The 49,114-nt window shown below is 64.9% G+C and carries 39 protein-coding genes and 1 riboswitch; of the genes, 22 read left to right on the top strand and 17 right to left on the bottom strand.

Annotated features, from left to right (window positions below; all coding sequences use genetic code 11):
• Nucleotides 1-13 precede the first annotated feature (13 nt).
• The 4 genes from RT424_RS09120 to RT424_RS09135 are packed head-to-tail and all read left to right on the top strand — an operon-like array spanning nt 14 to nt 4,656.
• The gene (locus RT424_RS09120; RefSeq protein ID WP_313436762.1) at nt 14-883 is read left to right on the top strand and encodes a TolC family protein; all 870 of its coding nucleotides are present in this window, start codon (nt 14-16) and stop codon (nt 881-883) included.
• Nucleotides 877-1,299: a TolC family protein gene (locus RT424_RS09125; protein WP_313436656.1), complete on the top strand. Its 423-nt coding sequence runs from the start codon at nt 877-879 to the stop codon at nt 1,297-1,299. The genes RT424_RS09120 and RT424_RS09125 overlap by 7 nt, the downstream gene beginning before the upstream one ends.
• Nucleotides 1,292-3,448, top strand: coding sequence for a type I secretion system permease/ATPase (locus RT424_RS09130; protein ID WP_313436659.1), 2,157 nt, complete (start codon nt 1,292-1,294; stop codon nt 3,446-3,448). The genes RT424_RS09125 and RT424_RS09130 overlap by 8 nt, the downstream gene beginning before the upstream one ends.
• Nucleotides 3,445-4,656, top strand: a complete 1,212-nt coding sequence (locus RT424_RS09135; protein ID WP_313436662.1) for an HlyD family type I secretion periplasmic adaptor subunit — start codon at nt 3,445-3,447, stop codon at nt 4,654-4,656. Before RT424_RS09130 ends, RT424_RS09135 begins: the two co-directional genes overlap by 4 nt.
• A 20-nt stretch (nt 4,657-4,676) precedes the next feature.
• Here RT424_RS09135 and RT424_RS09140 read toward each other — a convergent pair whose 3' ends face one another.
• The 4 genes from RT424_RS09140 to RT424_RS09155 all read right to left on the bottom strand — a co-directional run bounded on the left by RT424_RS09140 (nt 4,677) and on the right by RT424_RS09155 (nt 11,187).
• Nucleotides 4,677-5,186 carry a hypothetical protein gene (locus RT424_RS09140; RefSeq protein WP_313436664.1) on the bottom strand — a complete coding sequence of 170 codons (510 nt, stop codon included), beginning with the start codon at nt 5,184-5,186 and terminating at the stop codon, nt 4,677-4,679.
• Nucleotides 5,187-5,505: 319 nt separating this feature from the next.
• Nucleotides 5,506-7,152 (bottom strand): YbaL family putative K(+) efflux transporter, encoded by a 1,647-nt coding sequence (gene ybaL, locus RT424_RS09145; RefSeq protein ID WP_313436667.1) that lies wholly within the window; start codon nt 7,150-7,152, stop codon nt 5,506-5,508.
• Nucleotides 7,153-7,424: 272 nt separating this feature from the next.
• Nucleotides 7,425-9,950 (bottom strand): sulfite reductase flavoprotein subunit alpha, encoded by a 2,526-nt coding sequence (locus tag RT424_RS09150; protein WP_313436670.1) that lies wholly within the window; start codon nt 9,948-9,950, stop codon nt 7,425-7,427.
• Nucleotides 9,951-10,125: 175 nt separating this feature from the next.
• On the bottom strand, nt 10,126-11,187 hold the full coding sequence (locus tag RT424_RS09155; protein ID WP_313436673.1) for a low specificity L-threonine aldolase: 1,062 nt from the start codon (nt 11,185-11,187) through the stop codon (nt 10,126-10,128).
• Between the two features lie 69 nt (nt 11,188-11,256).
• A riboswitch (SAM-I-IV-variant riboswitch) is annotated at nt 11,257-11,368 on the bottom strand.
• A gap of 210 nt (nt 11,369-11,578) precedes the next feature.
• Between RT424_RS09155 and RT424_RS09160 the strand changes: the two genes are divergently transcribed.
• The 4 genes from RT424_RS09160 to RT424_RS09175 all read left to right on the top strand — a co-directional run bounded on the left by RT424_RS09160 (nt 11,579) and on the right by RT424_RS09175 (nt 17,139).
• Complete coding sequence (locus RT424_RS09160) at nt 11,579-13,201, top strand: histidine kinase (RefSeq protein WP_313436676.1); 1,623 nt, start codon at nt 11,579-11,581, stop codon at nt 13,199-13,201.
• A complete protein-coding gene (locus tag RT424_RS09165) occupies nt 13,198-13,860 on the top strand; it encodes a response regulator transcription factor (RefSeq protein ID WP_313436679.1) in 663 nt (220 codons plus the stop codon). The genes RT424_RS09160 and RT424_RS09165 overlap by 4 nt, the downstream gene beginning before the upstream one ends.
• A 401-nt stretch (nt 13,861-14,261) precedes the next feature.
• Nucleotides 14,262-16,361, top strand: a complete 2,100-nt coding sequence (locus RT424_RS09170; protein WP_313436682.1) for a transglycosylase domain-containing protein — start codon at nt 14,262-14,264, stop codon at nt 16,359-16,361.
• 79 nt (nt 16,362-16,440) lie between these two features.
• Nucleotides 16,441-17,139: a glutathione S-transferase gene (locus RT424_RS09175; protein WP_313436684.1), complete on the top strand. Its 699-nt coding sequence runs from the start codon at nt 16,441-16,443 to the stop codon at nt 17,137-17,139.
• 5 nt (nt 17,140-17,144) lie between these two features.
• On the opposite strand, the gene RT424_RS09180 is transcribed toward RT424_RS09175, so the two are convergent.
• A complete protein-coding gene (locus RT424_RS09180; protein WP_313436686.1) occupies nt 17,145-17,300 on the bottom strand; it encodes a hypothetical protein in 156 nt (51 codons plus the stop codon).
• Between the two features lie 210 nt (nt 17,301-17,510).
• Between RT424_RS09180 and RT424_RS09185 the strand changes: the two genes are divergently transcribed.
• The 4 genes from RT424_RS09185 to RT424_RS09200 all read left to right on the top strand — a co-directional run bounded on the left by RT424_RS09185 (nt 17,511) and on the right by RT424_RS09200 (nt 21,537).
• Nucleotides 17,511-18,752, top strand: a complete 1,242-nt coding sequence (locus tag RT424_RS09185; protein WP_313436689.1) for a CaiB/BaiF CoA-transferase family protein — start codon at nt 17,511-17,513, stop codon at nt 18,750-18,752.
• A gap of 43 nt (nt 18,753-18,795) precedes the next feature.
• Nucleotides 18,796-19,434, top strand: a complete 639-nt coding sequence (locus RT424_RS09190) for a GntR family transcriptional regulator (protein ID WP_313436691.1) — start codon at nt 18,796-18,798, stop codon at nt 19,432-19,434.
• Nucleotides 19,435-19,469: 35 nt separating this feature from the next.
• The gene (locus tag RT424_RS09195) at nt 19,470-20,051 is read left to right on the top strand and encodes a cysteine hydrolase (RefSeq protein ID WP_313436694.1); all 582 of its coding nucleotides are present in this window, start codon (nt 19,470-19,472) and stop codon (nt 20,049-20,051) included.
• Nucleotides 20,052-20,133: 82 nt separating this feature from the next.
• Entirely contained in the window at nt 20,134-21,537 is a 1,404-nt protein-coding gene (locus RT424_RS09200; RefSeq protein ID WP_313436697.1) for an aldehyde dehydrogenase family protein, read from the top strand.
• Nucleotides 21,538-21,611: 74 nt separating this feature from the next.
• Here RT424_RS09200 and RT424_RS09205 read toward each other — a convergent pair whose 3' ends face one another.
• The gene (locus RT424_RS09205; protein ID WP_313436700.1) at nt 21,612-23,123 is read right to left on the bottom strand and encodes an alginate export family protein; all 1,512 of its coding nucleotides are present in this window, start codon (nt 23,121-23,123) and stop codon (nt 21,612-21,614) included.
• A 178-nt stretch (nt 23,124-23,301) separates the two neighbouring features.
• The gene (locus tag RT424_RS09210; protein WP_313436702.1) at nt 23,302-24,609 is read right to left on the bottom strand and encodes an MFS transporter; all 1,308 of its coding nucleotides are present in this window, start codon (nt 24,607-24,609) and stop codon (nt 23,302-23,304) included.
• Between the two features lie 600 nt (nt 24,610-25,209).
• Here RT424_RS09210 and RT424_RS09215 point away from each other — a divergent pair.
• Both RT424_RS09215 and RT424_RS09220 read left to right on the top strand, forming a co-directional pair.
• Nucleotides 25,210-27,000 carry an ABC transporter ATP-binding protein gene (locus RT424_RS09215; protein ID WP_313436705.1) on the top strand — a complete coding sequence of 597 codons (1,791 nt, stop codon included), beginning with the start codon at nt 25,210-25,212 and terminating at the stop codon, nt 26,998-27,000.
• Nucleotides 27,001-27,160: 160 nt separating this feature from the next.
• Complete coding sequence (locus tag RT424_RS09220) at nt 27,161-28,642, top strand: MFS transporter (RefSeq protein WP_313436708.1); 1,482 nt, start codon at nt 27,161-27,163, stop codon at nt 28,640-28,642.
• Here RT424_RS09220 and RT424_RS09225 read toward each other — a convergent pair.
• From RT424_RS09225 to RT424_RS09235, 3 genes are read right to left on the bottom strand one after another with little or no spacing between them, the layout of a single operon-like run.
• Nucleotides 28,563-29,567, bottom strand: a complete 1,005-nt coding sequence (locus tag RT424_RS09225; protein WP_313436711.1) for a nuclease — start codon at nt 29,565-29,567, stop codon at nt 28,563-28,565. The two genes, RT424_RS09220 and RT424_RS09225, sit on opposite strands and share 80 nt — an antisense overlap.
• A 23-nt stretch (nt 29,568-29,590) precedes the next feature.
• Entirely contained in the window at nt 29,591-30,748 is a 1,158-nt protein-coding gene (locus RT424_RS09230) for a YdcF family protein (protein WP_313436714.1), read from the bottom strand.
• 20 nt (nt 30,749-30,768) lie between these two features.
• Nucleotides 30,769-33,258: a TonB-dependent receptor gene (locus tag RT424_RS09235; RefSeq protein WP_313436717.1), complete on the bottom strand. Its 2,490-nt coding sequence runs from the start codon at nt 33,256-33,258 to the stop codon at nt 30,769-30,771.
• Between the two features lie 155 nt (nt 33,259-33,413).
• Between RT424_RS09235 and RT424_RS09240 the strand changes: the two genes are divergently transcribed.
• Both RT424_RS09240 and RT424_RS09245 read left to right on the top strand, forming a co-directional pair.
• Entirely contained in the window at nt 33,414-34,526 is a 1,113-nt protein-coding gene (locus tag RT424_RS09240) for an ROK family transcriptional regulator (RefSeq protein WP_313436720.1), read from the top strand.
• A gap of 30 nt (nt 34,527-34,556) precedes the next feature.
• Nucleotides 34,557-34,838 carry a TonB-dependent receptor gene (locus tag RT424_RS09245; RefSeq protein ID WP_313436723.1) on the top strand — a complete coding sequence of 94 codons (282 nt, stop codon included), beginning with the start codon at nt 34,557-34,559 and terminating at the stop codon, nt 34,836-34,838.
• Between the two features lie 89 nt (nt 34,839-34,927).
• Here RT424_RS09245 and fumC read toward each other — a convergent pair whose 3' ends face one another.
• Nucleotides 34,928-36,307 (bottom strand): class II fumarate hydratase, encoded by a 1,380-nt coding sequence (fumC, locus tag RT424_RS09250; protein ID WP_313436725.1) that lies wholly within the window; start codon nt 36,305-36,307, stop codon nt 34,928-34,930.
• Nucleotides 36,308-36,629: 322 nt separating this feature from the next.
• Here fumC and RT424_RS09255 point away from each other — a divergent pair, with 322 nt between their 5' ends.
• Nucleotides 36,630-38,915 (top strand): DPP IV N-terminal domain-containing protein, encoded by a 2,286-nt coding sequence (locus RT424_RS09255; protein WP_313436727.1) that lies wholly within the window; start codon nt 36,630-36,632, stop codon nt 38,913-38,915.
• Nucleotides 38,916-39,127: 212 nt separating this feature from the next.
• Here the strand turns inward: RT424_RS09255 and RT424_RS09260 are convergent, their stop codons facing one another.
• On the bottom strand, nt 39,128-39,589 hold the full coding sequence (locus tag RT424_RS09260) for an EF-hand domain-containing protein (RefSeq protein ID WP_313436730.1): 462 nt from the start codon (nt 39,587-39,589) through the stop codon (nt 39,128-39,130).
• A gap of 11 nt (nt 39,590-39,600) precedes the next feature.
• The gene (locus tag RT424_RS09265) at nt 39,601-40,422 is read right to left on the bottom strand and encodes a DUF4198 domain-containing protein (RefSeq protein WP_313436733.1); all 822 of its coding nucleotides are present in this window, start codon (nt 40,420-40,422) and stop codon (nt 39,601-39,603) included.
• Nucleotides 40,423-40,580: 158 nt separating this feature from the next.
• Here RT424_RS09265 and RT424_RS09270 point away from each other — a divergent pair, with 158 nt between their 5' ends.
• From RT424_RS09270 to RT424_RS09290, 5 genes are all read left to right on the top strand, one after another.
• Nucleotides 40,581-41,288, top strand: coding sequence for a 2OG-Fe(II) oxygenase (locus RT424_RS09270; RefSeq protein WP_313436736.1), 708 nt, complete (start codon nt 40,581-40,583; stop codon nt 41,286-41,288).
• Entirely contained in the window at nt 41,278-41,919 is a 642-nt protein-coding gene (gene alkB / locus RT424_RS09275; protein ID WP_313436739.1) for a DNA oxidative demethylase AlkB, read from the top strand. The genes RT424_RS09270 and alkB overlap by 11 nt, the downstream gene beginning before the upstream one ends.
• Entirely contained in the window at nt 41,916-42,479 is a 564-nt protein-coding gene (locus tag RT424_RS09280; RefSeq protein ID WP_313436742.1) for a DNA-3-methyladenine glycosylase I, read from the top strand. The genes alkB and RT424_RS09280 overlap by 4 nt, the downstream gene beginning before the upstream one ends.
• Nucleotides 42,480-42,557: 78 nt before the next feature.
• Complete coding sequence (gene rpoZ, locus RT424_RS09285) at nt 42,558-42,902, top strand: DNA-directed RNA polymerase subunit omega (protein WP_313436745.1); 345 nt, start codon at nt 42,558-42,560, stop codon at nt 42,900-42,902.
• 255 nt (nt 42,903-43,157) lie between these two features.
• Complete coding sequence (locus RT424_RS09290) at nt 43,158-43,952, top strand: ParA family protein (RefSeq protein WP_313436765.1); 795 nt, start codon at nt 43,158-43,160, stop codon at nt 43,950-43,952.
• A 22-nt stretch (nt 43,953-43,974) separates the two neighbouring features.
• Here the strand turns inward: RT424_RS09290 and RT424_RS09295 are convergent, their stop codons facing one another.
• The 4 genes from RT424_RS09295 to RT424_RS09310 all read right to left on the bottom strand — a co-directional run.
• Nucleotides 43,975-44,403: a hypothetical protein gene (locus RT424_RS09295; protein ID WP_313436748.1), complete on the bottom strand. Its 429-nt coding sequence runs from the start codon at nt 44,401-44,403 to the stop codon at nt 43,975-43,977.
• Nucleotides 44,404-44,532: 129 nt separating this feature from the next.
• On the bottom strand, nt 44,533-47,280 hold the full coding sequence (locus RT424_RS09300) for a TonB-dependent receptor (protein WP_313436751.1): 2,748 nt from the start codon (nt 47,278-47,280) through the stop codon (nt 44,533-44,535).
• Nucleotides 47,281-47,450: 170 nt separating this feature from the next.
• A complete protein-coding gene (locus tag RT424_RS09305; protein WP_313436754.1) occupies nt 47,451-48,572 on the bottom strand; it encodes an alpha-hydroxy acid oxidase in 1,122 nt (373 codons plus the stop codon).
• On the bottom strand, nt 48,569-49,114 hold a 546-nt coding region (locus RT424_RS09310), incomplete at its 5' end, for a Fe2+-dependent dioxygenase (RefSeq protein ID WP_313436756.1). The genes RT424_RS09305 and RT424_RS09310, both read right to left, overlap by 4 nt.

The following is a 49,114-nucleotide window of genomic DNA, read 5'->3' on the forward strand; positions in this document are numbered from 1 at the left end:
CAGATCGGAAAGCATGAGATCGGAAAGCGGGGCATCGCAGGAAGAGGAAACGGGGATTCCGAAAGTCCCCGAACGGCTCGACCTGTCCGATGCCGTGGTGCTCACCTTGCTGCGTCATCCCGAAGTTTCGAGGGCTAACGCCGCATTGGCCAGGGGGCGGGCAGACCTCGGCGCCGCGAAGTCCGCTTGGTATCCGCAAGTTTCCTATCAGGCCAACTTGGGCCCGAATATGCTCTCCGGCAGAAATACATCCGGATTGAACGAAAATATGGCCGGCCCCAGCGTCTACCTTCAGCAGCAGGTGTGGGATTTCGGACGCTCGAAGGGAGAGATCGGCGCCGCCCGTTCCACAATGCGGCAGCGGCGGTACGAACTGGAATCGGTGGCCGATCAGCTGGCCGAACAGGGCGCTCTTTCCTTCCTTCAGGTCAAGCGTTTCGAACTGCTCTCGATAGAAGCGCGCAAGCAGGTGGAGGAACTCGAACACCTGCGCCACCTGATCGGGCTACGCGTGAATGCGGGAGTTTCCGACAAGTCGGACCTTTTCCTGGCCGACGTGCGCGTGGAAAGCGCGCGCGGCGAAGCGATCCAGGCAGAGACTGCGCTTGCGGTCGCCCAGTCCGGCCTGCTCAACCTGATCGGCGATCTGCCGCAGAGCTACGAAGACCCGGCCGCGCAAGTCTCCCGCTTCGAGACAGGCGACGACGAGCCCGACTACGACAAGCTCCCCGCCGTTGTCGCCACCGAACAGGCCGAGCAGGCCGCCGCCGCCAAGATCGGCCAGGCCAAGGCGGAACGCTATCCCCGGCTTGGCTCCAACTCGGCTATACGCGCAACAACTATACCTACAACACGCGCGACAATTCGTTCGCCGGCATGGTGACGGTGACCGGCGACCTCTACCGTCGGGGCAACCACTATCTGATCGAAGCCGCCGAGGAAGACCGGCGCGCGGCGGAAGCGACGCGCGATGCCGCCGTACTCGAAGCGCGGGGCAGGGCGCTCTCGGCCCGGCAGGAAATCCGGGCGGGAAAAGCCCGGATATCCGCCTATGCGCGTCAGGAAGAGCAAGCCGTCACCGCCAGCCGCATCTTCTTCGAGGAATACAAGCTGGGCAAACGGACGCTGACCGAACTGCTGAACACGCAGCTTGAAATCTACCGCGCGGCCAGCGCCCGCATCGTCGCGGAGTACGACATCATGGAAGCGCGCGTCCGGTTTGAGAACGTCAGCGGCACTTTGCGGCCCTCCCTCGGCCTGCCTGCCCGTCTGCGTGAAGAGGAAGACATCGATGGCTGACAGTGCCGATATCGTCCAGCCCCCCTGGACTGCCGCGGTCGCCGCCCTCGGCACCTTGAAAGGCGTGCCGGTTGGCGCGCAGGAACTGGCGAACCGCCTCTACTGGTCCGAAGGGCTGGATGCGGAGAAGACGCTGGTCCACGCCGCCCGCCTCTCCGGCCTGGACTTCCAGATCGTGAATATGGCGATCGACGATGTGCCGCAAATCCTGCTCCCGGCAATCGTGGAACTGAACGACCAGAACGCGGCGATCCTTCATTCTCGAGACGGAGAGGGGGTCAGGGTCTCGATGCCGGGAATGCGGCACGACGCTCCCAAGGAAATACCGCTGGATACGTTCCGGACGCGCCTTACCGGCCGGGTCGGCTTCGTGGAACCCCTGTCCACCCGCTCTCGCGATGCACGACTGGACGAATTCCTGCGGGCGCCGACGCGTTCGTGGCTATGGGATATCATCATGGCCGACCGGCGCGGCTATGGCGAAGTGGTGCTGGGATCGGTCTTCGGCAATCTCCTGACTTTCGCCACCTCGCTGTTCGCGATGCAGGTGTGGGATCGCGTAATTCCGGCGCAATCGATCCCGACGCTTTGGGTGCTGGCCCTCGGCACGGGCATGGCGCTGTTCCTGGAACTGATGCTGCGCACCGCGCGCGTGCAACTGGTGGACCGGATCGGCCGCCGGGCGGACATGGCCATATCCTCGCGCATCTTCGCCCGCGCCCTGGATATCCGCAACGACGCCCGGCCGCGATCCACCGGTGCGCTGATCTCGCAACTGCGCGATGTCGAGCAAATCCGTGAGATGCTGACGTCCACCACCGTGTCGGCGATGATCGACCTTCCGTTCATCCTGCTGTTCCTGGTGTTGTTCGCTTTCCTGGCCGGGCAGCTTACCTTCGTGCTGATCGGGGCGGCGGCGCTGATCCTGCTTCCGGGTCTGCTGCTGCAACGCCCGCTGGCAAGACTGGCGACGGAGGGCATGCGCGAAGGCGCGCTGCGCAACGCCATTCTCGTGGAATCGATCGAGCGTATCGATGAAATCAAGTCCGCCCAGGCGGAAGCTCGCTTTCAGTCCATGTGGGAGCGGCTGACCCTGGCCGGAACCCGCGTCGGCGCCGAGCAGCGTTTTCTCTCCGCGCTGTTCGTCAACTGGACACAGACACTGCAACAGCTTGCCTATACCGCCGTGGTCGTGGCGGGGGCATTCCAGGTCATGGAAGGCAACATGACCATGGGCGCGCTGATCGCCTGTTCGATCCTCACCAGCCGGGCACTGGTGCTGTTCGTGCCGTTCGGCCAGATCTTCACGCGCTGGCAGAACGCCAAGGTGGCGATGATCGGGCTGGAAGATCTGTTCGGAAAGCCCGTCGATCACGATCCCGAACGCGGGCTGCTGCGGCGCGCGACGCTGAACGGCTACTACGAAGTGAAAGATCTGACATATGCATACGAGCCCGAGGGGCCGCTGGCGCTGAAGGTAGATCGGCTATCGATCCGGGCGGGAGAGCGCGTTGCGCTGCTCGGGCGGATCGGTGCCGGCAAGTCCACGCTGCTGCGGCTGCTTTCGGGGCTGGCCTGGCCGACGAGCGGCGAAGTTCTGCTGGATGGCACCAATCTGACCTTGATCAACCCCGTCGATATCCGGAGAGACACCGCCTATCTGGGCCAAGGCGCGCAACTGTTCTTGGGCACGATCCGGGAAAACCTGATGATCGGCGCGCCCGGGATCGGCGACGAGCAGATACTTCACGCCTTGGCAGTCACCGGGGGGCTGTCCCTTGTCCAGAACCAGCCGCAAGGCCTGGATCTTCTGCTTCAGGAAGGCGGCGCGGGGCTTTCCGGCGGGCAGCGGCAAACACTGCTGCTCACCCGCGCACTGCTGCGCAACAGCAATATCCTCCTGCTGGACGAACCCTCGGCGCCGCTAGACGATATCAGCGAACGGGCCCTGGTCGCCAATCTCGGGCAATGGTTGCGAGGCCGAACATTGATCGTGACCACCAACCGGCCCGGGCTGCTGGAACTGGTAGACCGGGTGATCGTCATCGATTCCGGCCGCATCGCTCTGGACGGGCCAAAGGAACAGGTGCTTCGCACTCTCGCCGGACCGGCTGCCCCCGGGCCGGGTATTCGGGAGAAACAGGCATGAACGGCGTCTCCCAGGCACCTGCCGGAAGCGGCCTGCTGGAAGGCCTTCGGGGAGAGGAAGACAGTCGCTGGCTGCGTACGGTCGGGCGGCTGCGGATCATTCCGATCCTTTCCGTAGGGATTCTGGCCTTCCTTGTCTGGAGCTATTTCGGGGTGCTCGACGAAGTGGCGGTCGGTCCCGGCAAGGTCACGCCGCCGTCCCGCTCGCAAGTCATCCAGAGCCTGGAAGGTGGCATCGTCAACGGCATCTTCGTCCACGAAGGCGATATAGTGAAGCCGCACCAGAAACTGGCCACGCTTGACCGCGCGCGCTTCAGTTCGATGTTGGGCGAAGCGGAAGCCAAGGCGCGGGCGCTGGAAGCCACGGCGGCGCGGCTTGAAGCGGAGATCAATGGCGGCAGTCCGAATTTTCCGGCGGCGGTCAAGGCTACACCCGGCCTGATGGCGCGTGAAATGGAGCTGATGCGCTCGCGCCGGCAAAACCTGGACGTCGCAACGGCCAGCCTGCGTCAGTCGCTGGCCCTCACGCGCCGTCAGCTTGCCATGACCGAGCCGCTGGTAGAACTGGGGGCGGCGAACCAGGTGGAGATCATCCAGCTGCGCAGGCAGGAGAACGAGATCCAGGCCAAGCTTGACTCGTTGCGCAATCAATACGTGATCGATGCCAGCGCCGACTATGCCAAGGCGCGCGCCGAACTGGATCAGGTGACGCAAGTGATCGGCGGTCGGCGCGATCAGCTCGATCGCACGGTGCTTTACTCGCCGGTGCGTGGGATCGTGAAGAACCTTGAAGTTACGACTATCGGCGGGGTTATCCAGCCGGGCGGCTCGCTGATGGAAATTGTGCCGCTGGAGCACCAGCTGCTGATAGAGTCGCGTATCTCACCCCGGGACATCGCCTTCATCCGTCCCGGTCAACCCGCCACGGTGAAGATTACGGCCTATGATCCATCGATCTACGGAAGCCTGGCCGGAACGGTCGACAGGATATCGCCCGACACCTTGCAGGACGAGGTCCATCGCGATCAGGTCTACTACAGGGTCTACGTGCGAACCGAGCGTTCGACGCTGCGCGCGAAGAACGGTCATGAATATGCGATCATGCCGGGCATGGTTTCTACGGTGGAAGTCAGGACCGGACGCAAGACGATCCTTCAGTATTTGATGAAGCCCATCAACAAGGCCAAGGAGGCCATGCGCGAACGCTGAGCCGGAAAAGCAGCGTGTATTCAGACGCGCTGGCAGGCCGAATTCGAGACTTGCCCGCTTGCCTTGCCCAGCTTGGCCTGGACGCGGGCGAGGAACGGCCTGCGGACCTTGGGTTCCGGGTCGCTGCAACAAGTGGCTTTCCAGGTACGGGTGCGCAGTTCCGCATCCTGTCCCGCGCCAAGCTGAGTGCGATCACCCAGCGTTTCGGTCGAACTTTCGCCCGTGTTGCAAATGTCCTCGGCGCGCGCGAGGCCGCCTCCGCCTGCCGAACCGCCCGCGCCACCGCCAGAGCCGCCGGCTCCCCCTCCACCTCCACTTGAACCACCGCCGGAGCCTCCGTTCCCACCGCCCGAGCTTCCGCCCCCGCCTCCTTGTCCTCCGGACTTCGCGATTGCGGGTGAGGTTAACGTGGTGGAGAGAAGCATGGTCATAGTCGGTGGAACCAGCAGCGAGTATTTTCCGCAGGCCGTCAGGAAGGAGCGGCGGTCGCTCTCTCCGTCAGGGCCTAAGAAGACATCGGGCTTTTCCATGACTTATCTCCGAATTTTGCCCCCGCTTCAAAAGTACAGGAACAGGCCGCGCAGGTAAGTCGCTCTTGAGAGTGGTCCGTGCTTCTCCTGATGATCCGGACGCTAAGCCGTATGTACGCGAAAACTAACACACTTGCGTACAAGGGCTCCGGTCAGCTTAGGTAAAATTTACCAGACGCGCCCCGATGATACCAAAATGGAACTAGAGCATTTTCTAATCAGGTGGCATCACCTGATGACTCGGAAAATGCGTCAAACCGGAAACTTAGAGCAGTTGATCCGATGCAATGGGATCAACTGCTCTATCCGGCGCTTCCGGTCATGCGGGAGAGCGCTGCAACTCGAGCAGTCTTCGGGCGATTTCCCGTTCCCCCATGACGACATGATCTGCGCCGACCTTTCGCAGGTGATCGACTTCCTCGTCGGAATGCGCGCGCGCCAGGATCTCGATGCCAGGATTGAGCTGGCGTGCTCGCTGCACGATGACGCCGGCTTCGAATCCTTCGGGAATCGCGATCATCAGCCGCGTGGCCTCGCGGATGGCGGCGCGATCGAGCACTTCGACTTCGGAGGCATTGCCGGCGAGCACCTCATGTCCCGCCTCGCGCGCGCGCTCGACCAAATCGGGCCGTTCTTCGACGATGACGAAGTTGCGGGCGTCCTGCGCCAGACCCTGCGCCACCAACCGGCCGACGCGGCCGTATCCCACCAGCACGACGCGCTCTCCAGCAGCGGGAGCGGCCTCTTTCGCTCGGCGCGCCTGCTCGGCGACGGCTACCGACTTTACGATGCTGTGCCTTCCGGCAAGCCAGCGGAAGATCAGGGGATTCGCGAGGATCGAGAAGATGGCGCCGGCAAGGATCAGGTCGCGCCCTTCCTGTGGCAGGATGCCGAGTTGCACGCCAAGCGCTGCCAGCATGAACGAGAACTCGCCGATCTGGGCGAGGCTTGCCGCAACCGCCAGCGCCGTTTGCGGCGGATGCCCGAAGAACCTGACGATCGCCACTGCCGCGAGAGACTTGCCGACGACGATGACCAAGAGCGTGGCCAGCACCGCCACACCATGTTCGACGACGACCGACGGGTCGAACAACATGCCCACCGAAACGAAGAACAGCACGGCGAAGGCGTCTCGCAAGGGCAGCGTCTCTTCCGCCGCGCGCCGGCTGAGTTGCTTCTCGCCCATGACCATGCCTGCGAAAAATGCCCCGAGCGCGAAGGAAACATCGAAGACGTAGGCGGCGCCGAACGCCACGCCCAGGGCGATGGCCAGGACTGCCAGGCGGAACAGTTCGCGGGAGCCGGTATGGGCGGCCCAGTGCAGCGCCGCCGGAATGACGCGCTTGCCGACGATAAGCATCAGGGCGATGAAGCCGCCGACCTTGGCCAGGGTCAATCCGATCGTCCACGCCAGGTCGATGTTCGATTGCGCGCGTCCGGCCGCCAGACCGGCGAGCGCCGGGAGCAGGACGAGCACCAGAACCATGGCCAGATCTTCTACGATCAGCCACCCCACGGCGATCCGCCCGCGTTCGGTGTCGATCAGGTTCCCGACCTGGAGCGCCCGCAGCAGGACGACGGTACTGGCAACCGACAGGGCAAGGCCGAAGACGAGGCCTGCGGCCATGGACCACCCCTGCCACGCGGCGATGCCTGCCCCCAGAGCGGTGGCGAAAGCGATCTGAAGGATCGCGCCCGGCAGCGCGATCTTCCGGACCGACATCAGGTCTTTCACCGAGAAGTGCAGCCCGACGCCGAACATGAGGAGGATCACGCCCAGTTCCGCAAGCTCGTTCGCCAGGGCGCTGTCGGCGACCACGCCTGGCGTGAACGGTCCCACCAGGACACCCGCGAACAGATATCCCGCAACAGGAGATATCCTCAATCTATGCGCGAGCGCGCCCATGGCGAAAGCGGCTACCAGGCCGGCGACGACGGTTGCAACGAGGGGCGTGCTATGCGGCAAACGGTACTCCTGGCGCGCGCGTCAACAATGGCGGCACTTCATTCCAGGCTGGCGACGAGCGCGACGGCTATACCTGCCGCGACCATCGATACGATCAACAGGAGCGGCAACAGCCACCTTGGAGCAATACTACGCCTGCGGCTCATCGCCGGTTCCTTCACGCCTGTGCCGACGGACCCATAGTGCTCAGGAAAGCGCCTGCCGTCCACCTTTCTTGGATGTCGGAAATGTTGCCCGGTTGCTGGCGACCCCTATAGAGGCGCAGGCGGCCTTCAATAGATGTCGCGGCGATAGAGACCGGCCTCGGCCATGGCCTCAAGGCGGTCGTCGCCGAGCGCGGCCCGCAAGGCCTGATCGACAGCCGGAGCCATGCCCTGAAGGCTGCCGCAGACGAGGATCGCCGCACCGTTCTCCACCCATTCGCGCAAGTCCGCCGCTGCTTCGCTGCAAAGGTGCTGGACGTAGCGGCCGCAATCGGCATCGCGCGACCAGGCTCGGTCGAGACGGGTCAAGGTTCCGCGCGAAAGCCAGCGCTCGATTTCGTCCGGCAGGAGGGCATCGTGCTCTCGGCTGCGTTCACCGAACAGCAGCCAGTGTCCGCCGTGCCCTTCCGCTTCCGATGCATGCAAGTGACCACGCAGGCCCGCCAGACCGGTGCCGTTGCCGATCAGGATCATGCGGCGTGGACCGGCCGGGCCGGGAGGCGGTGCGTGGAAGCCGCTGTTGGGGCGCAGGCGCAGGGCGATCTCGGTGCCCAGCGGCGCGAACCGGGTGAGCCAGCCGGAGCCGAGACCCAGCGTGGCGTCGCTTCGCTCGACCTGCCGAATGAGCAAGTCGATCCTGCCGTCGGAAGGGATCGAGGCGATCGAATATTCCCGATGGGGCAGGGGGCGGAGCGCCGCCAACAGTTCGGCACCGTTCTCCACCGGATGATCGGGGATCAGGGCGGCGGCGAGATGCTCCGCCAGAGGCGCACCATCCACCACTTGTCCGCGATCCAGCCCGCAAGCGGCGAGATAGGCGGCAACACGCGCCGGGTCGTTGATACCGGGAAGCACTTCGGCGATGTCACCGGCCTGCCATTTCGCTTCGACGCCTTCGCCCGGCTCAAGGCCGATCAGAAAGGCCGGTCCGCCGGCGCTGCCGGGGTTAAGGAGGCGGCGCGAGACCAGGCGCCAGGAGCCATAGGAGGCCGGTTCCCAGTCCGGCAGGTCGGGTTCGGCGCCGAGGGCGGCCAGCTGCTGCTGCCATTGGCGCTGCGCGTCGGCATCGTCGGCGTCCACTTCGATCATGTCGAACAATCGGCGGGCGCCGCCTTCATGAAGCCAGCGGTCGAGCGAATGGCCGAAGGCGCAGAATTCCGGGTATTCGCGATCGCCCAGCGCCAGCACGGCATATTCCAGATGCCCCGCGCCGGGCGGCGCGGTCATGACCTGACGGGCGAAACGTCGCGCCGGATCGGGCGGCTCGCCCTCGCCATAAGTGCTCACCACGAAGAGCGCGCGATCGACTTCGGACAGCACGCCTTCGTCCACCGCCGAAAGCGGAAGTACGCGGGCGCCGCCCAGGGCCGAGGCGGTCTGGCGCGCAAGGCGCTCGGCACCGCCGGTCTGGCTTGCGAAGGCGACCAGCATGTCGCCGGAGGCATCGCCGACTTCCGGGTTCTGGGGAAGATCCGCCGTTGCCTCTGCAAGAGCACGCTTGCGCTTGCGGCGCGCGAGATAGAGCAGCAGGCCGGTGATGGTGAACAGCGGCATCGTCAGGCTGGTGAGCAGCAGGAGGATGCGCCCGCCGATCCCGAAAAAAGCGCCGCGATGCAACTCGTACATGCTGGTGGTGATGACCTTGCCCATGCTTCGGTCGACATAACGGTCAGCTTTGACCAGCTTGCCGGTGATAAGGTCCACCTTGAGATCGTCAGTCATGCGATCGTGGCGCGCATCGGCCAGCAGCACGCGGAACGTGGCCGGTTCCGTGTCTTTCGGCAGCGTCACGGAGATCGAGCGGTAACGGCCGTCCATGGCGGTCAGCACGGTGGGCCAGGCGCGATCCAGGCGAAGATCGGCGAGCGGTTCGGTCTTGGCGCCTTGGTCTCCGCCGCCGTGGCCGCCTTCCTCGCGCGAGGTCTTGCCGGTGAGCGTGTAGAGCACACCCTGGCGATACCAGTCGTAAGACCACCATAGGCCGGTCAGGGCGCTGAGAAGATAGACCAGCGCCACCCAGCCGCCGATCACGGCATGGAGCGCGCGGTACAGATTGCGGCCGCTTTTCCGCAAGTCGAGCACCAGCCAGGCACGCCAGTCGAAAGTGCGGCGAGGCCAACGCAAGTAAAGACCGGAGATCGCGAAGAAAACCAGAGAGATGGCGGAAAAGGCCGTGATCTGCCGACCCACGCCGTTGCCGCCGCCTGGAAGCGCGAGCCAGCGGTGAAGGTTCTCGATCGTACGAAACACCCCGGCGCCGGTTGCCTGGCCCAGCAACATGCCGTTGCGCGGATCGACATAGCTCCGCTCGCCACGGCGTTCGCCGTCGCGGGGCGCGAACTGCACGGTCCAGGCCGCTTCGGGATCGCTCTCCACGCTGAGACGCTCGACCGTCATTCCCGGACGCTGCGCCGCCGCGCGGGCGATCACTTCGTCAGGCGAAAGGGGCGTCGCCGCCGGTCCCCCCAGCGTCACCACGCCGGGGCTGAGCGCACGCATGATTTCGTGCTCGAAGCTCAGCGTAGCTCCGGTGACGCCCATGACGGCAAGGACGAACCCGGCGGTGATGCCGAGGAACCAATGAATCTGAAACAATACCTGCCGCGTCACTCGTCTCGCACCCCGAACCTGATGGCACTACCCATCGCTTTCACGCGAAGCAGGTGCCGATCGGCATCCGAAACTTACGCCAGTCTCTCCTGTGAAATCCCGTTAATGATATCCACTCGCAATAGCAACCTCTGCCGAGCGTAGGGGTAGACCTTCTCCCTCACGCGGGAACGAGGGCGCTTTCCCGTGCCAGGGCAACGCAGTCGGATGCCAGTCGGTCCACCTGGGCGAGATCGGCGTCCCAGGCGAACATGAACCGGGCACCGCCGCCTATGAACGTGTAGAATCGCCAGCCGCGTGCCCTCAGCCCGTCCAGCACCGCGTCCGGGGCGGCAAGGAACACGGCGTTCGCCTCGACGGGGAAGATCAGTTCAAGACCCTTCGCTTCGGTCACGGCTGCGGCAAGTCTCTGCGCACAGGCATTGGCATGGCGCGCGTTGGCCAGCCAGGCGCCGGTTTCGAGCACGCCGATCCAGGGCGCGGAAAGATAGCGCATCTTCGAAGCCAGCTGCCCCGCCTGCTTGCAGCGATAGGCGAAGTCTTCGGCAAGGGCCCGGTCGAAGTAGATCACGGCCTCGCCCGCCGCCATGCCGTTCTTCGTCCCGCCGAAGCAGAGTACGTCGACGCCGGCCTGCCAGGTGATCTCGGCAGGCGCGCAGCCGAGCGTGGCGCAGGCATGGGCGAAACGGGCGCCGTCCATGTGGAGCTTGAGTCCAAGTTCGCGGCAGGTCGCAGAGATCGCGGCGATCTCTGCCTGGGTGTAGACCTGACCGGTTTCGGTAGGCTGGGTTATGGTAACCACGCGGGGCTTCGGGAAGTGGATATCCGAACGGCCGGTAGCGAGCGCGCGGATGGATTCGGGCGTCAGCTTGCCGTCCATGCTCTGGGCGACCAGCAGCTTGGAGCCGTTCGAGAAGAACTCCGGCGCGCCGCACTCGTCGGTTTCGACGTGGGCGGACGAGGAGCAGATCACCGAGTGGTAGGACTGGCACAGCGCCGCCAGCGCAAGCGAGTTCGCGGCCGTCCCGTTGAAGACGAAATAGACGTCGCAATCGGCCGCGAACAGGTCTCGAAAGGCATCGGCGGCGCGCAGCGTCCACGCGTCCTCTCCGTAGGCCGTGGCCGAACCCCGGTTCGCCTGCTCCATTGCCGACCATGCCTCCGGACAGATTCCGGCGTAATTGTCGCTGGCGAATTGTTGGGTGGGCAGGGAATCTGTCATGCGGTCTTTCCTTCCAGGCGCAATGGGCGAGGCGCGATGGGCCGGAAGCGAAACGACGGCGATGCAGCTGGAAAACCCGATTGTTGCCGGTCCGGCCACATCCCTTCGCATGTCTGCGAAGGTACCACCTTGCTCGGGAGCAGGTTGGTGCCGGGCGCGATCCCGACTCTTGATGCTGGGAGGGCCTCTACGCCAGCGACAGGATGCCGTCAATTAGGACCACCTCCTCTAAGCGGGCCGTTCCCCCCTTTGCGCTGGCCATTCAGCAGTAAGGCTGACTCGACGAAAATGCAGCAGCTTCGTAGTCTTTTTCGGCGCTTGCGGCCGTCATGCCTGCGGCGGGGGGACTGGAAACGAGATGGGGCGGACATTCGAAGCAAGGACATCCGGTTTGAGCCGGGCACGCAACGCATTGCTGATCACCGACCCCAATCGGCTGATAAGCTATGGACGTCTGGTGACGGCCGTCTTCGCGGTTATCGCCATCTATCTCGATCCGACCCAGCCGATCCGCTACCGCACCGAAGCGCAGGACGTTCTCGCCGTTTACCTGGCCCTCGCGATCCTGCTGGTGGCCTTGCCGATCCGGCGGCCGGTGGATAGCCCGGTTCATTTCGCGGTCCACGTTTTCGACACCGTGATCCTGGGCTGGCTGGCTTTCCTGACCAATGAGCTGACCAGCCCATTCTTCTCGTTTCTGCCCTTCACCCTGCTGGCGATGACGGTGCGCTGGGGCTTCATGGGGGCGATGATCGGGGCGGTGCTGCTGGAAGGCGTGCTTTTCGCGATCGGCATTCCCGATATCCTCGATGGCGAATCCGAACTGAACTTCCTGATCATCCGCACCGTCTACTTCCTGGTCTGCGCGGTGATGCTCGGCTACTTCGGGGCCTATCGCGAAAGCAGCCGCGAAAGGCTGGCGCGGCTTGCAAGCTGGCCTATGGACGCCGGCGTCGGCGATCGCAGGGGCTGGCTGACGGAACTCTGCGGGCATTCCGGGGCGATCACGGGATGTGAAAGCCTTACCCTCATCTGGCGCGAGCAGGACGAGCCCACCGGGTTCATCGCCCATTGGCGCAAGGAGGGCCTGCGCCTGCTGCCGCTGGATCCCGTCACGTTCCGCAGCATATTCGCAGAGGCGCGGCTGGATTTCATGGATCGCACCCGCGCCAGCCTGCTTCAGCCGGATGAGATGGCCGCTCTTACCCATGTGCTCGATGCGTTGGACCTGCCGCGTCCGCTGCCGCACGATTATGCCGTGCGCTCCGGCTTTTCCGGCCTGCGCTTTCGCGGCGCGCTGATCGTGGTCGATCCGGACGGGCGCCCCGAGGATGCCCTGGCGCTCACCGAGATCATCGCTGCGCGCACCGGATCGGAACTGGAACATGTCGAGCTGGTGGCGCGCCGCGCCGACAGCGCCAGGGCCGAGGAACGGAGCCGCCTGGGTCAGGATCTCCATGACAGCGTGCTTCAGGACCTGACGGCCACCAGCCTGAAGCTGCGCAGCCTCGCGGCGCGACAACCCGATGTGGCCCCGGATCTCAAAGCCATCGAGGATCTGGTGACCGAGCAGCAGCGGCGCATTCGCCGCTTCGTGGAGGAGCAGCGCGATTTCGACGCCGATCAACCCATCGACATGGTGGCCGATTTGCGCCGCCAGGCGGACCTGCTGGAAAAGAAGTGGGGTGTCTCGGTGGCGTTCGACTGGCACGGCCGCTCCACGCATCTGCCACGCAACATCGTCGAAGAAGTGATCGCCCTGTTTTCTGAGGCCACCGCCAATGCCGTGCGGCATGGCGCTTCCACGCGCGTCGCGCTGAAGGCGCGCAGGGTAGGGAGCGCACTGGAACTCAGCGTGTCGGACAACGGCCACGGACTGGGCCGGACCGCTAGCGGCGTCGGTCCCGTTTCCCTGAGGAGCCGGGCGATCCAGCTGGGCGGCTCGATCGCGCTGGATGACCGGCCGGACGGTCTGCGCGTAACCATGGTCATTCCGCTGGAGGAGGCTGCATGACTGCTACCGAATTGCAGGCCCGTCGCGTTCTGCTGGCCGACGATCATCCCCTGCTGCTGCGGGGATTGGCCGACCTCCTTCAGGCGACGGGCGAGGTCGATCTGGTCGAGGCGACCAGTAGCGGCACCCGCGCCCTGGCCTCCATCCGCGAGAAGCGCCCCGACATTGCCGTACTGGATGTCTCGATGCCGGACGTCGGCGGCCTGGCCATCCTGCGCGCCCTGCGCGAAGGCGGGCTGCCGGTGCGGGTGATCTTCCTTTCGGCGACGATGACCGGCCGCCAGATCGCCGAAGCCATCGGGCTGGGCGTCTGGGGCCTGCTCCTCAAGGATTACGCTTCGGATTCCCTGCTGGACTGCCTGCGCGAAGTGATCGCCGGTCGCAAATGGTTGCCGGAGGAGCTGGTGAGCAAGGCCCGGCGCGGAGGAGGCGTCGACATCGGCGGAGAGATCGCCAGCCTGACCCCGAGGGAAAAGGAGATCAGCGCGCTGGTCTGCCGGGGCTTCTCGAACAAGGCCATCGCCGGAATGGTCGGATCGACCGAGGGGACGGTGAGCATCCACCTGCACAACATCTACCGCAAGCTCGACATATCGAGCCGCACCACATTGGCGACGCTCTTCGTGCAGTATCAGTCCCAGATCAGCGATCAGGCCTGATGGGCAGCCTGCCGGGCTCCGGTGTTCGAGAACGAGGAAGCGGGGCGCGGTCGCCAGCTTCGGCATCAGCGATATCCTGCCGTTCCGTCTAGGAATGGAAGGAAAGTACCGGGCCGCGCCCCGCATATGTATCTACAGGACCATATAATACCGAATGCCAGGGTGGGCCCCGCAGGCTCTAGCCCGACGGAGCTTCGGACCATCCCTGGGGGAGTAGGCCGGATTACCCGTTTCGTTACGGTCCGGGCACGGTCGGACGGCGCGATGGCGATCGGGCCAAATATGCCGTTCGTCGATTCTGCGACAACAATTGCCTCGCAACGCGTCAACGAACCCCGTATTGGCGAAATCCGGTCCGGGGTGGGCCAGATCGACGGGAATTGCAGGCGAAGCCGAAGACCATGGCCTTGACGTTGGAGAATCTAGACGGTCCGCCGGAGGGCGACGCCCGTCGGGACGACCTTTCCCCGCATCCTCGCAATCCGCTTCCTCCCAGCGGCGAACCGCCTCGCAAGCGCCGTTCCCGCTGGTGGTGGTTCTCGCGCGGGGTGGCGGTTTTGCTCATGCTGTTCATCCTGACGATCGGCTGGCTTGCCGTCACCGCGCCGCTGTCGAAATCGTTGCAGCCGATTTCGCCGCCGCAGATCACATTGCTGGCCGCGGATGGCACGCCGATCGCGCGCAACGGTGCCATCGTAGATGCGCCGGTCGAAGTGCGGAAACTGCCCACGCACGTCACCCAGGCCTTCATCGCCATCGAGGATCGCCGCTTCTACAGCCACTGGGGCATCGATCCGCGCGGTATCGCCCGCGCCATGTGGAGCAATGTCAGCGGCGGCAGCACCCAGGGTGGCAGCACGATCACGCAGCAGCTTGCCAAGTTCACGTTCCTCACTTCCGAACGCAGCCTGACACGCAAGGCGCGCGAAGTGCTGATCGCGTTCTGGCTGGAAGCCTGGCTGAGCAAGGACGAAATCCTCGAACGCTATCTTTCGAACGCCTATTTCGGCGATAATGCCTATGGCCTGCGCGCCGCCGCCATGCACTATTTCCACCGGCGGCCGGAAAATCTCAACGCCGCGCAATCGGCCATGCTCGCGGGGCTGATGAAGGCCCCATCGCGCCTGGCGCCCACTAACAACTACGAGCTTGCCGAAAAGCGCATGAAGGTGGTGCTTCAGGCCATGGTCGACGCGGCCTACATGACCCCGGCCCAGGCCCGCGTGACGCGTGCGCCGCGGCTCGACGTGCGTTCGCGGAACGACCTTCCGACCGGCACCTACTTCGCGGATTGGGCACTGCCGCAGGCGCGCGGGCTGGATGAGGCGAGCTACGCCGCCCATACTTACAAGACCACGCTGGATTCCCGTCTCCAGGCCGCTGCCCGCCGTGCGATCGAGTCAGCGCCGCTTGGCACGGCGCAAGTGGCGCTGGTCGCCATGCGGCCGAACGGAGAGGTGGTCGCGATGGTTGGCGGGCGGGACTATGCCAAGTCACCGTTCAACCGCGTAACGCAGGCGCAGCGCCAGCCAGGCTCCACGTTCAAGCTTTTCGTCTATCTAGCCGCTCTCAAGGATGGCTGGAAACCGACCGATACCATAGAGAACACGCCCTTCGAGATCGGCTACTACCGTCCCCAGAACGCGGGCGGGGCCTATTCGCAGACCATCACTCTGGCCGATGCCTTCGCGCGTTCGAGCAATGTCGCCGCCGTGCGGCTGTTGCAGAAGGTGGGCGACAAGGCCGTCATCGACATGGCCCGCAAGCTGGGCGTCACCGCCTCGCTGCCGAACGGCGATCCAAGCCTGGCGCTGGGCACTTCCACGATGAACCTGATGGAACTGACGGCGGCCTATGCCGGTGTGGCGGGCAACCGCTTCCCGGTGGTGCCCTCGGCGTTCAAGGTCAAGGAGGAGGGCTGGTTCGACGGTTTCATCAACGGCCGCAGCAGCCTGTCGGACGGCGTTCACGAGAACATCGAGACGCTGCTGCGCGGCGCGGTCAATCGCGGCACAGGGCGGGGTGCAAGGCTTCAGGCCGCCAACTATGGCAAGACCGGCACGAGCCAGGAGAACCGCGATGCGCTGTTCGTGGGCTATGCCAAGGATCTGGTGGTCGGCGTATGGGTGGGTAACGACGACAATACCCCGCTAAAGGGCGTATCGGGCGGCACGATCCCGGCGCGAATCTGGCGCGACTTCATGCAGCAGGCGCTGGGCGAACGGGCAGCACCGCGTCCGCGGGCGACCGAAAGCCCCGATCCGGAAGGGCCGGTGCAGCCGCTGGACGTGCCCGATCTGGGCGATATGCCGCTGGGCGACACCGACTTGCGCGTGGAGCAGGGCCGGGCCGTGCTCTCCACCCAGATCAACGGGGCGCCGGTGGACGTGCAACTGGACCGGAACGGCCTCCAGATCGACGGGCGCAAGGTGATCGAGCAGATCGTATCGCCCCCGGCCCCACCTCCGCGCACGGCAGAACCTCCCCCGCCGCAGCCTTAGGCGACGCGCAACACCGAAGCAGGAACGATCGGTCGCCTGAGGCTTTCGCTTGAGGAACTCGCCCGAGGAGCCTTGCGCAATGTCCGACTACGACCTCTACTACTGGCCGGTGCCGTTTCGTGGGGAGTTCATCCGCGCGATCCTTGCTTTCGCAGGGAAGACTTGCACCGAACATGACAGCCACGAGATCGAGGTCGTCATGGGCAAGGCGCCCGAACGCCAGCCGGTTCCCTTCATGGGGCCGCCGCTGCTGGTCGACCGGTCGAACGGTTTTGCCATCGCGCAGATGCCCGCGATCGCGCTTTACCTGGGTGAAACGCTGGACCTGCTTCCCGGCACCCCGCAGGACCGCGCCTTGACGATGAAGATCGTCAACGATGCGAACGACGTGATCGACGAACTCACCCTTGATGGGGGGCGGGAGATGTGGACCGAGGCCAAGTGGCAGGAATTCGTGCCGCGTCTCCAGCGCTGGATGGGAATCTGGGAAGCGCTTGGCCGGGCCAACGGACTTGAAGAGACTGGCGGAACGATGCTCGGCTCGGAGGAGCCGGGCATGGCAGATGTGGTGACGGCCGTCCTGTGGTCGACCATGACCGAGCGCTTCACAACGATCGGTGCGCTCCTGGAGAACACCGCCCCGAGTATCGCCGGCCTGACGAGACGGACCATGCAACGGCCTGAACTCGCGCGTTTGGCAAAGACTTCGGCGGAACGGTATGGCGATGCCTATTGCGGGGGCCAGATTGAAAAGTCCCTGCGCAAGGTGGCGACGTGAAGGGGCTAGAGAACGATCATCGTCATGCCGATGATGGCCGCCCAGAGCAGCACGGTGAGCCCGGCTATCGTGAAAAGGTCCAGCTTGCGGATTTCCTGACCGGGTGCGATCCCGGTGGATGGACCCAGGATGGATCGGCCGCCGATTGATGAGCCTGTCATAGCTGGTGCTCCTTGCGTTGCCACCTGACACCCCGCGCCTGAACTTCCTCATCTAATCAACGGCAAGGTCGGCGCAATGTTCCCCATAAAGGTTCGACAGGGGCTGCGCAGACATCCTGCGGGGCGGATGCAGGCAGCTTCTCCATCGCGATATCGCCCGACGGATGCAGCCTCGCTTGATGGATAATGCATTATCCTTATCGAAGAAGCATGATCAAGGAACACACGACGAAGGAACACGGGCCACTGGCGGGAATGCGCGTGCTCGAACTGGGCACGATGATCGCGGCGCCCTTCGCAACGCATATCCTCTCGCAACTGGGGGCGGAAGTCGTCAAGATCGAGCCTCCGGCCGGCGATACTACGCGGTCTCTGGTGCGGGGCGGGCCTTCGGGCACCATCATCGCCTATAGTCACTCCAAGAAAGCGATCTGCCTGGATCTGGCGACGGAAGACGGAAAGGCGGTGTTTCGCCGCCTCGTGGCCGGAGCGGCGGTGGTGATCCATAATCTGGCGCCCTCGGCGGCGCGGAAGCTGGGTGTCACGGCCGACGATTGCATGACGGTGAACCCGCGCCTGGTCCACGTTCATGTCAAGGGCTATACGGAAGGGCCGCAGGCCGAAGGGCTGATGACGAACCCCATTGCCGAAGCGGCGACCGGCGCCATGGACGATCATCGCGTGGACGGCCGTCCTACGCGGTTCGGGCCTTCCTATCACGACCAGTTCGCGGGAACTTACGCAGTGATCCGCGTGCTCGCCGCGCTGCTCGATCCGCAAGCGGACGAAGCGACGCGCCGGATCGAGGTGGGGCTCTATGAGACAGGCCTTCATCTCGCCGCACGCGACCTTGCCGGGATGCAGCTCAAGACTCAGTTACTGGGGCGGCTTGAGAAGGAAGGCGGCGGCGAGTTCTCGATGCCGGGATACGGCGCCTATCTGACCGCGGACGAACGCTGGATCTATCTCCTTGTCCTGACCGATGCCCATTGGGCGCGACTGACCGGGGCGCTTGAGATGCCCGAACACGGCGCGCCGCAATTCGCCCGGCTGCGCGATCGCAAGAAGGCGCGTGACGAGGTCGAGGCAGCCGTTCGCACCGCCCTGGCACGTTTCACCTACGACGAGGCGGCGGATCGTCTTGGCCGGGCTGGGTTGGGCTTCAATGAAGTCATGCCCCTCGAACGGGTACTGGAGGCGCCGCAGGCGCGGGCGCCGGGCAAGCTGCGCGACGTCGAATTCAGAGGTCTGCGGTTCGAGGTGCCTGAGTTCGCCGGTCGGTCCTCGTCGGAGCCCGGCCTACCCCCGCCCGAAATCGGTGAGCATACCGAGGCACTGCTTGCGGAACTGGGCTATGACGCACAGGAGATCGCCGGCCTGCTGGCGTCGGGCGCGGCAAAGGCCTATCAACCCGGCGATTTTGCCTGGGCTCCGGTACGCGAGAAGGCATGATTACATGTATGGCCGGAAGGAAGGCCAGTGAAGAGGAATGCCGATGTCGATGATGCCGTACCGCACCAAGGAAGAGCAAGTCGCCGACTTTCTGCGTGAAGGCATCATTTCCGGAAGGATCGCGCGGGGATCCCGGCTCAAGCAGCAGGAAATCGCAACCTTGCTGAAGACCAGCATCACGCCCGTTCGCGAGGCGCTCAAGCTGCTGTCGGCCGAAGGCTACGTTACGGGAGACAGCCATCGCGGCGCGACTGTCGCGCCGTTCGACATTGAGGCGTCGAGCGAAGTGCTGAACTTGCGCATTCTTCTGGAGACGCAACTGGTGCGCGGCGCCGTGGAGAAAGTGCGGGGCGAGGATATCGCCGAGTTGAAAGTGCTGGGGGCGGAGTTCGCCACTGCCTTCGCCGCCGGGGACAACGAAGCCGCACGGGCGGCGAACTATCGTTTCCATCATCGCATGTTCGAGATTGCGGCCATGCCGCAGACCCTGCACTTCGTTCAGATTCTCTGGGCGCGCTATCCGTTCGATTTGATCAACCGGCTGGAAGGCCGCGTCAGCCGGGCCGCCGACGAGCACGACGACATGCTTGCGGCTCTGATCGCCGGCGATGCCGCCGCCGCGATGCTGGCGACCCGGCAGCATATCGAGACCGGTTTTCGCGAATTGCGGGAATCGGTGTGAGCGGATGCGGTCTTGCCGTAACGAAGGATAACATCATGAAGAACACGCTTTTCCTCGTCATGGACATGATGAACGACCTCGTGGCCGAGGATGGCTTCAGTGGTGCGACTTACGGTGCGCAAGTGCGCGGCCGCCGCGTGCTGGAGAACACCCGCGCCGCCATCGCGGCCGCGCGGGCGGCAGGTGCCAAGGTCGGCTATGTCCGTGTCTGCTTTTCCGCCGACTATCGAGAGGCCCCGGAGAGTTCGCCGATCTTCTCCGGCGCGCGTAAGAACGGAATATTCAAGGAGGGTACTCCGGGCACGGAGGTCCACCCTGCGATCGCGCCGGAAGAAGGCGATTTCGACATTGTAAAGCATCGGGTCAGTCCGTTCTACGCGACGTCTCTAGAGCCCATCCTGCGTGCCAATCGGATCGAACGCATCGTGATGTGTGGGGTTTCCACCAATGGCGTGGTCCATTCCGGCGCGCGCGAAGCGCATGACCGGGATTACGAAGTGGTGATCCTCGAAGACTGCTGTGCCGGCGCCACCGCCGACGAGCACATGCACGCGCTGGCCTGCCTCGATCGCTATGCCCGCATCGTGAAAAGCAACGAGTTCGACTGGCTGGGCTGAGCAGAGGACCGGGGTTTTCTCCTGCTGTTCGGCCTGAATACGCACCTGTATTTCTTCGGATTTCGGCGTTAGAGGCCGGGCGATGCAGTTCCGAATGCTCATCGACGGCCGCCTTTGCGAGGGCGCCTCCACCCTGGACGTCATCGATCCCGCCACGGGCAAGCCGCTTGGGGCAAGCTGGTGCGCCGACGATGCCATGGTCGAACAGGCGGTCGTGGCCGCAGGCCGGGCGTTCCGCTCATGGCGGGGCATGTCGCCGGAACATCGCGGTGCGGTGCTGGAGGCGCTGGCTGCTGCCGTGGAGCGGAATTCGGAGAAGTTCGCGCGGCTGTTGACGCGTGAACAGGGCAAGACTTTGGCAGAGGCGAGAGGCGAAGTCGGCGCCTCCGTCGCGGCGTTGCGCTATCATGCCGGGCTGCGTCTGGAAGACCGCCTGCTGGTGGATGGCCCCGATGAACGTATCTTCGAACAGCGCTATCCGCTGGGCGTCGTGGCGGCGATCGTGCCTTGGAACTTTCCCCTGCTGCTGCTGGTGCTCAAGCTGGCGCCCGCTCTGGCCGCGGGCAACTGCGTGATCGCGAAGCCCGCTCCGACAACTCCTTTCACCGCGCTTCTGCTGGGCGAGACGGCGGCGGACCTGCTGCCGCCCGGCGTGTTCCAGACCCTGGGTGACGATGGTGCTCTTGGCCCCGTTTTGGCGGCGCATCCCGACATCGCCCATGTCAGCTTCACCGGATCGACGGCGACGGGCCGCAAGGTTATGGCTTCGGCTGCGAGTAGCCTGAAGCGGTTCACGCTGGAACTGGGTGGAAACGACGCCGCACTGGTGCTGGACGATGCGGATATCGGCGCCATCGCGCCTCGACTGTTCGAAGGCGCCATGTCCAATGCCGGGCAGGTGTGCCTTGGCATTAAGCGCATTTACGCCCCGCGCGCCAAGATGGATTCACTTTGCGAGGCGTTGGGCGAGCTTGCACGCCGGTCCGTTCCGGGTGACGGCCTCGATCCGGCGACGACGCTCGGCCCGGTGCAGAACGCGGCGCAACATTTACGGCTGGCGGGATTGCTGGAAGAGAGCCGGACATTGGGCCGGGTGGTCGCGGGTGGCGGGGCGATGCCGGGAGACGGCTGGTTCGTGCCGCCAACGATCGTGCGGGACTTGCCCGAACAGGCCCGTCTGGTCCGCGAGGAGCAGTTCGGGCCGATCGTTCCCGTGCTGGCCTACGACAGCCTGGACGAAGCCGTGGCCCGGGCGAACGACAGCGAATACGGGTTGGGCGCCTCTATCTGGAGCGGCGATGCCGAACGCGCCATCGCCCTCGCTTCGCGCATCGAGAGCGGGCTGGTCTGGGTCAATCGCGTGTTCAGCCTGCCGTTCGAGGTTCCCATCGGCGGCGCGAAGCATTCCGGTATCGGGCGGCATCAGGGCCTGGCCGGTATGGAAGAGTTCACCCAGGCTCGCATAGTCAACGCGGCTCTGGTGTGAAGCCGATTTCTTGACCTCCTCGGGGATTCCTTGACCGTGCTGCGCCTCGGGTGGGCCGAGGCGCAGCGGTGTCGTCAGAAGCGATAGTTCGCCATCAGGCCGAAGTAGTTGCCGTTCTTGCCGCCATGGGCCTGGAAGGAATCGCTGGCGGCGAAGTAGGTTTCCCAGAGGCGGAACGCCAGCCGGTCGGTCGCCTGCCAGGACGCTTCCAGGTTGAGGTCCGTGCCGATCGACCGGCTCGATGCGTAAGGCGCGAAGCTGGAGCCCGAGGGGCCGATGTAGACGCCGTCAGCCTTGCGCGCGCGCCAAAGGAAGTCGGGACCGGCCATGACGGTGATCGATGGCGTGGGTTTGACCGTGATCGAAGGGTAGATGTCCATCAGGTTGGAAAAGCTGAAGAACGCGGCCTCGCTGATCAGCGGCAGGCGAGCGGCGGCGGGAACGAACGTGCCCATCTTGCCGTCGCCCGCATCCTTGTCCCCGCTGAAATAGTTGAGGCGCAGACCCAGTCGCGGCTTCATCGGCGCCTGGCCGAAGGTATATCCGCCCTCGAACATGACGCCATAGGCATCGATGTCCTTGTCTATGAAGGTACCGCTCTGGTGGGTGGCTTCGAGGTCGAGATCCCAGCGCGGCCCACGCTTCCACAAGCGGGCGCCCCAGTTGTTGCGGTCGTCCCTGCCGGTACCCGCCGTCAGCGTGGCGCGGTCGCGTTTGAATTCATACCAGTAGAGGTCGGTGCCGAAACCGGCGATGCGGTTGGGGGCGCTGATGTAGACGCCGTGGAACGCCTGCGCGTGGTTCGGCCCGTCGTCGAACGTGCCGGGATAGATCTGGACGGGCCTGACCGCGAACAGGTCTACCGATACCTTGCCGGGCAGGATGTAGGTGGCGCGCACGCCCTGATAGGTGAAGCGCATGTTGAGCCCTTCGCGCACGCCAGCCAGCTTGCCGTTGCCTAGAGGCATCTCGAAGCGGCCGGGGCGGAAGGTGATCTTGCCGGCATCGCCCAGCGGAACCGTTACATCGACGAAGGCCTGGTAGACATCCAGTTTGTTGCGATTGGGCGGGGTGGCGAACTGCTCGCCGAATTCGCGGTTGTCCCCCAGTTCCAGATAGGCGCGCAGATTGGGGCCGACGTGCAGATCCGCCAGCAGGCGCAGCCGCGACTGGACCGGATCGTTATCGTCGTTGGCCTTAAGGCCAAGCGAGGAATGGTGCCAGCGCGTGTAATAGACGCGCGCTTCGCCGCCGAGCGTCAGGTAGACGTCGTCGCCGGCGATCGGGATGTGCTTGATCCTTTCCAGCAGCGGCGCATCGGCATCCGGCTTTTTCGACCAATCCTCGGTCCAGCGGATGTTCTGGGGCAGGCCGGCGGGGCCGGGGTTGCCGCCCGGCATGGCCTCGGCGGGACGCGCCTGCGATCTCGGAGGGCGGATGCCGGGAGGTGCCTGGGTGGATAGCGTGCCGGCCTCGTTCGTCTTGGCGCTGTCGGGCGGGACCGATTGGGCCACCGCGGGAAGCGCCGCAATGGAAGCGGCAAGGGCGGTGCCACAGGCAAGCAGGGTCGTTGCGCGGGGGCGCATGGCAGGAATCCTCATTTGAAATCGTTTTCGTATTTTAGGCGGGGGGCGGCGAGAATGGTCGCGGCCGTCCCCTAGATCAGTTGATCTGATTGCATCGGATCAACTGATCTACGTTTTGTTTTGCGGCATTTTCCGAGTCATCAGGTGTTTCCACCTGATTAGAAAATGCTCCAATCCTTCACGCGATCGCGCTTTCGCGGTAGCGCACCAGCGAGAGCGCGACGGCGGCCAGCAGGGTGCCGCAAGCGAGCGTCATCGCGACAGGAGCAAGCCCCCAACCCGCGCTGAACAGCAGCCCGGCAACGATCGGACCGAACGCGGCCCCGGCGCGGCCCACGCCTACGACCAGCCCGGTGCCGCCTGCGCGCAGCGCGGCCGGAAAGCTCTGGGCGATCACGGCATAGAAGCCGGCAATCGCGGCATTGGTGAAGAAACACGCGATGCAGGCGATCAGCGACAGGCCGCCCAGCGTCGAGAAGCCCTGGCCGAACAGCATGACGGCGCCGCCGCCCAGGATCATCGAGCCCACTACCAGCGGGCGGATGCCGATCTTCTGGCTGAGCAGGCTGACGGCGATCGAACCGATCGCGCCCCCGATGTTCGCCCAGACCAGCACGCCGCCGGCCGCCGCCGGTGCGAAGCCGAGATCGACGACGATCTTCGGTATCCATTTCACCAGGAAGTAGAAGGTCATCATGTGGAAGAAGCAGACGGTGGTCAGCAGCACGGTGACGCTGGAAAGACCTGGCGCGAAAAGCGCGGCGACGCTGGTCTTCTGCTTGACCGGATCGACGGGCGGCATGTGAGGCAGCGGCTGGCGGCCCTGACGGACGAGCGTGCGGTTGATCTTCTCAAGGGCGCCGGCAGGTCGCTTCAGCAGCAGGAAAGCCATCGTCTCCGGCACTAGCCAGAGCACCAGCGGGATGAAGCATAGCGTGATCACGGCACCGAACTGGAACACGGATTCCCAGCGTCCGGTGGTGGCCAGCAGCCAGGATGCCACGGATCCCCCGACGATGGCGCCCATCGGATAGCCGCCTGCCATGATGGCGACGGTCAGGTTGCGGCGGCGGGCGTTGGAGCATTCGGCAACCACGGCATTGGTCGCTGCCAGCATTCCGCCGATGCCAAGGCCGGTGAACAGGCGATAGGCGGAAAGGATCGGCACGGAGGTCGCCGTCGAGGCCAGCGCCATGCCGATGCCCATGATGACCAGGCAGGCCAGCAGCATCGGGCGGCGGCCGACCTTGTCGGCCAGGTTGCCGAGCAAGAAGGCGCCTATCCCCATGCCGAACAGTTCCATCGACAGCACCAGGCCAAGGGCCGCTCGATCGATGCCCCAGTCCTTGGCGATACCGGGCGCGGCGAAGCTGATCGACAGGACGTCGAAGCCGTCGAGGGCGTTGAGCGCCGTCGCGATGCCGATGGCGATTACCTGCCGGTAATGCATCGGTTCGCGCGCGATCAGGGCGCGGGGGTCTTCCATGCACTTCTCCTCTGATCCACCCCTTTCTCTTTGTTGTGGGGTAGACATTATTGGCGACACTCGTCGTGGCGGCTCAAGTCGTCCTGCGTCTGGCTGCCACCGAATATCGTTTGCTGGTCGCGGGTCTTCGTGGACTCCTCAAGTGGCTTGGCGTTTATTGAGGCATAAATAGCGAAATTGGATAGCTGCCGAAGCTGCGTGAGCGAACTCCCGTCTTCGGTGTTCCTCTCAGGAAATCCGCGCCCCTGGCCGGTCGATTCCGGTTCGACTATAATCCAAAAGCGGCCCGCGGCGGAAAATGAAAATGTCCCGCGCTTCTTCGGCAACGTCGGATTTTGCGCTGGCGGGTGGCTTCGGCATGGGTGGTCTGCTATGGAGGCGTGATTGCAAGGCATCAGGCCGTGCAGGGCGCAGGAGGGCGACGATGTTTCTACCGTATATTGCCTTCCGGGCACGCGTTCCGAACTAGGTCGTATCGACAGTAGACCGAAGCTCGGCTCGGTCGCCCGTTTTCCCGGCCGTTCCCCCCGATTGTCGAAACCGACGCCCAGATAGAAATCGCGCAGCCCGTTCTGCGCCGGCCCCTGCGGATATCTCCCGATGACCGATCAAGACGAAGACCTGTTCCCGCGCGCCGCCGTTCTGCGCAAAGTGCTCTCCTTCACCATCGCGCACTGGCGCCGGACACCCGCGCTGGCCGTGGCCTGCGGTGCCGCGATGATGCTGGCAACCGTTACGGAGGTTTTCGTGCCGGTCTATGCCGGGCGCATGATCGACGCCGTGGGCGCCGGTATCGCGTCCGACGCCTGGCGTGCATTCGCGGCGATCACCGCACTGGGCGTGGGCCTGGTGGTTTTCCGGTTCCTGGGCTGGTGGGCGATCACCCCCCTGACGCTGAATATGATGCGTGACGTCACGCAGGAAGCGTTTGCCCGCGTCCAGCGCTTGTCCACGGACTGGCACGCCAATGCCTTCTCCGGATCGACCGTGCGGCGGATTACGCGCGGCATGTGGGCGCTCGATACGCTCAATGACGTGCTCCTGCTCTCGCTGCTGCCTTCCCTGACGGTGCTGGCTGCGACGGTGATCCTGCTGGGCATGCACTGGCCGGTGCTGGGGCTGGTGATGGCCCTTGGTGCGCTGGCCTACATAACGCTGACGATTGGTTTGGCGGTGCGGGTGCTGGCGCCGATCGCGCGGCTCTCGAACCAGTGGGACACCCGGATCGGCGGCATTTTGGCGGACGCGATCGGGACCAATGCCGTGGTCAAGGCCTTCGGCGGCGAAGAGCGCGAGGAGGCGTTGCTTGGCAAGACGGTTGCCAAGTGGCGCCGCCGGACGTGGCGAACCTGGATGGCCTTCACTTGGGCCGGCACCGGGCAGAGCAGCCTGCTCTGGCTGGTGCGGGCTGCCGTTACCGCCGCCGCGTTGTGGCTGTGGATGCGGGGACAGGCCAGCGCGGGCGACGTGGCCTATGTGCTGACCAGTTATCTCGTGCTCAACGGCTATCTGCGCGACATCGGCCAGCACGTCCACATGCTCCAGCGTTCCGTCAACGAGATGGAGGAACTGGTTCAACTTCATGACGAGCCGCTGGGCGTGGCCGACCGACCTGACGCCGGCCCGATCACCATCGTCGACGGCGCGATCCGCTTCGAGGACGTGACGTTCCATTACGGCGGCCATGAGAAGCCCCTGTTCGAGCACCTCGACGTGGCGATACCGGGCGGCCAGCGCGTTGGCCTGGTGGGGCCGTCGGGGTCAGGCAAGACCAGCTTCGTCAAGCTGATCCAGCGGCTTTACGACGTGGCGGCGGGCCGGGTGACGATCGATGGCCAGGACGTGGCGCTGGCAACGCAGGGCTCGTTGCGGCGGCAAGTCGCCATCGTGCCGCAGGAGCCGGTGCTGTTCCATCGCACCCTGGCCGAAAACATTGGCTACGGCCGCCCCGACGCGACGATGGAAGAGATCGAGCAGGCGGCGCGGCTCGCCAATGCGCACGACTTCATCATGCGCCTCCCCAAGGGCTATCGCACCATGGTGGGAGAGCGGGGCGTGAAGCTGTCGGGCGGGGAACGCCAGCGCATCGCCATCGCCCGTGCCTTCCTAGCCGATGCGCCGATCCTCATCATGGACGAGGCGACCTCCAGCCTCGATTCCGAATCCGAGGCCGCAATCCAGGATGCCATGGAGCGGCTGATGGTGGGGCGCACCGCGATCGTCATCGCCCATCGGCTCTCGACCGTGCGAGCATTGGACCGCATCCTGGTGTTCCATCGCGGGCACATTGTCGAGGATGGCACCCACGAGACGCTGCTGGAATCCGAACAGGGGCAGTATCGTCGGCTGTTCGAACGGCAGGCGGGCACGGTACTGGCCGAAATCCACTAGGGCGTAAACGGTGCGACCGTCTCGAAACTGACACGGCAGGAGGCTAGGGGCCGCCACATGGTTCCCCGCCTCCATGCTCCATTCGTGACCTGACATGCAGGCGCAACCGCAGCGATCCGCGCGTTCCGCAGGAAAGCGGGCGGGCGCTGGCACGGGCGGCTTGTCGTTCAAGACAGAGGCGCGGCTGGTGGGCTATGCCAGCGGCAATTATGGCAAGCACCTGGTTTTCACCGGGGCCGACGTCACATATCTCTACCTCCTGACCGACCTGTTCGGGCTGCCGGGATCGGTGGCGGGGCTGCTGATGCTGGTGGCGCTGGCTGGAGATCTCGTGTTCGATCTGCTGGCGGCGCTTCTGGTCATCCGCATGCGACGTGCGGGGAAAGGCTATCGCTGGCTCATTCTCGCAGGCGTGATACCCGGCGCGGTCGGTTTTGCGCTGCTTTACGGCCTGCCGGCTCTTGGCGTGGAGCGGATCTGGATGGTGGCCGCCGCGCTTCTGCTGTTTCGCGGCGCCTATGCTCTCGTCGACGTGCCGCATAATGCGCTGATGGCGCGCATGACCGTGGACAGCCGCGCGCGAGGGCGGGTTTCGGGCTATCGCCTGTTCTTCAGCACCGCCTCGTCGCTGACGGTCGCCTCGCTGCTCACGCCCGTCGTCCAGCACGCCGTCGCCGCGCGGACGCTGGAGGTTCTGGCACTGACCGGCGTAGGGGCGGCCCTGCTTTTCGTCGTGACCCTCGCCTTCTCCGCCCTTGCCTCCGGGCGGGACGAAGAAGCCGAAACAGTGCGCACGGCACCTGTCCAAGGCAGCGGGGAAGGGGGCGGGGAAGGGGATGGCATCGTGGTACCGGTGCGGGACGGGTTGGTGCTCGGCATGGCGCTGCTGGCCCTGATCACCGGTTTCGCAGTGCCCACTTTCCAGCGGATGCTGCTTTACCTTGGGGCATATGTCTTCGATCGTCCCGAAATGGTCGGTTCCCTGCTGATCGCGGTAACGATCGGGCAGTTCGTCGGGGTGCTGTTCTGGACCTCGCTGACCGGCAGGCACGACAAGAGCAGGCTGCTGTCGGCGGGACATGTGCTCTGCGCGGTCAGTCTCGCGCTGTTCGGGCTCTGCATGGCTTCTCCCGTGCTGCTCCTGGCCTGCGCGGTGCTGATCGGGATGGCCTTCACATGCGTGTTCATGCTGCCCTGGGGGCTGCTGGCGGATACCGTCGATTTCGTCGCCTGGCGGCATGGCCGACGCTACGAAACGGGGCTCTTCGCCTTCTATCTGGTGATCGTGAAGGCCAGCGGCGCGGCGGCGAACGTCGCGATCGGATCGTGTCTCGGCGCTCTTGGATACGTGGCCGGGGCGGAACAGACGGCGGCGGTGCGGATCGGCATTGTCGTGTTGGGATTGGGCGTGCCGATTGCCGGAAACCTGGCCGCGATCGTCATGCTGCGCCGTTTCGATATCGGTCATACCCGCCACGCCCGCCTGCTCACGGCGCTCGCCGGTGGGCGGAAGCGTCTTCAGCAGGCGGGGCGGCAACAGGCGGTCGGTTCGGAGCAGTCGGTCAGGCGCCGACTTGTGCCGGGGCGGAGCCGGTCTCCGGGTTGTGGGCCGGGTTGGCGGGGTCTAGCGGCGAAGGCGTGAGCGGCTGGGGCTTGCTGGCGCTTTCGGCCCAGGCCCGGCAGATCATGTCGCGCAGCATCGCGGCACCCCCGGCCGTTTGCGCATAGACCATCTCGCGCACGTCCTTGTCCTTGAAGTTGGAGAAGCCATCGCGCTTCTCCAGGACATAGACCTGTTCCATCCGGCTGGAAGCATCGTCAAGGAAGGCCAGGACCGCCGTGAACATGTCACCGTCGCGGTGCCCGGGCGCGCCGATGCGCGGTGCGATGTCCTTCACGGTCAGCCCGATGCCGTCGACAAACTCGCTCTCGAACCGGCCGTGGATCGTGCGATCGCGTGTGTAGTCCTTGGGATTCTCGCCGCGCCAGCCATCGCTGTTGACGGAATCGTGCAGAGGCTGCGCGCCGTCGCCGATGTAGTGCCCCAGGCGAATGACCTGGAACGCGCAATGCTGCTCGGAGAAGCTGGTGTCCTTCCTCGCGGCCTGGAGCGCGCGGAACTGGCGCATGCAGGCGATCAGGCGTTCGTAGGATTCCATGGCCGCATAAGGAAGGGTGCCGGTCCAGCGTACATTGGTGCGGGCGGCGGTTGCGGGATCCTTGTCCTTGATCGCCTCGTAATGCTTGTAGAGCGCCAGGACGAATTCGTGGCGGGAGCGTGGGATCGGCTTGAGGAAAGCGAACTGTTCCTTGAACCAGCCGTGATTGGGGTCTTCCTCCATCTTCGAGAACGGTTCGCTGTCCCCGCGCCAGCCGTCCGGGAGCGAGGCGGAGCCGGCGATGTAGTCGATGTGACGGCGCAGGAAAGTGGGGCCGCTATCGGGGATCGCCTCGATGGCGGCGCGGTCGATCACGGCATGGGCGGTGCCGCCCCAGGCGAGTGCGGTGGTGGGAGCGAGCGCAGCCAGCGTGGGAAGCGCGGCGGCGGCCAGCAGGAAGAGGCGCATGGCGGGTTCCTTGAAAAGACGCATCAGGGATCGAGCGGATCTTTGGGATCGACCCTCGCGGACTGTGCCGAAGGACGAAATTCCAGCTCTGTGGGAGAGATACGGCGGCCGACCTTGCCCGGCTCGTAGCCCAGCTCCGTGATGTTGCGCTGCACGAAGGCGGGGCTTGAGATCGCGGCGCTCTGGCCGGGATTGCAGACGATTACTGTGTCCTTGTCCAAGGGCGCCCCCATCTCCATCAGCAGGCGCGTGGCATTGCGCAAGTTGGTGGTCGTATGGCGTGCGTAAGGCTCGATGACGATGGCCTCGGCGGGTACGCCGTAGCGCTCGATCAGCGCCTTGCGCATCTCTTCCGCCTCGGTGAAGGGCGTGGCGCGGGGATGGGCCCGACCACCCGTGACGATGATGAAAGGCACGTCGCCGGCCGCGAAGCGACTGGCGGCAAGGCGCAAGTGATACTTGCCGAAGGGGCTGAGCGCCATGTCCGGCACTTCGGGGCCGACGCCGGTGACGATCATCGCGCTGTAGCGGAACCGCTTCCAGTCGATCCCCTTCGCGCGCTTCATGGCGGGCGCGTTGAGCCCGCCGATCAGCGGTTCGAAACCGATGGCGTCTGCACGGTCGCTGGCGTCGAGCAGGGCCAGGGCGAAGTCGAAGCCGGGATCGAGCGCCTGTGTCGACGCCGCGCGCGGGGTCTGCGCAAGCCATGCGGCGGCCTGGAGACGCGCGCGGGTTTCCTGCGGGTCGATCGTGCCCGCGCCGTCGATCTGCGGGTAGGGCGGTACCTGGCCCAGACCGAAAGTGCGCACTATGGCGTTGGCGCCCTCTATCTCGCGCGTGGCTTGTGCGGCGGTGCCGTCGTCGGCATCACGCTGGCCAGAGGGCCGGACGGCCTTGCCGGCGATCAGGCTGGTCTCGGCGGAAGTCCAGATCATCGCCTGGGCCAGGCAGCCGAGATCGGAAGTGCAGGCATCCCGGCGCTCCTGCCGCGCGCGAAGCATCGCGGCGACATCCGGTTGCGCCTTCAGCGCGTCCAACGCCGAAAGCTCTCGACCCAGCGCGTCGAACAGGGGGAAGAGCCGGGCGGAAAGCGCCTCGCTGCGATGGTCGCGAACCGCCCCGGCCGAAGCCGGGACGGAAGCGAGCGAGAGCATGGCGGCAGCAAGCAGCGGTGCCGCCATCCGGTACGCTTTTCGGCGCATTACCAGGACTTGCTCACGACGAGGCGGAAGTTGCGGCCGAAGATCGGGCGGCCGTAGATCGCCTCGGCGCTGCCCTGGCCGGCCAGGGAGTCCGTGCGCGTATTGCCTTCGGTCAGGCCATGGGCGTTGAACAGGTTGTCGCCCACCACCTGAAGCTGCCAGGTGCCGTGCGTGGCCGTGATGCCCGCGCCGATGGTGCCGTAGGCCGGAAGCGCGGTGTTGTTGTAGAGGTCGACGAAGCGCTTGCCCATGTAGGTGTAGCGACCATAGACCGAGATGTCGGTATCGCTGGTCGTGAAGTTGAAGCTCGGGCGGATGTTGCCGTAGACCTTGGGCTGGCGGACGATCTGGTTGCCTTCGGCCTGTTCCGGATCGGCGCCCGTGGAGCTTTGGAAGTTCTTGTACTTGGGATCGCTGACGGTGAGGGCGCCGTTCAGCGTGAACCACGGCGTAACGGCCCAGGCGCCGTCGAACTCGACGCCCTTGACTTGCGCTTCGCCGATGAAGGGCACGTTCACGTCGTTGCGGCCCGTGGACGGATCGAACGCCAGGAACGAGGCGTTGAGCGGGTCGAAGTTGGTGTAGAAGCCGGTGACATAGAGGTACGAGCGGCCTGAGGCGAGCTTGAGGCCCACTTCATACTGGTCCGCCACCGTCTTGATGATGGTCGGGTTGATGCTCATCACCGTCTGCACGTTCGGCGGCGTCTCCAGGTGGGAGGCGCGGCCGTAGATGCCGACATGGCTGGAGAAGTCGTAGTTCGCGCCGACCGTCCAGTTGGTGGCGGTGGGCTTGAGGTTCTGGTTCAGGATCACGCCGGTGAAGGCGCGGGTGGAGTCGTCCGCGAGCGTGGTGGCGTCGCCCAGGTTGGCGCTGGTGGTGAGCGCGGCCCAGCCCTTGTAGCTGTAGCGCTCGTGGCGGATGCCCGCATCGATGCGCAGGCCGGGCACGATTTCCCAGGTATCGTTGGCGTAGATCGCGAACATCTTGGCGTCGCTATCGCCCTGGTTGAGCGTGGCGGCGTAGTTGAGGACGCCGTTGTCGGTCACGCGGCCCACAACCGCACCGGCGGCGTTGTAGCCCACGAGATCGAGCGTGCGCGGCGTACCCGCCACTTCGATCAGGTAGTTCTGGTAAAGCGTGCGGCTGTCCTCGCCGTAGAGGCTGCCGTAGAGGCCCACTTTCACGTCGTGTGTGCCGATGCCGGTATTGAACTCCTTGGCGACCGAGAGATTGGCCTGCCCGGAATAGAACTTCGAGTGGATGTCGCGATACTGGCCCTGCATGACCAGCCCGGAAGCGGAGTAAGGGTCGTAGACGGTGTTGGTACCGGCCAGCACGTAGCCGAAGCGCGTGGCGCCGAACGGGGCGCCGCCCTGGCGGTTGAGATAGCCGTTGGCGAAGGCGTTGCCGTCCACCGGGTTGGTGGTCGAATAGAACGCGGTGAAGTCGTTCTTGCCTTGGGTATAGCCCGCTGCGGCGGTGACCAGCCAGCCGCCGAAATCGCCTTCGTAGTGCGCGCCGAAGTTCAGCATCCGCATGTGGCGGCCATCGGACAAGTCGCTGTTGCGGCTCTGGATCACGCCATTGCCGTCCCGGTACTTGAGATTGACGTTACGGAACGCCGGCGAGTTCATCGTGCCGGTGAAATAGTCGATGTACTGGTTCAGCGACTTGCTGGGGTCGCGCGGGTCGTTCGTCGGGATCGGCAGATAGAAGACGTTGTGATCGTTGACGTAGTTTACGTTGAACTTGATGAACCCGTTGTCCAACTCGTGCTTGATGTTGGCGCGGATCTGGCCGCCCTTGTCGTTCGGGAAGCCGTTGTCGCGATAGCCGTCGTGATGGCGCAGGAAGCCGCCGACTGCGTAGTAGGTGTTCTGGGCGAGCTTGCCGGCCTGGTAGGCGTCCAGGCGGTAGAGGCCGGTGTCGCCCAGCGTCACCTGCACCTTGCCGCGTGCCTGTTCGCGGCCTTCCACCGTGATGTTGTTGATGATCGCGCCGGAATAGCTGGCATAGACCGGAGCCGGGCCGCCGCGCACCACTTCGACGCGTTCGGTCATGAGGTCGGGCTTCAGGATGGCATCGCCGCGGAAGAACACGCCGTCGTTCTCATGGAACAGCGGCAGGCCGTCCTGCTGGAAGCTCACGAAGCCGCCGTCGTTGGGCAGGCCGCGGATGCGGTAGATGTTCTGCACTTCGCCGCCGGTGATTTCCGTCTGGAAGCCGGGAAGCTGGCCGATCAGGTCCGCGAAGTTGACCGGGGCGATCTTCTGCATGTCTTCCTGCGATACGGTGTTGATCGCGTAGGAAACATCGAAGCGGCGCTGGGCGCGGGTCGAGCCGGTGACGATGATGTCGTCCGGCGAAGAGCTTTGCTCGCCGGCGTCGGCGGGAGCAGGCGCAGTGGTCTGGGCGGCGGCGGGTGCGATGAAAACGGTGCAGACGGCGGCAAGTGCCGTGCCGGAAGCAAGGATGCTCTTGAGCATTGGGGGACCCCTCATTTCGTTGTGTGTCGTTCCGGAGAAGCGACTGGGGTGCCCTTGCCGATCTTCCATGACGATTTTAATTATTATTCGTGAAATAAATAATTATGACGATTCAAAGGCAGTCCGAGCGCCTGCGAATTCGTGGAGACCCGGCGATGCATCTGCCCGTTTTCGAGAAGGACCAGCGCCGGATCATCCAGGAATTGCGCAAGTCGGGCGCCTTGTCGCGCTCATCGCTGGCGGCTCGGCTGGAGATCAGCCCCGCCGCCCTGACCAAGCTGTCCCGATCGCTGCTGTCGCTGGGGGTAGTGGAGGAAGCGGACGATTCCACGCATGCCGCGCGCGGGCGGCCGGCCGTGCCGCTGCGCCTGGCGCCGGGAGGCGGCTATGCCGTGGGCGCCACCGCGCACAAGGGGATGCTGGACATCGCGCTGGTCGACTTTGCCGGCGGTACCATCGCCACCCATCACGAGACCATCGAAGCCATCGATCCGCGTCAGTTCGCCCGAAAGGTGCGCGTGCTCACGCATGAGCTGGTGGATGGGCACAACCTGCTGGGAAGGAGAATGCTGGGGATGGGCGTGGCGGTCCCCGGCCCGGCGCTTTCGATGGATGGGGAGCAGTGGAGTGTGGTCGATGCCCTGCCCGGATGGCGCGGCGCTCCCTTGCATGCCTTCCTTTCGCAGGAACTGGGATGGCCGCTATGGCTGGAGAACGATGCGAACGCGGCGGCTTTGGCCGAATTCTATCTCGGCGGGCTGATGCGGGACTTCTCCACCGTGGTGGTTCTTCTGCTGGGCTACGGAATCGGCGCCGGGGTGATCGTCGATGGGCGGCTCATGCGCGGGGAGTACGGCGTTGCGGGGGAAGTGGGGTGCCTGTTCCCGATAGATCGTCCCCGGCCAAGCCCTCTCGACCTGCTTTCGTGCCTGCGGGCGGATGGCTGTGCGATCACGTCCGTCGCGGAAATCGACTACGCCGCACCGGAGCAACGGGCCACGATCGAAACCTGGATGGATCGCGCCGCCGGGCAACTGGAGGCAGTGTGCAACACGGCTTTCGCCTGGATCGATCCCGGTGCCATCGTGCTGGCGGGGCCGCTTCCGGGCGAGGTGCTGCGAGGGCTCGAGCATCGGCTGAAGCGCGCGCCACTGGTCACCACCGTTGAAAGCCGCCGACCGCCGGTGCGCGTGTCGGGCCTCGGCGGATCGCCGATCACCCTGGGCGCGGCCCTGTTGCCGATCCATGCTCTGGCGATGCAGGGCTAGGGCGTAAACGCATTCAGGGCCGGCCGGCCTATGGTCGCAGAAGGCAATGAGAACTGCCTCTCAAGGAAATGGCGAGGCCTCGCCAACAGCGGCTTCCCGTTCGAGACCGACGGCGTTCTGGTCCAGGACGAATACATGCTGTTGAACGGATCGCTCGAATATCGCCCGTCCGAACGATGGGGCCTGGAATTCTGGATGAAGAACATTTCCGATACCAAGTATTTTCAGCAGAAAATCTCTACCGGCCTCGGCGCGACGACGGCCAGGGCGGCGCCGCGGACCTACGGCGCCACGCTGCGTTTCAGCTACTGAGGCTGGCGGTCCCGAAAAAGGCCCCGCCGTTATGGGCCGACTGATCGGCCTTGCGGCATGGCCAAGGGCGTGCCGCAAGGCCGGGCTCATCAGATCATCGTTTCGGGGCGGACAAGCCTATCAAAAGTGGCATCGTCCACCAACCCCAGCTCCAGCGCCGCTTCTCGCAGGGTCTGGCCCTTGCCGTGGGCGTGCTTGGCGATCTTCGCGGCATTGTCGTAGCCGATTTCCGGCGCCAGGGCCGTTACCAGCATCAGCGAGCGCTCCACCAGTTCGGCGATGCGGGTGCGGTTGGGCTCGATACCGTCGACGCAGCGTTCGGCGAAGCTGGTCATGCCGGTGGCAAGCAGTTCGATGGAGCGGATAATCGCCGCCCCGATCATCGGCTTGAACACGTTGAGTTCGAAAGCACCCTGAAGCCCGCCCACGGTGACCGCCTGGTGGTTGCCGATCACTTGGGCGGCAACCATCGTCAGCATCTCGCACTGGGTGGGATTGACCTTGCCGGGCATGATCGAGCTGCCGGGCTCGTTCGCCGGAAGGTCAAGCTCTCCAAGTCCCGAGCGAGGGCCGGAACCCAGCAGGCGGACGTCGTTGGCGATCTTGGTCAGCGCCACGGCAAGGGTGGAAAGCGTGCCCGACAGTTGGACCAGCCCGTCATTGCTGGCCAGCGCCTCGAAAGTGTTCGGCGCCTTGACGAAGGCCTTGCCGGTCTGCTCGGCAAGATCGGCGGCAACCGCGTCTCCGAAGCCTTCGGGCGCATTGAGCCCGGTGCCGACGGCCGTGCCGCCTTGTGCCAGCCGCAGCACGCCTTTCTCGGCGTCGCGCAAGCGTTGGTAGGCGTCGCGAAGCTGCTGAACGTAGCCCGAGAACTCCTGGCCGAGGGTGAGCGGCGTGGCGTCCTGAAGGTGCGTGCGACCGATCTTCACGATGTCTTTCCAGGCCTTGGCCTTGGCATCGAGCGACGCGGTGAGGCGATCGAGCGCCGGGACCAGCACTTCCTCGATAGAGACGACCGCCGCGACATGGAGGGCAGTGGGGAAGCTGTCGTTGGAGGACTGGCCGCGGTTGACGTGATCGTTGGGATGGACCGGGCTCTTGCCACCGCGCTGGCCGGACAGGATCTCGTTGGCCCGTCCGGCGATGACCTCGTTTACGTTCATATTGCTCTGGGTACCGCTGCCGGTCTGCCAGATCACGAGCGGGAACTGATCGTCCAGCTTGCCTTCCACCACCTCGGTCGCAGCGCTCTCGATGGCGTCGGCCAAATTCGCATCCAGGCCGTGAGCGCGATTGGCGCGGGCAGCGGCCAGCTTCACGCGGGCAAGGGCGCGGACGATCGGCAGGGGCATGCGTTCGCTGGCGGCGAAGGGGAAGTTCTCGATGCTGCGCTGGGTCTGAGCGCCCCAGTACGCGGTTGCGGGAACTTCGATTTCACCGATGCTGTCGGTTTCGCGACGAATTTCCATGGCCGTGACCGTCTCCTCGTTGCCGGGCCACGATAGCAGGCCCGGTGTTGAACCTAGGATCCCTCCATGAGGGGTTCAATGGCGGCGAATCATAGTGCCGCTTGATTGCGTATATGGACCGCGTTTGAGGAAAAGCATATGCGACGCATTAGCAATTAATGCATTGAATCGTTCGTCTTTTAGTCGCCATGGCCACGCGAACGTCATGCGTCACCATCGCTCTGAATGTGCGTGGTTGTGTCGGTATCGGGCGCTCCGGTTGCATGTGGCACATAATACCGTATACGATCTCGCCATCCAGTCGTTATCGAGGTCGCCTCCCATGTCGCTTATCGCTCGCCGTGCTCGTATCTGCGGACTGTTGATGGCCGGTGCTGCGAGCCTGGCTTCGGCCGCTGTTTGCGCGGCTCCGAGCCGGGCGGATATCGACCGTTCGCTCGCATTGCGGGAAAGCTGGCAGTACCTCACCCGCGACATAGCCTGGCCGGCGCACTGGACGCCGGACGGCCAGGCCTTTTCCTATCGCAAGACCGTGGAAGGCGGCTTCGCATTCGAGACTGTCGACGCCCGGTCGCTGGCGCGCAGCGCGGCGTTCGACCAGCAGCGCCTGGCAGCGACGCTGACGCAGGCGCTGGGCCGTCCGGTCGCACCGCTGCGCCTTCCTTTCGCGGAGTTCGACTATGCCGGCGACCGGCAGACCATCCAGTTCTGGTTAGACGAAGATGGCTGGCGCTGCACGCTGACGGACTACGTTTGCGAGAAGCAGGAAGACCCCCGCCGTCCGCGCGGCTTCGGGGTCGTTCGCGACCTTTCGGTTCCCGCCGACAATCACCCGCGCCTATCGCCGGACGGCAAGTGGGAGGCGCTGGTCGAGGATGACAACCTGATCGTTCGCCCGGTCGGGAGTGGGGCCGGGAGCAAGGAGGCGATCCGCCTCAGCACCGATGGATCGTCGGGCAACTTCTACGATCCCGAAACCATTGCCTGGTCGCCGGACAGCCGCCACCTGATGATCTATCGCGTCCGCCCCGGCTATGCGCGGCAAGTGCTGCGCGTGGAAGCGGCCCCGGCAGGCAAGGGCCAGCCGGGCTTGCGGACGCAGCTCTATCCCAAGCCGGGCGATGCGATCGATCAGGAGCAACCCGTCCTGTTCGACGTGGCGGCGCGCCGTCAGACCGTGGTGGAGCCCACGCTTTTCCCCAACGCCTATGAATTGTCCGCCCCGCGTTGGCGTGCGGACGGCAAGAGTGTGGCTTTCGACTATGTACGGCGCGGTTTCGGACAGGCGCGGATCGTCTCGGTCGATGCCGCGAGCGGTGCTGCCCACGCCGCCGTTAGCGAGGATGCGAAGACTTTCGTCTATGCCGACCGCCGCTTTTCGCACGAGGTGAAGGGGCTTGGGAACGAGATCGTCTGGGCTTCCGAGCGCGATGGCTGGAACCATCTCTACCTGATCGACGGTCGGACCGGAAAGGTGAAGAACCGCATTACCAGCGGCCAGTGGGTGGTGCGCGATGTCGTGAAAGTCGATGACGACAAGCGGCAGATCTGGTTCGCCGCCAGCGGTGTGAACTCCAACGAGGATCCTTATTTCCGCCACTACTATCGCGTCGATTTCGATGGCCGGAACTTGACGCCGCTCACGCCGGGACGTGCCGACCACAGCGTCAGCTTCTCGCCGGACATGCAGTTCTACGTGGATACCTACTCGCGCGTGGACATGCCCAATATCAGCGAACTCCACCGGACGAGCGACGGGGCACTGGTGCAGACCATCGCCAAGGGCGATATCACGCGCCTCGCCGCGGCGGGTTTCCGCGCACCGGAAGTCTTCTCCGCCAAGGCCCGCGACGGCAAGACCGACATCTGGGGACTGGTGGTCCGTCCGCGTGACTACGATCCGGCGAAGAAGTATCCGGTGATCGAGAACATCTACGCCGGGCCGCACGACAGTTTTGTGCCCAAGAGCTTCTGGCCCTTCGGCTATCACTCCGGTGGCGACAAGGTGATCGGCATGCAGGCCCTGGCCGATCTCGGCTTCATCGTCGTGCAGATCGACGGCATGGGCACGGCCAACCGCTCCAAGGCGTTCCAGGACGTGGCGTGGAAGAACCTCCAGGATTCCGGCTTCCCCGACCGTATCCTCTGGCACAAGGCGCTGGCGGCGAAGGACGGGGCCTATGACATAAGCCGCGTCGGCATCTACGGCGCCTCGGCAGGAGGGCAGAGCACCCTCAACGCCCTGCTGTTCCATGGCGACTTCTACAAGGCGGGCGTGGCCATGGCCGGCTGCTATGACAATCGCATGGACAAGATCAGCTGGAACGAACAGTGGCTGGGCTGGCCGGTCGACAAGAGCTATGCCGATGCCTCCGGCGTGGACAATGCCGCGCGGCTCCAGGGCAAGCTGTTCATGATCGTGGGCGAGCAGGACAGCAACGTCGATCCTGCCTCGACGATGCAGGTTGCCGACGCGCTGATCAAGGCGGACAAGGACTTCGACCTTCTGGTGGTTCCCGGTGGCGAACACAGCGTCGGGCGTTCGACCGGACCGATCGACTATGTGACGCGCCGCCTGTCGGAATTCTTCATCCGCAGCCTGCAATGAAGGGCGTTTTGTAAGTCCACTCGCTGATGGTGCACAGGCCAGCCCTCTACACTGCCGTCATCCTGAACTTGGTTCAGGATCCATCTCACGGATAGCCCCGCCGTCGATGGTCAGAAATGGATCCTGAAACAAGTTCAGGATGACGATGGCAGTTGTGGGGGAGCGGCGGGGCGGCCAGTCGTCGCGCGGGATCACATGACCGCCCCCATTTCTTACTCGTCGTCTTTCGCGGGTACGTCCTTTGCCGAGACGAAACCGTCATGGTCGGTCTCGTGGCGCAGGAACATACCCCAGCCCGTCGCGTCGAATTCGGGCTTCGAGATGCCGCCGCTCTTGTCGCTGTCCAGCACCCCGAAGCGGACCTCCGCCTGGCGCATCTGGCGGGTGCGCTCTTCCGCGCGCTGGCTTTCCGGACGCTGCGCCAGTTCGCGCTCCAGGCGTTCGCGATAGTCGCCGACATATTCGTCATGCGAAAGAACACCGTCGCGGTTGCGATCCATCCGGGCGAACTCGGCATCCCGCCCGCGCTGGTACTCTTCCTTGCTGACCTTGCCATCGCCGTCGAGATCCTGCTCCTTGATGAACGTCGCCAGATCGTGGGAGGCGGCCTGGGCGGCCGTGGCGCCAGCGCCGATCGCGGCGAGCAGGGAGATCGCGGTTATGACCGTCTTCATGGTATTCATCCTCATTTGGTAACGGAATAGGTCAGGGCGTAAGTGTAGCTGCGCGCGGGCTGGGCGCCGACAGCGCCGACACGGTGGCGGGTCATCGCGAAATAGAGGCCGGGCTCCGGCGCGGTCACGGTGAAGCGGCCCCTGGCGTCGCTGGTGACGATCGGCAGGCGGACATTCTCCACGTCTCCTGCCCGCGCTGCTTCCACTTCCACGTCGGCATTGGCCAGCGGCTTGCCGTCGAACAGCACTTCGAACTCGGCAGGCTGGCCGGCGCGGATCGCGGAAGGGTGGGTTACGGCACGATATTCGATGCCCTTGCCCACCGGCGCCAGCGCCGCCTGATCCGGCTTGCCGCGCGTCACGTAAGCCTCGGCTTTGGTGATGCTTTGCATGTCCACCGGAGTGACCCCGGCGGGCAGCGCACGGCGTGGGTCGACGAATTCCCACACGCCGTCGATCAGCGCCGCCTTGGCGACCCGTCCCTGGCGTTCGCCGCTGGTCAGGCGATATGTGCCTTCGGCGGGAAGCGGCGCTTCCATCATGGCCAGATCCCGCATGGCGACCGGCTTGAGCGGAACCGCCTTGCCGTCCGGACCTACGAGGTGGAAATCGTCGGAAAGCATGGCGACGGTCGGCACGAAGACATGCTCGCTGAACGAGGCTTCGACCGTGACATGGTCTTCCTTGTCCAGCGCGAAGCCGTTCGGAAGCAGGTAAGGCGAGTGCGCCGATGCCGGGATAGCGGCAAAGCCGGCGAGGGTGGCAAGGCTTGCGGCGAGGATCAGGCTCTGGCGGTTCTTGGGCGTCATCGGGTCTTTCTCGACAGTGAGCATGGACGCGCTAGGCCACACAAACTAATGCGAATCAATAGCGATAATTACGATGGCGGTGGATGACGACGCCAATGTAAGAACAGCGACCTGTTTTGATCGCAAGGAACGGGGCGCTATCGCCCGGGCGCGATGCTAAGAGTCTGCCCATGAACGATGGCATGAAAGAGGAAACGCGTGTGGCTGCTGCCGGTTGGGAGGCCGTGGCCAGGGATCTCGACCAGGAAGGGTGGGCCGTCCTGAAGGGATTGGTGCCAGCAGAAGTGTGCACGCAAGTCGCGGCGCTTTACCGGGATGACCGGCCATTCCGCAACCACGTCCACATGGCGCGGCATGGGTTCGGGCAGGGCGAGTATCGATACTTCGCCTACCCCCTGCCGGATAAAGTGCAGGCACTGCGATCGGCACTCTATCCTCGCCTGGCGCCCATCGCCAACCGCTGGTATGCGCGCATGGACATGCCCACCCGCTTTCCGGACGATCATGCGGAGTTTCTTCAGCGGTGCCATGCGGCGGGCCAGCGCCGGCCGACGCCGCTCCTGCTGGAATATGGGCCGGGCGACTACAATTGCCTGCACCAGGATCTTTACGGCGAGCACGTCTTTCCGTTGCAAGCCGCAGTTCTGCTGTCCCGACCCGGACAAGACTTCACCGGCGGGGAGTTCGTGCTCACCGAGCAGCGACCGCGCATGCAGTCTCGACCGGCAGTCGTTCCGCTCGAACAGGGGGATGTCGTGATCCTTGCCGTGAACCAGCGCCCCCAGCGCGGCGCTCGCGGGGATTACCGGGTGACGATGCGGCACGGGGTATCGAAGCTTCATTCGGGCAAGCGGCACACTTTGGGGATCATCTTCCACGATGCAGCCTGACATGTTCGCGGAGAGCCGCAGCGCGGTGCGGATCGGCCCCGGCGCCATGCTGCTGGGCGGCTTTGCATCGGCCGAGGCAAGCGCGTTGCTGGCGCAAATTCCGAAGCTCGGCGCGGTGTCCCCTTTCCGGAACATGACGACCCGCAACGGTGGACGCCTGTCGGTGGCGATGTTCAACTGCGGGGAGACGGGATGGGTCAGCGACCGCAGGGGGTATCGCTATCAGTCGCTCGACCCGGAAACCGGCAAGCCCTGGCCGGCCATGCCCGACCTGTTCCGGTCGCTGGCCGGGCGCGCGGCCGCAGCGGTGGGCTATGCGGGCTTCTTGCCCGATGCCTGCCTCGTGAATCGCTACGATGCGGGAACGCGGCTGTCGCTGCACCAGGACATGGACGAGCGGGATCATGACGCGCCGATCGTGTCGGTATCGCTGGGCCTTTCGGCCACCTTCCTCTGGGGCGGGGCTCTGCGCGCGGACAGGCCGGAGCGGCACCGCCTGCATCACGGAGACGTGGTGGTCTGGGGCGGGCCTTCGCGCATGACGTTTCACGGGGTGGACGGCGTCGAACGCGGAGATCATCCTGAAACCGGGCCTTGGCGATACAACCTGACGTTCCGGAGAGCGCGATGACAGAAACGATTAACCGCTGCCGCTGGGCACAGGGTGATGCCCGGATGCAGGCCTATCACGACGAGGAATGGGGCGTGCCGGTCCGCGATTCGCGCGCGCTCTGGGAAAAACTGGTGCTCGATACGTTCCAGGCCGGACTGTCCTGGCGCACCATCCTCTACAAGCGCGAGGCTTTTCGCATTGCGTTCGAGGATTTCGATCCCCGGCGCATCGCAGCCTATGGTCCGGCGGAGATCGAGCGGTTGATGGGCGACGCGGGGATCGTGCGGGCCCGCGCCAAGATCGAGGCGACTATCCGCAACGCGCGGGCCTATCTGGCCATGCAGGATCGGGGAGAGGATTTTTCCGCGTTCGTCTGGTCCTTTGTGGACGGCCGTCCCGCCATGGGCGATAGAACCGGCAGCGCCGCGCGATCGACCGTCGGGGATGCCCTGTCGGCAGCGCTGAAGAAACGCGGGTTCGGCTTCGTGGGGCCGGTGGTGGTCCATGCCTGGCTCCAGGCGGTGGGTGTGATCAACGATCACGAGGCGGACTGCTTTCGGCGATCGGGCTGTGGCTGACCGGATTTCTTGACTTTCACCGAATTGCTGCTTATCGGGCAGAGTTTACCGATCCACCAGATTTCATACGGAGTGCCCATGGCGCGCGTTACCGTCGAAGATTGCGTCGACAAGATCCCCAACCGCTTCGATCTGGTCCTTCTGGCCGCACAGCGTGCGCGCGAGATTTCGGGCGGCGCTGAGCTGACCCTGGAACGCGACCGCGACAAGAACCCGGTCGTCGCCCTGCGCGAAATCGCCGAGCAGACCGTGACCCCGGCCAATCTCAAGGAAACGCTGGTCACCTCGATGCAGCGCGTCCTGCCCGACGACGATGACGAGATGGACGAAGTCGGCTCGCTTAGCCAGTCGGCCGAAGCCCTTCGCATCACTGCCTCGGCTCCGACCCGTAACACGTCGCTGGGCGGCGATTACGACGGTTGATCGAAAGCGATAGATCGAGAGCGGGAAACTCCGCTTCCTCGTTCTTATCCCCGCGGCACCGGCCCGCGTTCCCACCGATCCTTCCGGAATTTTCGGATCGATCGCACGGAGCGCGGGCCGAGCCCGTTTCAGGGCTTATCGGAATTTCCCGTTTTTCGCCCAGGTTCGTGCCAGTTCCTGGTTGACGTATCTGACATGTCCGGCAACCATCGACCGGTGGTTGGTAAGAAGAACAAGTTGCCTCGCATTGCCGGCATGTCGCCCCGGCTTCGCGCTCCCGTGCAAGACCAGACATCCGATCGCGTTAGCGCGAAAGGCGCCACTATCGCGATCTATAGTGTCAAGGGCGGTGTGGGTAAGACGACCTTCGCAGCCAACTTGTCCTGGTGTTCGGCGCAGGGCGGCCATCCCACGCTCTTGTGGGATCTCGACGCAGCGGGCGGCTCGGGGTTTCTCTATGGCTTGGAACCGAAAGGCTCCGGGCTGGCGGAGGAAGTGTTCTCGCGCGATCGATCGCCGCTCCGCCTGATCCAGCCTACCGCCTGGGATGGAATAGACGTCCTCCCTGCCGACGAGAGCATCCGCGCGCTCGATGCGCAGCTGATGCGCATCGGCAAGCGCAAGCGTCTGGCGCGGCTGACGGAGGAGTTGGCGCAAAATTACGAGCGGATCGTGCTCGATTGCCCGCCGGTTATGAACGAGCTTTCGGCGCAAGTCGTGCGTGCGGCGGACCTGGTGATCGTCCCGCTGCCGCCGTCGCCCCTATCCGCGCGCGCGTTCGATCTGGTGGTGCGCGAAATCGCCGGCAATACCCGTCGCCACCCGCCGATCCTGCCGGTGCTCTCCATGCTGGACTTGCGCCGGGCCCTGCACAAGCAGGCGCGCGATGCAAATCCGAACTGGCCGACGATCCCTTACGCCAGTGCCGTCGAGCAATGTGCGGTGCAGCAGCAGCCGGTCGGCGCGCATTCGCCGCAAAGTCCTGCTGCGCAACATTTCGCGCGCTTATGGGCCGCGATCGAACAGAAGCTGGCCGAACGACGCGGCTAGAAGGCCGGGCAAGCGCTTTCCTTCAGGCCCAGGCCGATTGCTGCTTTCCGGTCGTGGGCCTTCGCGCCTGGCGCAGGGTCAGCGTGATCATGACACGCGTAGAGCGGATCGCCAGATCGAGCAGAGTGCCGCGCGGTTCTTCGCAAGGGAGCGCGATCGCGCGCCGTTCCAGGCCTTCCAGAAGAGACAACATCATCTGCTCGTCCTCCGACAGGTCTTGCGATCGCCCGGTATGCAGGGGCCTGCCCAGTGCGAACTCGAAGAGGGAGCAGAAGCTGTCCATGACCGGAGCCAGCACCGTGCAATCCAGTGCCTCGAGACGGCGGGTCAGTCTGGGCTGCGCCGGAACGCCCTGGCGTCTGGCACCGCACCAGCAGCGGATCATATCGACGAGGACGCTGGGCGGAAGGCGGGCAGGGGTGCCCTGCTGCGTTTGGAAATGGAAGGTCATCGGCGGGCACTCCAGGTCGCTCAGAACATGCTATTGCAAGTCATTCGCAATTACTAGCGTAAAGTGAAGCTCTGCCGACATACGAGGCAAACCGGAGGCGATGGCGATTGTTCCGCCACCGCCATCCGATCAACGGCCGAAATCGCCGCGCGGACGCTGCTGGCCCGGAGGCGGCGCGGTGAAGAACAGTTTGCGGAACGTGATCTGAAACGCTCTGCCCACAGGATCGAGATAGTAGGGCGAGTAGGCAAATGGGGTGTTGCCGTTTCCATCCCGCACTTTCTGGCGAGCGTCGAACAGGTTGGACACCGAAAACGTCAGCCGCGAGCCGCGCAGGAACGGTACCTTCTCGACCAGTTTGGGCTGCTGCCCCAGGTCGGCAAACAGCCGCAAGTCGAATTTCGCGAAGTCTTCGAAGCGCAGTTGCGTGGTCGGGAAACCATTTACACCGTCCACGGTGGTGCCGCTCTGCCAGCTTCCTGTCAGGCGCATACCCAGCCCGCTTTGCGAATAGCCGGACTGGAGTTCCAGCTTGTGGCGCGGCGTGCCGCCGCTGCTGGCGCCGATCGTGCCACCGTTGAGCAGGTCGATCTCCGGTTGCCCCTCGCGCAGTACGACGCGGTCGGAAAACACCCAGGTGTGGTAGAGCGAGAACGTCAGTCGTCCGCCTCGCGCCCCACCGCCGCCGAAACCGCCGCCGCCGAAACCGCGACCACCGAACCCGCCACCGCCGCCGGGACCGGCATTTCCGCCCGGTCCGCCGCCTGCCGCGCTGCCGCGCGGGGCGTCGGGACTTCCGGCATCGGACCTCCCCGTGTCCGAACCGGTGCCTTCGCGGGGAGGCGAAGTATTGTCGTCGCCCGGTGGGGGCCCGCCTTCGCCCTCGCGACGACCGGGACCGCCCTCGGGAAACCGCCTGCGGAAGCTCTCGCGCATCGCATCGATCTGCGATTGCGGCGTTTTCAGCGACTTCGTGAACGTGATGCCCATGCGAAGCTGGGACTTGTCCTCGCTGGCGATGTTGATCGGTCGCAGGTCTACGGCGACCAACTCGCCGTCGGCATCGCGGCTGAAACGTTCCGGGAAGGCGGCAACGACAGCGGGCGTGGCGCCGGGCAGCGCGGTTACCTGGTTGCGCTGCCAGGTGCGGTTGTAGTCCATGTTGAGCGTTATGTTGGGATTTTCAAACCGGAACGTACCGCCAAGACGGAAATTGCGCATGCTGGCGGCCTGAAGGTCCGGATTGCCGCCGGTCACGGCCGTCACGCGCACGGATTCCCCGCGCGTATAATCGAAGATATCGACATTGGCGGTCGTGATGATGGCACCGCCGAGTTGCGCGGCAGAGGGCGCGTTCTGATCGTCGCGATAGCTGGCGATCAGGCTGAACCGGCTTGAGGGATTCCAGGTCATGCCGCCGCCCAGGGTGCGCAGCGTGCCGAAATCGCCGATCTGCCTGACGGCGGCATTGGCGTTGATCGAGATGCGGCCCGCACCCGGGAACAGGGGCACCGCGCGGCTGCTGAGCGGGATGTCGATGTTCACCGAAGCCTCGCCCTGATCGCGGTCCACGCTGGTGTTTCGGGTCAGTCCTTGCCGGGTGACGGCGCTTTCCGAGCGATCAAGATTGCCGCTGACCTTGAAGGTCGTGTTCACGGCTCCTGCGGGAAGCTGAAGCGGCGATGTGGTTGCGACGAGGTTTACTTCGGCGCTGTCGGTGGAATTGCGCGTCTGGTTGACGGGCTGGAAATCCAGGAACTGGCCGGCGATGGGCAAGGCGGGATCGGCAAGGGGATCGCCTGCGGCAACGGCCGCGGCATAGTCGGCCAGGTTGAGCGGGCGCTGCTGGATCGAGCGGGTATCGCTGTGGTCGTAGTTGCCGGTCACGGTCCACTGCCATTTCTGCGTGGTGCCGTTGAGGGTAAGGCCGAGGTGACCGGTCTGCGTGCTGTTGCTGTTTCGCAAGGGCGAAAGCCCGTCCACGGTCGGCAGGAACGTCTCGTCCTCGGACCCGCTCGCGTAAGGGCTGCCGCCGGGGATGGTCACGCCCGGTACGGCGCTGCCGCGCAAGGCCTGGGTGTCGGTGGTCGTGGCCTCGCCGTTGATCGTGGCAAGCCAGACGCTCGACAGGGGCTTGGCCCAGGTTCCCGTCACGGTGAACGCTTCGGATTCCGGGCGTAGCGTGCGGTTGTTGCCGTCGCCGCCGCTGGTGGCCAGGCCGCGCTGGGCTTCGGTGATCGGATTGGCGTGTGAATAGTTGGCGTCGATATTGACGCGCTCGCCGCGCCGGATCGCCAGAAAGTCTCCCTTGGTGTTCACGCCCAGCCCGTCGCCCTGGGTGCCCAGCTTGCCGCCGCCCTCCACGGCGAAAGCGCGGAAACGTTGGCGCAGCACGATGTTGACAACTTTCTGGGTGGCGGCATAGCCGTACTTGAGCGCGACTTCCTCGGGCAGGATCTCGACCCGCTGGATCGCCTCGCTGGGGATCGTGCCCACTTCGCGGAAGCTGGCGATGCGCCGCCCTTCGAGGAGAACGACGGGCGATCCACCACCGGCGCTTTGGGTCTGCGGCGCCAGTTCCTCAAGCAGTTCGGTGACGCTGGAAACGCCAAGCGCTCGGACGTCTCCGGAATTGAAGGTAACTTCGGGCGCGATATCTCCGATCACCGATCCGCGCGGTTTCTGGCCGGCGACGACGATCTCGAATTCCTCGCCGCTTTCCTCTGGAGCCGACGCTGCGGCGGGATTGCCGCTGGCCGGGCCAGAAGTGGATTGAGCCGGGGCGGATTGGGCCGAAGTGGATTGGGCATGGACGGAGGAGACCGGCCACGTCACCAGGGCGGCCGAGGCCAGCAGACCGAAACGGAATCGCACCACTTCGTATTTCCCTCATGTTGTTTTGCTGTTCCATTACAAACTTCGCGCTTTCTGGCGCGTCGCAATTTGTATTAATTGGTGACAGCAAGTCATCGTCCGATAGGCCGCCGTAACGGCGGATGCGGCTTGATGGGTTCTTGGGGATTTACCGAAGATGAGCGCCCGCCGGGCTAGCGCAGTGCGATCAGCCGCTCGCGCGTGATCTGGGCCACTTTCGCGCATCCCAGCTGCGCCATGGCCGCTTCCAGTTCGGTGCGCAGGAGGTGAATGGTATGGGCCACGCCCGGCATCCCGGCGACGGCCAGCGCATGAAGCTGCGGGCGGCCGATCAGCACGGATCGTGCGCCCAGCGCCAGCGCCTTGACCACGTCCGTTCCGGACCGGAAACCGCCGTCGACCAGCACCGGCACGCGTCCTCCGATCGCCTCGATCACGTCCTCGATCATGTCCAGGGCGCTCGGCAATCCGTCCAGCACGCGTCCGCCGTGGTTGGAGAGGATCAGGCCGTCGGCGCCCATGTCCACGGCGCGCAGGGCGTCCTCGCCCAGCACCATGCCTTTCACGAGCACAGGCAGCGAAGTGGCGGCGCGCAACCAGGCGAGGTCATCCCAGCGGGGCGCGCCTTCGGTGAGCGGGGTACCGAACAGGATGTTCCCACCGGGCGTTGCGGTCTGGCGCGGCTGCGGCATCCCGGCGAGGTTTGCCGCCCGGACGCCTGCGGGCAGGACCATGCCCGACAGCTTGATCGCGGCATCCACGGTGAGCACGATCGCCTCATAGCCGGCAGCTTCCGCCCGGCGCAGGAGAGCAAGGCTGTGCTCGCGCTCGGGCTGGAGATAGAGCTGAAACCATAGCGGGGCAGGGCGCTTGCCCATCTCGCCAGCGAAAGCATCGGCGCTCTCGGCGATTTCCTCCAGCGTGACGCTCGACAGGGTGCTGACGATGGTGCCGGTATCGAGCGCAGTGGCGGCGCGGATCGTCGCGTGTTCGCCATCGGGATGGGCAAGTCGCTGATAGGCGACGGGGGCGAGCATGAGCGGCGCGGCATGGCTGCGACCGAACAGGTCGATCGCGGTGCCGCCGCCACGCAAGTCGGCCATGGCGCGCGGACGGAAACCCCGTCGCGCAAGAGCTTCCAGATTGGCGCGCAAGGTTTGGCCGGTTCCCGACCCTTCCTGGATATGCTGCCAGGCCTCGGCCGTAAGGTGCGCGGGGGCACGGCGCTCGTAGTCGGCCAGGCTGCGCACGTCCGGCGGGATCTGCACCAATGGCGGGAGCGGGGCTCCGGTCATGTCGAGGACCATTGCCGAAGCAGGTTGTGATAGACCTGCGTGAGCGTGTCGATGGAGCCGTGTTCGGGATGGTCGGCCGCCACGGACTGGATTGCGCCGTCCAGCTCTAACAGAAGGCGGCGGCGTTCGGGGGCGGCGACGAAGCTCTGGGTCCAGAAGAACGAGACGAGGCGCGCGCCACGCGTGACAGGGGCGACGCGGTGCAGGCTGCTGCCCGGATAGACGACCAGATGGCCGGCCGGAAGCTTGACGCTGTGCGTGCCGAACATGTCCTCGATGATCAGTTCGCCGCCGTCGTAATCGTTCGGATCGCTGAGGAAGAGCGTGCCTGACAGGTCGCTGCGCAGATGCTCGCCGGTGCCGGGGATCGGGAAGATCGCGTTGTCGACGTGGTTGCCGTATTGGCCGCGTCCGTCATAGCGGCTGAACCGGGGCTGGAGTACTCGGTTCGGCAGGGCGGCGGCAATGAACAGCGGGGTCTGCATCAGGCGCGCGAGCACGCGATCGGCAAGTTGGCGGGCAAGCGGATGGTCGAGCGGAAG

The organism is Novosphingobium sp., assembly GCF_032093395.1.
GTDB lineage: Bacteria > Pseudomonadota > Alphaproteobacteria > Sphingomonadales > Sphingomonadaceae > Novosphingobium.

Coding starts and splice junctions, on each gene's coding strand:
- RT424_RS09180 (WP_313436686.1), bottom strand. CDS start 17,300: ATGACAGGCTCATCAATCGGCGGCCGATCCATCCTGGGTCCATCCACC.
- RT424_RS09205 (WP_313436700.1), bottom strand. CDS start 23,123: ATGCGCCCCCGCGCAACGACCCTGCTTGCCTGTGGCACCGCCCTTGCC.
- RT424_RS09295 (WP_313436748.1), bottom strand. CDS start 44,403: ATGACCTTCCATTTCCAAACGCAGCAGGGCACCCCTGCCCGCCTTCCG.
- rpoZ (WP_313436745.1), top strand. CDS start 42,558: ATGGCGCGCGTTACCGTCGAAGATTGCGTCGACAAGATCCCCAACCGC.
- RT424_RS09230 (WP_313436714.1), bottom strand. CDS start 30,748: ATGGCGGCACCGCTGCTTGCTGCCGCCATGCTCTCGCTCGCTTCCGTC.
- RT424_RS09135 (WP_313436662.1), top strand. CDS start 3,445: ATGAACGGCGTCTCCCAGGCACCTGCCGGAAGCGGCCTGCTGGAAGGC.
- RT424_RS09195 (WP_313436694.1), top strand. CDS start 19,470: ATGAAGAACACGCTTTTCCTCGTCATGGACATGATGAACGACCTCGTG.
- RT424_RS09185 (WP_313436689.1), top strand. CDS start 17,511: ATGATCAAGGAACACACGACGAAGGAACACGGGCCACTGGCGGGAATG.
- RT424_RS09245 (WP_313436723.1), top strand. CDS start 34,557: ATGGTCGCAGAAGGCAATGAGAACTGCCTCTCAAGGAAATGGCGAGGC.
- alkB (WP_313436739.1), top strand. CDS start 41,278: ATGCAGCCTGACATGTTCGCGGAGAGCCGCAGCGCGGTGCGGATCGGC.
- RT424_RS09140 (WP_313436664.1), bottom strand. CDS start 5,186: ATGGAAAAGCCCGATGTCTTCTTAGGCCCTGACGGAGAGAGCGACCGC.
- RT424_RS09130 (WP_313436659.1), top strand. CDS start 1,292: ATGGCTGACAGTGCCGATATCGTCCAGCCCCCCTGGACTGCCGCGGTC.
- RT424_RS09305 (WP_313436754.1), bottom strand. CDS start 48,572: ATGACCGGAGCCCCGCTCCCGCCATTGGTGCAGATCCCGCCGGACGTG.
- RT424_RS09235 (WP_313436717.1), bottom strand. CDS start 33,258: ATGCTCAAGAGCATCCTTGCTTCCGGCACGGCACTTGCCGCCGTCTGC.
- RT424_RS09155 (WP_313436673.1), bottom strand. CDS start 11,187: ATGACAGATTCCCTGCCCACCCAACAATTCGCCAGCGACAATTACGCC.
- RT424_RS09265 (WP_313436733.1), bottom strand. CDS start 40,422: ATGCTCACTGTCGAGAAAGACCCGATGACGCCCAAGAACCGCCAGAGC.
- RT424_RS09125 (WP_313436656.1), top strand. CDS start 877: ATGGTGACGGTGACCGGCGACCTCTACCGTCGGGGCAACCACTATCTG.
- RT424_RS09175 (WP_313436684.1), top strand. CDS start 16,441: ATGTCCGACTACGACCTCTACTACTGGCCGGTGCCGTTTCGTGGGGAG.
- RT424_RS09280 (WP_313436742.1), top strand. CDS start 41,916: ATGACAGAAACGATTAACCGCTGCCGCTGGGCACAGGGTGATGCCCGG.
- RT424_RS09260 (WP_313436730.1), bottom strand. CDS start 39,589: ATGAAGACGGTCATAACCGCGATCTCCCTGCTCGCCGCGATCGGCGCT.
- RT424_RS09255 (WP_313436727.1), top strand. CDS start 36,630: ATGTCGCTTATCGCTCGCCGTGCTCGTATCTGCGGACTGTTGATGGCC.
- RT424_RS09225 (WP_313436711.1), bottom strand. CDS start 29,567: ATGCGCCTCTTCCTGCTGGCCGCCGCCGCGCTTCCCACGCTGGCTGCG.
- RT424_RS09190 (WP_313436691.1), top strand. CDS start 18,796: ATGTCGATGATGCCGTACCGCACCAAGGAAGAGCAAGTCGCCGACTTT.
- RT424_RS09210 (WP_313436702.1), bottom strand. CDS start 24,609: ATGGAAGACCCCCGCGCCCTGATCGCGCGCGAACCGATGCATTACCGG.
- RT424_RS09290 (WP_313436765.1), top strand. CDS start 43,158: ATGTCGCCCCGGCTTCGCGCTCCCGTGCAAGACCAGACATCCGATCGC.
- RT424_RS09120 (WP_313436762.1), top strand. CDS start 14: ATGAGATCGGAAAGCGGGGCATCGCAGGAAGAGGAAACGGGGATTCCG.
- RT424_RS09215 (WP_313436705.1), top strand. CDS start 25,210: ATGACCGATCAAGACGAAGACCTGTTCCCGCGCGCCGCCGTTCTGCGC.
- RT424_RS09270 (WP_313436736.1), top strand. CDS start 40,581: ATGAAAGAGGAAACGCGTGTGGCTGCTGCCGGTTGGGAGGCCGTGGCC.
- RT424_RS09170 (WP_313436682.1), top strand. CDS start 14,262: ATGGCCTTGACGTTGGAGAATCTAGACGGTCCGCCGGAGGGCGACGCC.
- RT424_RS09240 (WP_313436720.1), top strand. CDS start 33,414: ATGCATCTGCCCGTTTTCGAGAAGGACCAGCGCCGGATCATCCAGGAA.
- fumC (WP_313436725.1), bottom strand. CDS start 36,307: ATGGAAATTCGTCGCGAAACCGACAGCATCGGTGAAATCGAAGTTCCC.
- RT424_RS09200 (WP_313436697.1), top strand. CDS start 20,134: ATGCAGTTCCGAATGCTCATCGACGGCCGCCTTTGCGAGGGCGCCTCC.
- RT424_RS09165 (WP_313436679.1), top strand. CDS start 13,198: ATGACTGCTACCGAATTGCAGGCCCGTCGCGTTCTGCTGGCCGACGAT.